This is a genomic window from Bilophila sp. T19-St14 (assembly GCF_059728385.1).
Genome location: NZ_BAAGFT010000001.1, coordinates 807,403 through 865,073, shown reverse-complemented (window position 1 = coordinate 865,073; position 57,671 = coordinate 807,403). Strand labels below are relative to the sequence as shown.

Sequence of the window (57,671 nt, the reverse complement as noted above, 5' to 3'; positions counted from 1 at the left end):
GGCTGACGATAAGCATGAGCACGTTGTTCATGGTCCCGTAGCTGATCAGGAAGGCGAGCTTGCGCTGCGGGGGCATGGATCGCGGCAAAAAGAGCCCGCCGGCCATCATGACGGCCCCAAGGAGGCAGGCGGCCCCAAGAGCTTTGACGACAAGGGAAGGGGACTGATGGAGCACGCCCGAATAGTTGCTAAAAATGGCCAGCGTGGACAGGGCGATGGTGGAGACCGACACGGGGAACTGGTGCTTGAGGATGCACTCGGTGATTCGGGGCGACTTGCGGGTCAAAAAGGCTCCGGCAAAGGGGACGATGATGGTGACGCATAAGGAAAGCGTCATGCCGGACAGGGACAAATGGGCGGGCAGGTTCATGGAGCCGAAGCCGGACAGCGCCATGAAATTGTCTGCTGCATAAAGGAGCATGGGCAACGTCAAAGGGAGCAGGAGCGAGGAGAGGAGGTTGCCCGCAAGGACGAGGGCCGTATCCGCATTGACCATGATGGAAAAAATGGGAGCAACCACACCGATGGATGCGGCGCCGACAAGGAGGGCGCCAAGTGCGAACTGCGGCATGAGCAGCTTGAAGACGGCAAAAGACAGGAGCGGCAACACGAACAGCCGGATGAGCACGAGGCCGCTTACCGTTCCGGGGATAAGTCGGGCATGGATGAAGAGGGCTTCGGTGCCGACGGAAAGGAAACCGAGGTACAGGAGGACAATCAGGCAGAGGCGGGGGAAAGGGGCGAGCGGTTCGGCCAGTCCGGGAAGGAAGCTCCCGGCGAGCATGGCGAGAAAGGAAACGACGATCATCACGAGATCGCGTGAACGCATGGAAGACTCCGGCCTTGGAAAAAGAAAAGCAGGAAGGCCGAAGGAAACCCTCCGGCCCGGTCAGTGCCGTCTCGCCGCGTATCAACGGTTCCTTTGGCAATCGGGGCAAATGCCGTAGAGGTACAGCCGATGGAATGTGGGTTTGAAGCCGTGCTTGCGGGCCAGCGCGTCTTGCAGTTCTTCTATCTGCGAGTCAACGACTTCAATGTTGTGCCCGCAGTTTTCACAAATGAGATGATCATGGTGAGCGTCGGCGGCATGCTCATAGCGGGCCAAACCATCGCCAAACCGCACCTCACGGGCCAAGCCCGCCTCGCACAAAAGTTTCATAGTCCGATAGACGGTGGCCTGGCCAAGGGAAGGATCTTCCTTGCGGACTCTGTCATAGATTTCTTCGGTCGTCAGATGCCCGCTTTCGTTAAAGAACACTTCCATGATCTGCTGACGCTGAGGCGTGTTACGCAGCCCCTTATTTTTCAAGAAGGAACGAAAGGTCTGAGCGGGGTTGCCTACAGGTCTGTCTTCATTGAACATGCGCCACCTCGGGTTGGATTGCAGGATTGGACTATAGCCTAGTTCATGCGCTATCGCAACGGGAGCCCTTTCCAGAGACGTTCACCTTTTTGATGGTTTTTTAAAAAATTCATTTTGAATTTCAGATAGTTGAAATGCAACTTTCATTGCAGCGGTGAATGTCTCCCTTTCCTCCATGTCTTTTATATCATTAGAACTGGTTTGAGAATTGAGATGAATGGCAAGGGCCCTGCGGGGAGGCCATCCTGCCCTTGCGCCGCCGAAAAGCATAGGCTACACCGAACCCCATGAAAAAGAAAAAAAGACGCCCTATACGGCTTCCCGCCCCTGAATACAGCGATAAGGTACTTGTCTCCGTGCCGCCGCAGCATGTGGGCATGTTTCGTTTCCTTCTTGAGGGATACGACAACATTGCCAGCTTTACCGTGCTCGATCGTACAGAGGCGTTGCTCAAAGTGTTCTTTTCTCCGCATCAGCATGCGGAGGCGCATACCGCGCTTGAGGGCATTGCCGAGGTGCTGCCCATAACCGTCCGCCCGTGGCCCGCTGCGGCATGTTGTGCCGATGCCTCGGAATTAAATACGGTTTAGCGGAATAAAATCAGTATTCATAGTATATTACGTTGCTTTGTTCTCTTTTTGAGAAAAAAGATGAAAAAATGTTTGACAAACGGGAGCCCGGACCCTATATTCCCTTTTGTCGCATGTCGCGGGGTGGAGCAGCACGGTAGCTCGTCGGGCTCATAACCCGAAGGTCGTAGGTTCAAATCCTGCCCCCGCAACCAAGAAAATCAGGCACTTACAGTTTTCTAACCGTAAGTGCCTTTTCATTTTTCTAACCTATTTCTAACCAGAAGGGGAAGATAAGTGCTGACGCTTGCGGTGCGTCCAATGGAAACATACCGGAGGGGTATTCCGGGCTGTGCTCTTCTCGCTGAGACAGTAACTCACTTGAGGGCGCGTCTTACCCCATTCCTAACCATTTCCTAACAATTATCTGAGTTCAACAAGAATAGAAGTGGGTTGTCCTAGCTAGAAAAAAAGAGCTAGGACAGCCCACTCTTTTATGCGAGAAGGCTACAAGTTGTTAAGGAGAGAAGTACCTGTGTTACCCAAACACGTTCTTGAACTCCTCCCTCGTGATGACCGTGTCCCAACCCCCACGCTTCTCACCTTCGTGCAGGTCTATGCCGGTATAGCAGAGACTGGCGTCTTCATACCGCTTGAACTTGTAAACGGCATCGTTCATAAGGGCATCGTTGAAAACACCAAGGGAAACGAGCAGATCAAAATCTTTTACCGCCAGCCCCGTCACACGCTGGAATAATTCAGGTTCCAGCTGGGTGATGACATCCTTCAAGCACTGCTCACGGTAATCAGTAAGATACATGAACACTGGGATACGCGTGGCGAATTTAATGAGTTTTTCTTGGATCTGCTTACGCTTACTTTTATACTCTTTCTCTTCCTGCGTCAGTTCACGCTTCTTTTCCGGCGGCAGATCCTCACCCTTTTTCTTTGTCTTTTTTACGGCCTCAGACTTCGCAATAATGGTCTTGATATCTTCGTTCAAACTGCGGAAGCCTTCAATTTTCATGAGTGCATCCATGGCCTCCTTATTTGCCATCAGGCGCGCCAACGTGTCGTTATCCACATTGACGAGCAACGCGCTTTCCCAGCGTTTGGCCAGCAGAGTAGCAGATGTACCTGCCATAGCCATATCAAGAATCTCGCGTGCGCTTATCTGCTTCATGGCCATGCCGTCATAAGCTATGACCGGCAGGAAGCTGATGAACTCACCGACCTTGCTTTCCGGGTCACGCCCCTGTACATCGAGACGGCAACTGTAATCGGCTATCTGGCGAAGGGCGCGATCAAGAGCGAAGTCGAAAACATAGCACTCTTTCTTGACGATTTCCTTCTGTCCTCCATCCGTTGATATTTCCCACGGGCTCTGCACGCGGAACGCCGCCTGAAAATAGGTCTCAGGACTGCTCAAATTTCGAAGCATGAATATACCGGTCCACGGCTTCACCGTTACGCCGGTTGTCAGCTTACCGCAGGAAAGCGTAATGGTCTTGCTGTGGAACGGATCTCCCTTCATGGAGGCCAAAACTGGCTTTAACGCTTCCGCCCCCTGACCAGCCTCAGAACCTGCACAGACGTTCACCGCGTAGTCATGGTAAAAGACATTCTGCTTACTTTTCAAAAGATTTTTCATGGCATAACAGGATGCCACATTCGGTAGAAACCACAAGGTGTGCTGAAGTACATTCAGAAGGCGTACATCTGCAAAAGGCATCACGGGTTTCGACTTTCTGAGCTTCAAATCCCCGACCAGTGTTTCCTCATAGGCTCCACGAATAAGCGACAGCCATTTCTGCACTTGATCCTTATGGACAAACTCTGCACCCGATCCAGTACCTTGTGCAGCAAAAAACTCGTTGAGATCAAACTCATTGAACTCTCCCTGCATGGCGATGCGGCGAATATTTTCGGGTAGCTGGTATGTCATCATAACCATGCCGGGCAAGGAAGCATACGGATTTTTGTCGCCCTGCCAGCTGGCTTTAGCCTTCTGTTCATCAGAATATGTCCAGTTGAATATCTGCTCTTCGATAAACTCACCGGAATTCAGCGCTCGGAACGGAGTGCCGGACAAAAAAAGATAATATTTCGTTGTAATGGGCAAATCCTGTTCGTCGCAGGCATTGCCCCGGTCGTAATGTTCCACGTCAAAGCTGTCGTAGGTGTCGTCATCCTCCTGCTCAAAAAGCTTCTTGGCGTTTTCACGCCAGGCACCGAAGTGATATTCGTCAAAGATGACCAGATCCCAGTTGGAAGTATGCACCCATTCATTGCGCGACTTGATGCCTCCAGTGGCCCGGTTGACTCCAAGAAAATCCTGAAAAGAGCCGAAGCAAACAATAGGTTGAGCTTTATCGGCTTTTTCAAAAGTAAGCTCAGTATTGCGGGCAATAAACTGCCAGCCCTCGAAGTCGAGGTGCGTAGCAAGGTCCTCCTCCCATGCACTGAGAACTGCCGGCTTGAACGTCAGCACAAGAACACGCTTCATGCCCATTTTTTTAGCAAGCTGATATGCCGCAAAGGTTTTACCGAAACGCATCTTGCAGTTCCAGAGAAATTTGGGAGTTCTCCCCTCTGCGGATACGCTTTGAAAGTAGGCGGCGGTCTTATCCACGGCGGCCTGCTGTTCTGGACGCATACCGAAATCCAGCGTTCTGCCGGTCATACTCCCCATCCGATGCCGGACAGACAGCACAGCGGATTTGATGTCTTCCACGCGACACCGAAACCACTCTCCCCCTACGCGAATAAATCCAGATTTTTCAAGGAGACGATGAACATCCTTGTCCGTAAAAGCCGAGCCATCGCTCCGCATTGCGGACTCTTTGAATTCGATGCGATAGGGCTTCAAACCTTCAGGCTGCTCGACATTGAACTGTTCCTTGATTCGTTCTTCTACAGAAGAGCGCGTGGTATATCCGACTTTGAGCAGTCCTTTGTAGGCTGGAGCAGGATTACTGTAGGCATAAATCCAAGGCGTAAGGTGAGGGCGAAGGGGAAAATATTGCGCCATGTGCTACGCCTCTAGATCCATAGGTTTGATCATGGACTCTATGAAGGCGATTTCTTCTTCATCTAAGCCGTATTTGGCGTAGAGTTCAGCATCCGTCCAAGGCTTGGAGAAGTCTTGAATAGGGACAGCTTGATAAACTTTAGCATAAGCATCCTGTGAAATTTTATTAGCTGCCACTAGGCATCTAAAAAATTTTGTTGCCATATAACTTGCTGCATTTTTCATTTCTATTTCTGATGAAAATGGACCTATCATAAGATAGGTACCACTACATATAGTACCAGGATTTCCATAAGTTATATTTCCGATAACTTTACCAGGTAATTTCCCATCTTCTGCGGTTTTTGGAGTAAAAAGTTTAAATTTTTCAATAGATTCATAATTCTTTAATATTTTACTTTTAGATATAAAATTAAATCCTTTTCTCTCAAAATAAACTACATCGGATGATGATTTTTTTTTACTATACCCACAATGATTAGTATTTAATCCATATGGACTTCTTCCAGATACAATTTTACTGAATGATTCAAATTCTTTTTTGTTATGAACTTTTCTATATATACTAATCATTTCATTGTATCTAATTATTATATCACATCCATCTTCTTTTAGTAATCTTTCACTCATTGAATGTATATAATTAGAATTATGTGTATAAAATTTACACTTACCTTCATTATCTCTATTATATAAAAAATATGATACTCCTCCTTTTATGTCAACTCCAGAGAAGCAATCTAAAGAATTTTGATAGTCGTGAATTTCTCTAATTTTATTACTATTCATCATTTTATTTCTAAATTCGTCTAGTCCCCATCCTCCAGAAAACCATCGAGAGGGTGAAATCATAACAACAAATTTAGGCATAAGTTGGATAGCTTGCTGAATAAACAAGTGATAAATCGGCTTGGCTTGAGCCCCGTTATCACTTCCAGCCGTATGTAATTGATACGGCGGATTTCCGATAATTACATCAAATTTCATCTTGAAAATCTTCTCTGGGGTATAAGTATGGATAAATTCATAGGCATGAGATTCCAATGTGCTACTACGGTCATATTCGCTTTGCGATGCTCTGCAGAATTCACAATGGCCATTCTTCCATGTGTGATGTAATGTTGGGTTCAGTCGAATAAGACCTTCTGCCGTATCAAAACGCGAAAAAGAATATTTACCGTTTGCACATTTGCTTCCGTAAAGAGATCGCCTTGAAAGAAGAGCCGTAAGATTCGTAATGGCAATGCCGTAAAGCTGCTTTTGAAAGATATGGTCGAGACGAGTCTGTAAGTCGGGAATTTCGTCCTTCAACCCTTCGATGAGGCGTTTGGCAATCTCGCGCAGGAACACGCCAGACTTACAGGCAGGGTCAAGGAATGTCGCTTTTGAGTCCTGCCACAATTCTTGCGGGAGCATATCAAGCATGGCATTGGCGACTTCTGGAGGAGTAAAGACTTCATCACTCGAAAGATTGGCCAGACAGCTTAAAACATCAGGGTTATGCTGGAGATCATGCATGGCACAGTCTCCAGTATTCGATGGGCTCGAATTCCTGAATGGGGGATGGAATCAACGTGTCGAGCTCGGCGTCGTATTCCCAGCCGGGCATAAAAAGCACATTCTGCCGCTTCTGCTTTTCCGCCTCGCCTTTCATGAGCTGATCAAGACGAAAGTCTCGGCGTTTTATCAGGTCACCGGAAATGAACGACCACTCGGAGAAAATGATGGGAGTCCCATCGGAGCGAAGCAGCGTGAGCGCATCACCGCACAGAATATTGCGCTCCAGAATGTACCGAACAGCCGCAAGCAGCTCTCCACAGACGGATACGGCAAGAGTCTTGTAGTATTCTTCATTCCAAAGATTCAGAAGCCGGATACGGCACTCTTCCGCATTGTCATTCAGTATATCTACTCCATAGAGACTGGACAGTGCCAAAACAGCGTAGCGCTCATACTCGTGCCTGCTTTTGCCGTAGCGTCTTTTTACGACTTCCAGCTTGCGTCGAAGCACTTCAGCGAGGAAGTTACCATTGCCGCAGGCGGGCTCAAGAAAACGACTGTCTATACGGGAACATTCATCAGCAACGAGATCGCACATGGCTTTGACTTCCCGTTCGGCGGTGAAGACTTCGCCATGCGCGGCCACGCGCTGTTTTGATTTAACTTGGAGAGATGTTGCCATTGCCCCACCCGTTCCCCAAAAACTGTACTTTGAGAGGACGAGGGGCGAAGGAGAATTTTATTATCCAGCGAGGTTTGACAGCGACTATTTTTTTACCTAAAGAAAGAAAAATTGATTTTCCCAAAAAGTACACCTTGTTAGACAGTATTAGCGTCATTTTCCCGAAGCCGTCCAGCTTTCCGGTAAAAGGTGCTTTGAGGCATTCGGCATCTTCTGGCCGCTTCCAGCCCTGAGATTTGGCCATTGCGCCAGAGGTCGCAATTTTCCAGAAAGTTGTCCGGCAGGGGTTTGATTTTGCGTCCAAAACGCACACCGCGCCCTTTGGCTGCAGCGATACCTTCGGCCTGCCTGCTACGGATATTCTCCCGTTCGTTCTGAGCCACAAAGGAAAGCACCTGCAAAACAAGATCGGCAATAAAGGTACCGAGCAGGTTTTTGTCGCGCCGGGTGTCAAGCAGAGGCATGTCCAGAACGAGGATATCCACGCGCTTCTCTTTGGTAATTATCCGCCACTGTTCCAGAATTTCCTCATAGTTTCTGCCCAGCCGGTCAATGCTCGTAATGCAGAGCAGATCCCCGGCTCTGAGCTTTTTGAGCATGGCCTGATACTGCGGGCGCTGAAAATCCTTGCCCGACAGTTTGTCCATGAAAATGCGGTCTGACCGGATGGCCTGCCGCTCAAGGGCGATGCGCTGACGGCTTTCGTTCTGATCCGTACTGGATACGCGAATATATCCGTAAGCTCCTGCCATAATGGTTTCTCCTCTCAATGGATTCTTGTTCACAGTTCATCATCGGGTATATCAGGAGTAATGAAGCTGGAGCGTTGTTCGCGTTTCGGAGGCGGCGGGGGTGTGTCTTGCCTCTTTGCCTTTCGTCCTTCCCGTTGCCGTCTGGCTTCGGTCAGATACTTGGTCAGGGTTTGGGGTTTCACCTCAATACCCTTTTCGTGCAAGCGCTCGACAATCTCCTGTGTGTCGAAGCCGCGCTTCTTCATTCGCTCCAGCGTCGGGGCCAGAGCGAAGACGGCTTCCTTCATGGACATGGTTCGATTCCCGTCCAGCGTGACAGAAGCGGGTTTGAGTGTCGCAAACTCCTGTCTGATTTCCTTCAGCTGCGTGACGGTGATGGTCATGAAGCTTCCTCCAGTGTTTCGCCGGGGCCATGCCCCGGATTGATGATTTGTCTTTCCGGTCGAGCGGGACGGTCGCCCACGCTTCACGCAAGTGAAGCATAGTGGGCTATATCTTCGGCCTGTGCGAAGATTTCCCCCCGACGCCTTACCTCATTCTCATGCCACGGGTGGAGTGCGCCTGCCGACGCTCCCTGTCCCGCGCTTCCTGCTCCTGCCGCTGCCGTTCCTCTTCCTGCTGACGTTGGAGCTGTTCGGCGCGCCTGCGCTCCACGAACTCGATATGCAGCGGCCGGATTTCCGGCAGAAGCAAAAACTCCCGATAGCCCGCCATGATTCTCTTCATTTTCTTCAACTGATTCTCCAGCTCCTTTTTTTCCTCATGGCTTTGTTTTCTGTGGGCCGTGTATCCCGCTTCAAGCCGCGTCAGTTTTCTGCGAAGGGTATCCACTTCCCGTTGCAGTGTTTCTTCCCGCTGCTGGACAAGGTGTTTGACGGCAAGCGCTTTTTTCAGCTCTTCAATAAGAGAAGAGGCTTTCTCAAGCACAGACGGATAATTAAAAAGAGAGGCTTTCGGCAGAGAGGAATCTTCCCGAAGAACCTTTTCCGCCTCCTCAGCCTGCCGCTCATACTCTTCAATGCTCTTTCTCAACTCTTCCTCACGCTGTTCCAATGCGTTGATAAGCTGCCGTGAATTTCGGGAAGTCTCTTCGGATTCCTGAATCAATTTTTCCAAAGCTTCCTGTTGCTGCTTGAACTCGCGGGTATCCAGATGCCTTTTCGCGGAACCGGGTGTCTGTTCCACGCCGCGTTCAATGACGAAGCCCCGGCTTTGCAGATGGGCGGGAAGCCCGGCTTGCAGTTTCCGCAGACTCTGACGGGTATAGATTTTGTTGGCGTTGAGCCTTCCGTCCGGCGTCACCGGCACATGAAGGAAGTGCATGTGCGGCGTCTTTTCATCCATGTGAACCATTGCGGAAACGACATTCTCCGCGCCCACAAATTCCGTGAGAAAGGCTTTGCTCTCCTCAAAGAAACGCCTTGTTTCCTCCGGCGTGAGAGCATCAAAAAACGCCTTGTCCGAGGTGACGATAAGCCCGCACATGCGCACGGCGTCCTTTCTCACGGCCTTGACCAGCAGGAGATCGTCAATGCGGTTCTGAATGGCCTCGGCATAGTTCGATGAGGCGACTTCGTGCAGCTCGTAGTTCGCCGCGCTCCTGTCGTAGTCAATATCGGGGTTGCTGTGGCTCTCCCGTTCCCGCCGGTTGTGACTCTGGATGCCGCGTATGGCCTCCTTCTTGAATTTGTCCATGTGGAGTACGAGGTAGGACATGGTTTTTTCCCTTTACTCATTTTCAGTGGTGACAACGGTGACAGTGGTGACAATCGAGCAATGGCAATGCTTTTCGGCTGTCACCACTCAAACATGCAATGGTGACAGTGGTGACAGGCGTAACCCCTTGCGGCTGTAGGTTTGTCACCATTGTCACCACTGTCACCGCTCAATCAGGCAAGGCAGGAGCAGTTTCTTCATCCGGGTCATCAGGCAAACAAACAATGTAGACACGCACGCGCCCTAGACCAGGAAGCCTTTCTTGATGTTTCAGTCTGTTTTTAGAAGGAGTGCGTAACCATCCAGCTTCACGCAGAACACGCACAGCTCTTGCCTCTGCGTATCCCCTGACGACTTCGGCCCGAAAACTCTCCGGAAGTATCAGATACTCGGTCGTGCCGTTGCGAGTGCGCTGAAATCCCACCCGGTTGATGCAGGTGGACATTTGCGTATCCATGTCCTGAAAGCGACTTGCGCCGTGCTGTTCGATGAACAGCCGTACCGTGGAAAGGATGGCGGCATCTTCAGAGGCTCCGGTACCTCCTCTTGCCGTGAGCCAGTCCCGGAAGCAGGTTTCGATGCAGTTCAGCACGTCCAGAGTGGCGGGAAGGATGCCCAGTCGTATGGCCAGCGTTCCGGCCATGCCGCACAGGGCAAAACGCATGGCCACACGTCGTACCTGTCCGTCAGCGCCTTCGGGAACAAGATGCCTGACGGCATCGGCCATTGCCGTGCCTATTTCCGACCGGACAGTATTCAGTGTTTCGGTCTGCGTCAGCTTTTGCAGGAAATCATGCCCCGCATGGCCGTAATGTTCGGAAGCAAGTTGTTTGATGCGATTGGCCACGGCTCCGGCATCGGGAAGACCATGCAGGCTGGTGAGCATGGACGAGTCCACAGGCAGCCCCACGAAACGCACTTCCTGCCCGCCTCTGGATTTCAGACCGTTCTCGGCCAGCTTGTCGGAAAGCCCAAGTTCGCCGCTGGAGAGAAAGAGCAGACGCCAGTTCTGGGAACGACGAACCCCGCCTTCACGATTCGAGCGGCCCTTGCCCTGTCCGTTGGCCAGCATGTAGGCGCATTCGGCAAGAACACGCCCGTTGACCTGCCCCATTTCATCCAGAATCAGCACATTGTCGTTGTGCAGGGCGGCGATGCCTTCAAGACCGTTGTCTGTAGCCCTCCAGCTTCGGACATGTTCAGGGCCGCCCCAGACGGAGGCGGCGATCTGAAGGGCCGTGGTCTTGCCGGAGGATGAGCCTCCCTCAAAACTGAAGCCGCCGCCTTCCAGACCGGCCGGGCGAAGCAAAGGCCCGGCGAAGGCCGCGCACAACGCGAAACCGAGGCGGGAGTTGCCGACGCACAATTCCGCTATCTCCCGCCAGCCTTCCATTGTTCCAGACGTACGGTACAATCCGCCATGCTGCGAGGATTGCAGCACGGTGTCTTCCTCCGTCACGCCGTAAACGGTATCGGGAAGCACGTAGACGGATTCATGCCAGCCCGTGCGCAAAACACAGCGTATCCGTCGAAGGGGCCGGACCGTGGACAGAAATACCGCCAGCTTCGACCGGGTGGACGGATTGCCGAACCAGCCGCCGGAGGCCAGTATGCTGTACCAGTCGTTTCCCTGCCGGAACAGCATTTCCACGGGCATGGCCCATGCGTGCCTGTTGCCGTCCGGGTCAATCCATTCCAGCATCAGGCCCCATTCGTTGCCATCCGCTCCCCGTGTCATGCCTTTGACCAGAAGCGGAGGACCAAGCCGGATTTCCTGACTGTCTCCGTCCGATCTGGTCTCCAGCTTGTACAGTCCGGCGCGTCCGCCTTCCTTCACCAGAAAAAAGCCTTCCGGCATGGGGCAGGCGTCATCCCGCTTTCGCGCTTCTTCCACAACGGCCCGGACGGTCTCAAGGGAACGCAGCCGGTGTAGATCGTTGAAATCCGCTGCCCTGCCTTCATGAGCCGGACAGACGGCCAGCTTGCCGCCCACGGCCTGCGCAGCTCGGGAAGCCGCTTCCTTGCCGGGATTCCCTTGTGTCTCCGTGTCGTTATCGGCACAGAGGATGATTTCACGCTTTGCATACCTCTCTCTGGCCATGACGGCCACGGCTTTCAGATTCCCGGCGTTGAAGGCCACAAGACAGGCATAACCGGTCGCCAGATGAAGACTGGTCGCCGTGGCATATCCTTCGGCAATCAAGAGGGGGCCGTCTTTCTTTCCGTCTCCGGCGGAAAGGGAAAAGAAGCCTCCCCCCGTGCGTCCTCCCCTGAGAAAGAACTTGTCCGTCCCTTCGGCAGGTTTTTCCGGCAGGATGAATTGCAGACTTTGTATTCTGCCGGACTGGTTCAGGACAGGCACAATCAGACGCCCATCTTTTGTTCGGCGCAATCCGATGGCCGGGACTCCCTTCCGTTGCAGGTAGGGATGGTCGTCCCCGGCGTTTCGGGAACAGTTCCAGATGCTCGCGGCCAGTTTGGCGGCGGCCTGCCAGCGGCGGTTCTGCTCGGTTTCCTTGTGCGCTTTGATGGCCCGAATGCGTTCACGCAGGGCATCCCGTTCGGCTGCGGTCAGTTCTTTTTCTGGCTTGTATGTCCATGTACCTTCATCGCCGGTGCGCCAGTTTTTCCACCAGATGGAGGCCGGAGTATCCAGAAACGCCTTGTACGCTCCGTCCCTGCGATGGGGCCTGTCCGCTGTGCCACAGCGGTGCAGGAGGCCGTCGGCCTGCACGGCCTCGATCTCCAGCCCCGCTGCACGCAGACACTCGCCAAAACTGTGCAGAATGTCGGCGCTCATTATCGCTTCCTCAATTGAGGGGCGGAATCTCTGGTATGGACGCAGCGTGACGCAAACCAGTCTTCAAGGTCTTCTATGTCGTACATGACACGGCTGCCGAGCTTGGCGTAGCGCGGGCCAACTTTTTTACAGCGCCAGCGGGCCAGTGTGCATGTCTTCACGCCGTACATGTCGGCAACTTCTTGCGGTGATAATTTTTTGGTCGCCATCAGCATCTCCCTGTATTCAGGCTGAAGTGTATGAATCCATCCAGAAGCATCTGGAGAGAACACACCCTATGCCCAGAGGAAAACGCTGAACAGACGGGGTGTTAGCAAAGGCGAAACAAAACCTCCCTTTCTTAGGCCTAAGAAAGGGAGGTTGATAATTTTTATGTTATTTTACTATGTTATAACGGGGACAAGTTGAGGGCTGCGAACCTGAGCAGGTCAGGTTTCTTGCCTTTCAGGGATTTTGAATAGGCGCTCCGCCGTGGTTGATATACTCTTTCGGCATTGCCTTGCGAAAAATTTCTATGTAATTGCCCGGAGCGTTTTCAACCCCCAACGTCTTGCCGATTTCCTTGTATTGGCGCATAATTTCGTGTTTGGCGAGTGGGTGGGTGAATTCTCTGGTAACCTTATTCGCTAATATGACAAGAATGTGTATATGTGCTTCCATTTGTTCGATTTCGTTTTTTAATTTGCCTTCTCGTCCCGCTGCGCTGGTATATTTCTCCGTCATTTCCTTGTATTTCTTTTTCAGCTCTTCAATCTCCCTGTTGAGTTTTGCGGCATCACAGCTTGGAGCTACACTGCTTTCGCCACACCAGCGCGTCTGATTTTCCTCCACAATTGCGGAAAGTTGTGTGGCATCGCAACAATATTCGGGCGATCCGAGAGCAAAAAACTTATTGAACCCAAAGAGCATGGGAGAAAGAAAGTTGGAAACTTCACGGCAATCCACGCCGAGTTTTCCTCCCGCCGGGATTGCTTCATGACTTTTGAACACCCGGATACGATAATGGCGAAGCGCTTCCAACTGTTCATGGTTCGTGGAAGCATGCAGCATGAGCATGGCTTCACTCAGACGGATTGCGTGATCAACGTGATGTTTGCGCCATGTTCCCACATAAAGCGCACAAAAGGCGCAGATGCTCCAAACAGCGGCCCCGCCGATCACGACGCACCAGAGCAGTATCAGCGCTACTCCTGCAAGTGAAACGCCTTGCGTAATTTTAATAACGGTAAACATGGTTGTCAGCCATGCCATGAGAAAGGCAAGGCCACAGCCCAGAACAGCAATCAGCAGAAATTTGATAATCGAACCGTTGGGAACAAACTTCATGGGAGAATCTCCCATTGTCCGCCCTTGCTGGGACCGATGCGGCGCAAGATGCCCTTTTTCTTGAGCATGGTTGTTCTGTAAAGAATCGTGCGTCGGCTCACGTTTAGAACAGTAGCGAGTTCGGTTGTGGTTATGCGCGGATTGGCGGAGATATGCTCAAGGAGCGCAAAAAGTTCTGGTGCAATTTCCGGTGCAATATCGCGCAGAGTTGCATCAGAAAGCCCTTGTTTCTGGTGCAAATTTTGTGTTTTTGATGCAAGTTCTGGTGCAAGTACCCCAGTGTTTTCCGCAGGCCGGTGGGTTCTGCGTACAATGGCCTTGAACAGCGAACTCTCCCGATCGTCTTCAAAATCAATATCCGGCCATGCCTTAAGAGCGCGCAGAATGCCGGAGCCGATGCCGTGGTAGGGCAAAAGCCCCTTGGCGGCGTAAGAAATCAGGATGGGGTTGCGGATATTGGAATTGCCGGCTTTGATATTGGCTATGGTCAGATTGTTCGGCAACGTGCCGGGGCTGATGATTTCCACGCGGTCATCAAAAATGAAAATGCGGATGGGCGCGCTGACAAGATAATCCCTGTGTACAAGGGCGTTGACCAGCAGTTCCTCAAAAACCTGTTCCGGTATTTCCGGCGTACCCGGTGAGTTGACGCCATTCTTGCCCTGTACCTTGTGCAGGTTGCGCATGACAAAAGCCAGGGCGTCCTTGAAAAGTCTGCTCAACGGACCTTCAAAATCTTCGGTGTCATCGTAGCTGTCAGCATGAACGGCAATTCCCGGAAAGCGGACGCCTTTTGCCACGAACTGCGGAAAAATCAGCTCCGGCTGTTCGGCAAAAAGCAGCACTCCGGCCAGATTGAGATTGCCATCGCCAGCGGCGAGGTTCAGATTTTGCAGCAGGCGCAGTTGTTCTGCGTGGGTATCCGGGAAGTCACTGTCATACCGCTTTTTCAAAAAATCCCGGAACAGCAGCTTGTCCAGTTTGTTAATGCCCGCCTTTGTGGGCAATTCATCGGCATGGAATTGGCTGGTATACTGAAAAAGACGGCGCAGTTCCTCTTTAGAATTGATACGTCGCTTGTCCGCCCCGGCTTTCAGCCAGATGACGCCTTTCCTGTCAAAGTAGGGCTTGTCCATTCCTGCAGGAACGGTCAGGGCGATAACCACATTTCCATTTTCGAGAAGAATGTTCTGCGTCTGCACCACAAGCGGGCTGCGGACATGCTGGCTGGCGGCGTTGCCGATCAACTGGTTCGCATCATGCAATTCTCGGGATGTTATGCCGGACAGTGTTCCATCATCCTGCACGCCGATAAAAATTACGCCGCCGTTGGCATTGGCGAAGGCGGCCATTTCCGCAGCCAGAGAATCCGCATTGTCGATTCGGGACTTGAACTGGCGTGTGCTGTCCTCGCCTGCGGCGGCCTGTTCCCTGAGCGTTTGAAGTGTGAATGCCATGCCTGCTCCTTACAATACTATCTTTTTCCTCACTATGTGTACACGATAATCGGAACAGCCGCAAAAGTTACCGTTGGCCGGAGAGGATGTCCGCCGCCGCGTTGCTGGCAGCGGCCAAGGTCTCCGGCAGGAATTGGGCATACTTCTTTTTGGTGAAATCCACATTCTTGTGTGTCAGCATTTCCGAGATCATGTCCATGCTGAATTTGCCGCTGTTGGCGAGGCTTACGGCAAAGTGATGCCGCAGCCCGTGGAAGGGCCGGAACTTGGGCGGCAGGCCCGCCGCCTTGCGGAAGCGGTCAACCGCTGTGCAGTCTTTGCGCATCTCGCCGTTTTTGCCGGGGAAAACATAGGGGCTGCCGGGAAAATGTTCGTCACGCCATGCCATTTGTTCTTGTAACAGTTCTTCCACCAGAGAACTCATACCGATGGAGAGGGTTTTTCTGCCCTTGGGATCGCGCAAACGAATGAGCTTGAGGTCAAAGGCCACGTCCTCATCTTGCAGCTTGAACATCTCCCCGCGCCGCATACCGGTAAAAAAGGCCAGCAAGAGCATATTGCCCACATCGCGGGCTGGCCATGTGCGGGCGCAATCCAGAAAGCGGCAAGTTTCTTCCGGCGTCAGATGCTCAATAACCTCATTGTCCTTGACGGGCATTTCGATTTGAAAGGCAAGATTGGGGCAGCGGTTGGTCTTGACGCCAAAATTGATGATGCGCCGCAGAAGCTCAAGAGTATTCCAGAGAGTGGCCGGTTTGCGTTCGCTCAGGGATTTGCGCAGCTCCTCCACCATCTGGGGCGTGATTTTCGAGACGCTTCGCTTGCCGAACAGCGGTTTGAGGTGTTTGAGGTAACGGTTGCGATCCGTGGTCAGCCCTTTGAGGGTCGGCCCCTTGATGTCAAAATATGCATCCGCAATTTCGGCAAAGGGCTTGTCTTTCTCCGCCTGTTCGCGGCGGAGTTCTTTGGCGGTTTTGACTTCTTCGCCATGTCTGATGGCCTTTATTCGATCAGCGCGAATTTCCGCCGCCACGTCCGGCCCGTATCCTTCGGAAATTTTGCCTACCTTTTCCCAAATGAGGCGGCGGCCGGATTTAAACGTGATGTAGAAACACAGGTCAGGCGCGCCATTATACATTTCTGACGTTTCGTATACATAAACGCCAGCCCACTTCTTGGGGTGGTATCGCCGTTTTTGGGTAGCCATGAACTGCCTTGGGTTGTGGTTCATACGCGGGAGCAGGTTTTAACCGGCAAAATTTTTCTAACCTATTTCTAACCACGCCGTCAATTTCTAACCATTCAGGTCAATGCGCGGCAAAGTCTTATTTTTTTGATAACTTATTGAAAATAAAAATAAATCAAAGTCTATCCATCTGCGTCTAACTCTTTCAAATTCTGTCAAAAAGGGCTCATAACCCGAAGGTCGTAGGTTCAAGTCCTGCCCCCGCAACCAGAAATTTAGGCCCTTATGGAATTTCCATAAGGGCTTTTTTGTATGGAGAAAACCCGCCGCTAGGCGGGGGGGGGCCTTTTTTTAGGCTGTGTTATAGAAATTGGTTGATGCTTTTTCTTTAAAGTTCCAAAGGATTAACCGATAAAATGCCTTGACCGTGGATCCCGCCAAGAGGAAAGCCGGAGAAAAAGGCTGTATTTTGACCGCACTGTGGAGATGAAACAACCACATGCTATAACAGAGCCTTTTTTATTGGCTCTATTAGGATGTGGTTGTTTTTGCCTTTGTAACACGGTGAAAATACGTCCTTTTTATCTGCTTTCGTTGGCTGAATCCATAGTTAAGGCACTTTATTGGTTATTCCTTTGGAACTTTAAAGAAAAAGCAACAGCCATTTTCTATGACACAGCCTTTTTATTTATGGCCGTGTCATAAGAAAAGATTGATGCTTTATTTTTGAAGTCCAAAGGAAAATAACCAATAGAATGCCTCAGTCATGGTTTCCGTCAGCAAAAAACTGAATAAAATCGTATAATAACTATATTAATGAGATAAAACAACCATATCCTGTGACAAGCCTTGTTCATTCATACGGGTTCGCTTTTGATGTACCGCTGAGACCGAACGGGATGAGGCGGGCAATTGGGTACGGCAGGGCTTTCGGCACGCGGCTTGAATCCTTTTGTGTGGGGATGCTGGTTGGATGCTTGGGAGCATGGCAGTATTCAGCATAGAAAATGGCCTTTGGCGTTCTATCTATACAAAAATAACGTCTAATCGGGCACAGGATGACAGGATCAATGAAACGGGCGGTTCCGTATTGGGGCCGTCCGTTTATTGATCTGTTCGCAGCTTTTCATTCCATGACTTGGACGCCCCTGTCCGGGGATAGCGTGGGGTTATAAAGTTAAAGGGAATTCCTCCGGCACTGCACGCGGACAGCTGCACAGCGCGTCGATTTTTAATGGATTGCCGCGTGATATGCCTGTTGGATATGAATTCACGCAACATCTGAAAATCATAGTTATATTTTCGTGGAAACCTTAGCGTCGGAGGAAAAGGAGGGCGTTCTTATGCCTGATGAAAAAGATATCAGCAGACGCAGGTTTTTGCAGTACACCGGCCTCGTTACAGGCGCTGCGGCGGCACTGGGGCTTTCGACCGTTTCCGTAGCGGCGGAGCAGGGCGGAAGCTCCCATTCGGGGCATGCCGCGGCTGCGTCCAATCCGCTGAACCGTGCCCGGATGTTCTTCACTAACGAGCTGGACTTTTCCACCCTGTCGGATGCCGCCGAACGGATTTTTCCCAAAGACGAGCTTGGCCCCGGGGCCAAAGAGCTGGCCGTCCCCTATTTTATCGACAACCAGCTTGCGGGCGCCTACGGCTACAACGCGAGGGAATACATCGCCGGGCCGCACTTCAAGGGGGCCCCTACCCAAGGCTATCAGACGCCGCTTGTGCGCCGTGATCTCTTCAGGCAGGGCATCTTGGCGCTGAACAACGCCGCACGGGAGCGCTTCAAAAAGGATTTCCCCCAATTGAGCGGGGCGGAGCAGGATCAGATCCTTACGGACTGCGAGGCGGGGAAGCTTCCCACACAGGGGTTCACCTCCGACTACTTCTTCTCCCTATTGAAAGGCGCCGTCCTAGCGGGTGCGTATGCCGACCCGCTGTACAACGGCAACAACAATATGGATGGCTGGCGCATGAAGGAGTACCCAGGGGCTCAGATGGCCTATACGTACCTTATGACCAGCGAAACCTTTGAGAAGGTGCCCCCCGTGTCCCTGTCCAGCATGGAGTGATTAAGGAGAACGACATGGCCAAAGAATTGAAAAAGGTGGATGTGGTTGCTGTGGGAGTGGGCTTCGCTGGGGGCATCGCCCTTGCCGAGTGCGCCAAAGCCGGGCTTTCCGTTGTGGGGCTTGAGCGCGGCGACCGCAGGGGCGTGGAGGACTTTCAGGATATCCACGATGAATGGCGCTATGCCGTCAACTACGGGCTCATGCAGGATCTGTCCAAAGAGACGATTACGTTCCGCAATACGGAAGAAATGCGGGCCTTGCCCATGCGCAGGCTCGGTTCTTTCCTACTCGGCGACGGCCTTGGCGGTGCGGGCGTGCACTGGAACGGCATGAATTTCCGTTTTTCGCCCTACGACTTCCAGATAAAGACCATGACGGATGAGCGGTACGGCAAAAACAAGCTGGGCAAGGAGTATATCCTGCAAAATTACCCCCTCACCTACGACGAGATGGAGCCGTACTACACGGCGTTCGAGATGGCTCTCGGCGTTGCCGGAGAGCCGGGGTATTTCGGCGGCAGGCGCTCCAAGCCGTATGCCATGCCCCCTCTGGTGAAAACGCCCGTTTTGTCCAAGTTCGAGGCTGCGGCGAAGCAGGTGGGCTGCCATCCGTATATGATTCCGGCCGCCATCGCTTCCGAACCTTATACCACGCCGGACGGCATCACGCACAACCCGTGCATGTACTGCGGGTTCTGCGAGCGCTTCGGCTGCGAGTATGACGCCAAGGCGGAACCCAACAATACGTTCATCCCCGTGGCCGAAAAAACGGGCAACTGCGAAATCCGCTGCAATGCCAATGTGGTGGAAATTTTGAAGAAGGGAAACAAGGTCACCGGCGTCCGCTATATCGACACGCTGACGCTGGAGGAGTTCATCCAGCCCGCCGACGTGGTGGTGCTGTCAAGCTTTGTGATGAACAACGCCAAACTGCTTATGGTTTCCAAGATCGGCAAGCAGTACGATCCGAAAACGGGTCAGGGCACGTTGGGCAGGGGCTATTGCTATCAGATTACGCCCGGCGCGACGCTCTTTTTTGAAGAACCCATGAACCTCTTCGCCGGGGCTGGCGCGCTCGGCATATGCTATGACGACTTCAACGCCGACAACTTCGATCACTCCGATCTCAAGTTCATCCACGGCGGCGTCATTTCGCTGACGCAGACCGGCAAACGCCCTATTGAGAGCAACGCTGCCCTTCCGGGCACGCGCACATGGGGTTCCGAGTTCAAAAAGTCCGCCGCGTACAACTTCAACCGTTCCCTGGGCATCGGGGCACAGGGCGCGTCCATCGCCTGCAAGGGCAACTATCTTTCTCTGGATAAGACCTACAAGGATGCCTACGGGCTGCCCCTTTTGCGGATGACCTACAATTTCACCGATCAGGATCGCGCCCTTTTCGATTTCATCTCTAAGAAAATCGAAGAGGTGGCCAGAGCGATGAACCCGAAGGCGGTCGTGTCCAAACCAACCCCCAAGGATTACAATATCGTACCGTACCAGACCACACACAACACGGGCGGAACCGTCATGGGCAAGAGCCCGGAAGACAGCGTGGTGAACGCCTACCTGCAGCACTGGGACGCCGAGAACCTGTTTGTGGTGGGTGCGGGCAATTTCCCGCATAACGGCGGCTGTAATCCCACAGGCACGGTGGGCGCCCTGGGATACCGCTGCGCCGAGGGCATCCTGAAGTATTCCAAGAAGGGCGGAAGCCTCGTCTAGCGGGAAAGGGAGCCCTTTAAAAAGAAGGCCCTGTCATAGTATGTGGCTGTTTCATCTCCACAGCACGGTGAACATGCGGCCTTTTTCTCCAGTTCTCCCCTTGGCGGGCTTCGTGACTGAGGCATTTTGTCGGCTATTCCCTTGGAACTTCAAGGAAAAAGGCATCAAGCATTTTCTATGGCACAGCCAAAAAGAAGGGGGCCTTTCGGCATAGGAAAAGGGCGGAACAGGTTCCGCCCTTCCTGCTACTGTAACGGTTCGCCCTCGTCGCGGGTGAACATGCGCCACATGACGCCCGTATCGGTACGTTCGGGGACGACGCGGAGGATCGGGATGTCCTTCCAGACGTACACCATGGAGTCGTCGGGGTAGACCTCGCATTGCATGTTTTGCATGATGAGGTGAGGGGCGAGGGTTGCCGGGTCTTCCCCAAGCTCAAGAAGCTGTTCGCGGAGAAGCTCTTCCACGCGGGCGGCGACGCCCTTGTCGGTAGGGTAATGGGCTGACATTATAGGTATTCCTGTTGGGGATGGATGATCCCCGCATGTGCTGGGGGCGGAGATCCGAAATTTTTCTGATGCCAAATATAAAAGGATTGAATGGGTTAGGCAAGTGCGGGCTCTGGAAAAAAAGATTTTTGAAAGAAAGCCAAAAAAACGCTTGACGGAAAGGGGGAACATGCGTAGAAGCAGTTCTCGCATCACGTTGAAGGCGCGTAGCTCAGGTGGCAGAGCACTTCCTTGACACGGAAGGGGTCAGCAGTTCAAGTCTGCTCGTGCCTACCATAAGACTCCGAACAGGGAGGGAGGTTCACCTCCTTCCCTGTTTTTTTCTCGTTGTTATTGTTTTCGGATGAGCTCCGAAGCCAACAAAAAGGTGCTGTCATGCAAGTCTCGGTAGAAGGAAAAATGGTTGAGGTCTCCGACGGGGCGTCCTGTGCGGATGCTCTGAAAGAGGGGTTGAGCGGAAAACGCTTCAAGGCCGCGATTGCCTGCAAGGCCGGCGATACGCTTCTGGATCTGACTGCGCCTGTCCCCACTGCTGCTGAGACTCTCACCCTGACTCCCGTTACCGCCGATACCCCGGAAGGCTTGAGCCTCATCCGCCATTCCGCCGCGCACGTCATGGCTGCGGCCGTCAAAAAGTTGTTCCCCGCCGCCAAGGTGACCATCGGGCCCTCCATCGAAAACGGCTTTTACTACGATTTCGATGTGGAGACCCCGTTTTCACCCGATCAGTTTGAAGCCATCGAAGCGGAAATGCAGCGCATCATTGATGCCGCGGTTCCGTTCGAGCGCATGGATATTTCCAAGGCCGACGCCGTCAAGCTGTTCAGCGATATGGGCGAGCCCTACAAAGTTGAGCTGATCGAGGGCCTTGAGGACGGAAGCATTACCCTCTACAGGAACGGCGATTTCGTTGACCTGTGCCGTGGGCCGCACATCCCGAATGCCGGGTTCGTGAAGGCGTTCAAGCTGTTGTCCGTTGCCGGGGCGTACTGGCGCGGCGACGAAAAGAACCGTATGCTTTCCCGCATCTACGCAACGGCCTTTGCCGACGCCAAGGATCTCAAGGAATACCTGAACCGCATCGAGGAAGCCAAGCGCCGCGACCACCGCAAGCTCGGCAAGGAGCTCGATCTGTTCGCGTTCCATGAGGATGTGGCCGCCGGTATGGTCTTCTGGCTGCCCAAGGGGATGCTGCTCCGCACGATTCTTGAAGATTTCCTGCGCCGCGAACATATCAAGCGCGGCTATCAGCTTGTGCAGGGCCCGCAGATTCTGCGCCGTGAGCTGTGGGAACAGTCCGGCCATTACGCCAACTACCGTGAAAATATGTATTTCACGGAGATTGAAGGCGATATGTACGGCATCAAGCCCATGAACTGCGTTTCGCACATGCTCATTTACAATGCGCATCTGCGCAGTTATCGTGAACTGCCGCAAAGGTATTTCGAGCTCGGCGTCGTGCACCGCCATGAAAAGTCCGGCGTGCTGCACGGCCTGCTGCGCGTGCGCCAGTTCACGCAGGACGACGCGCATATCATCTGCACGCCTGAGCAGTTGGAAGATGAAATCATCGGCGTCATCGCGCTGGTTCGCGACCTGATGGCGTTGTTCGGCTTCCAGTACCGCGTGGTCATTTCCACTAAGCCCGCGAAGGCCATCGGTTCCGACGAGGCTTGGGAACTTGCCACCAACGCCTTGATCAAGGCTGTGGAACGTGCGAACCTGTCCTACACCATCAACGCCGGGGACGGTGCCTTCTACGGCCCGAAGATCGACGTGAAGGTGACGGACGCCATCGGCCGCGAATGGCAGCTCTCCACCATCCAGTGCGACTTTACGTTGCCGGAACGCTTCGAGCTGGAATATGTGGGGCAGGATGGCGAGCGGCATCGCCCGGTCATGGTGCATCGCGCCATTCTGGGGTCGCTGGAACGTTTTATCGGGGTGCTTACCGAGCATTACGCCGGGGCATTCCCCACTTGGCTCGCTCCCGTGCAGGCCAAGATATTGACAGTTACCGACGCACAGAACGCCTTTGCGGAAGAAGCCTGTGAGGCTTTGATGAAGCAGGGCATCCGTGCGGAAGTTGATACGCGCAACGAAAAACTGGGCTTCAAAGTTCGTGAGGCCCAGCTTGCCAAGGTCCCGTATATCCTCGTCGTCGGCGACAAGGAAGTGGAAGCCAGCAGCGTCAACGTCCGTCTGCGCACCGGAGAAAATCTGGGCGTGAAGTCGTTGGACGAAGTGGCGGCCTTGGTGCAGGAAGACTGCGCGGAACCGTTCAAACGTGGAGGGATGAGCTATCGCTTCTCTTAATGCAAAGCCTCGTCGGGATGTACCCCAAGACGGCGTGCGCCGGAACGAACAGATTCGTGCCCGTGAACTGCGGGTAATCGGCCCCGAAGGGGAACAGCTTGGTATTCTGGGCCGTAATGAAGCCATTGCCATGGCCAAGGAACACGGTCTTGATCTGGTGGAAGTCGCCGCTACGGCCGACCCGCCGGTCTGTCGTGTGATGGACTACGGCAAGTTCAAGTACGAGACGCAGAAAAAGAAGCAAGAGGCCAAGAAACGCCAGACCGTGGTGCAGATCAAGGAAATCAAGGTTCGTCCCAAGACCGACGACCACGATTTCGATACCAAGGTTCGGCATATCAAGCGATTCCTCGAGGATGGAGACCGCGTTAAAGTGACGGTTTTCTTCCGCGGGCGTGAAATCGTCCATAAGGATCGCGGGCTGAGCATCCTCGAACGTGTTATTGCCGACACCAAGGACGTGGGCAAGGTCGAGCAGGAACCGAGAGCGGAAGGCCGTACCCTTCAGATGCTGCTGACGCCAGTGGCCAAGAAGGGCGGCGCCCAGGAAGCTCCGGCTCAGGAAGATTAGCGGATTTTTTCGCGGTCACGCCCCTGCGAGCACTTGCCAACGGCGTCCAAATAGGACATCATGCGCCTTCACGTCTTCGGACGTGGAGGCGTGGGGTGCCGTGCCCCATAGGATTCCCCGTGAGATTGATCCTCAAATCAGGAGTTGACCATGCCTAAGATGAAGACCAGACGTTGTGCCGCCAAGCGGTTTTCCACCACTGGCACCGGCAAGTTCAAACGTCGCAGACAGAACCTGCGTCACATCCTCACCAAGAAGGATGCCAAGCGCAAGATGCGTTTGGGGCAGGGCGCTTTGGTGGATGCCACCAACGTGAAAGCTGTCCGTCGGATGATGCCCTACGCCTAAGCGTAGCGGATTGTACCCTTTTTTCTGTGCTCGGCTGGCATGATCTCCGCCTCGCCGGGTTCCCAATAAGCATCGGAGGATAATTCCATGCGCGTGAAGAGAGGTCTTGCTGCCCACCGTAGGCACAAGAAATATTTGGATATGGCTAAAGGCTTCCGCGGAGGCCGCAGCCGTTTGTACCGTACTGCCCGTGAAGCTGTCGAACGTTCGCTTGCGTACGCCTTTGTGGGCCGCAAGCAGCGCAAGCGCGAATTCCGCAAGCTGTGGATCCTGCGCATCAACGCCGGCGCCCGTGAAAACGGCCTGTCCTACTCCAAGCTGATGTTCGGCTTGGCTCAGGCTGGCGTGGCTCTGAACCGCAAGGTTCTGGCCGATCTCGCCGTGCGCCAGAAGGAAGATTTCGCCAAGTTGGTCGAACTGGCCAAGACGAAGCTCGCCTAAGGCGGCGTTTCAGGCGAACCAAGCAAGGAAGCAAAGCAGAGGATTCGTCCTTTGCTCTACAGTATAAAGCTCGATGTGATGGATCTTTCACGGGAACCATCTTGATTGACACGGCAAGGGCCGGACTCGTTATGGGTTCGGCCCTTTTTTGTTTCCTTGGAAAACGCTTATGGAAAATCGGGAAACACTCCGTCCGTTCGATGTGCTGGATTGCATAAGGGGCTGGCAGAAAGGTGGGAGCAAGCGCAGGGTGGAGGTGGGGATAAAAGTATTTTTATCGTATCATGCTGAAAAAGATATTTTTTTAGGCTATGCTCTAGAAATGGCTGAAAAATTTTTGAAAGCTCCAAAAGGATAATCAATAAGCTGTCTCAGCCATGAAGCCCGCCAATGGAGAACTGGGGAAAAAATTTGTATTTTCATCATGTGTAGAGGTAAAACAGCCACATGCCATGACAGGGTCAAAGGAAATTAAAAAATATTTTTACTTTTTTGGCAAAAGAAATTTTGGAAAAAAGGCGTGAACATTTATATGTTCGTGCCTTTTTATTTTATAAAAATGGAATCGTTTTATTAAGTATAGCATAATGGGATTCATAAGCTGATCTTGTTTATATAGCGTATTTTCGTTTCAATGAACTTTTCATACCTATTCACTTTTATTGTGCTGAATATTGTAAAGAAAAATATGTAGGCATATGATGCATTCAAAACTTTCGGCAAAATAAGGGGAGGCACAAATGAGGACAAACCGAAACCGTTGTTGCCTTCTCTCTCTCTCTCTCTCTCTCTCTCTCTCTCTCTCTTAGCTATGTGTCCGATTCTATTTGGTGAAAAGCCCGTGCCTCTTGGCGTGGGCTCTTTTCATTGAGGAACAAGCAATCACCTCTAACGCGGTAAAGAGTAAATCCATCCTGAGGAGGATGTAATCATGACCTTATCAAGAGGAGCCATCGGGAACCTAGCCAGCAGGTACCGTGCCGTCCTGCGGAAGTGTCGCGTGATGAACGTATTCGGGTCATTAGCGGTGGCCGGCATGCTTGTCGCGGGAAACGCGGGGGGTGCCGGCGCGGAGGACGTATCTGGCGACATTTCCCCGATAGCCCTATCGGGGGATGCCCGGCATATTGTTGGCGGTGGGGATATACGCCTCCGGTCGGCCGATCCTGCACTGCGGCATCTCATCAATGTGTCGGGGCAAGGGCAGCTTGACGTTTCCATCCCCGACGGCAGTTCGATGGCTGTTGGAAATGCTGGCGGGATCTATCTAAGGGATTATTCTGACTATGATCAATACGCATCGGCTTTCCATGCGGCAGGTTCGGGAAGTTCCGGTTCTTTTGCGGGGACGGGAGCCTTCTCGATGGTGGGCGGCGGAAAGCTGTTGGGCGTATGTGCTTTTTTGAGTGAAGGCAAAGGGACGTTGGCTCTTTCAGGGGATATTGCGGGTGAAGCCGAAGCCGTAATGAATGGCTCCAATGGGTATGCTTCCTTTGCTGCTGCGGCGTCAGGGGGAAATCTGTTTTTTGGAGGGGACAGGACGATATTGCGGGCGAAAGCGTCTACGGGGAACAACGCGAATGGGGCCTTCGTCAAGTATGGGGGGATGATTGGTTTTTCCAGTAAGTCTGTATTGATTGAGTCAAGGAATACGGATTCCAACAGCGTGGGCATCAACTGTGCTGATGGCACGGTCAAAACAAGTGCCGATACGGATCTGGATATTGTAGTGGAGGGAAACAAGGCTATAACGGGTATCCAGCTTACGGCGAGCTCCTCCGATGTGCAGCTTGCCGGAAATCTTAATCTGACGGCAACGCAGACAGGGCAGGATTCTTTCGCCTCCGTACTTGGCATCTCAAATGACTCAGGCAAAATGACCGTTTCTGGCCCTGCCTCGTTGCGCTTGGCTGCCAATGCCCCCTTTGAGGCAAAGGGGATCGCCGCTTCCGGCAAAGCTGAGATGAGCTTTCTTGGGGATGTCGAGGTTGTGGTTGCGGGGAGCGCATCCGGCAGCGCCCTTTATACGACATACCGTTATGATTATCCGACCCAAGCCGGTATCTGTCCGGTTCTTTCCCTCGGCGCCGAGGGAAAGACTGTAACGCTGGATTCTTCGGGCTATGGCATCAATAATCAGGGGGGAACCGTTTCCCTCACGGGACGGCGGATCAATATAACGGGAGGCACGGGCGTCTTTGCTGAGGGGGGAGGCAATGAGGATGTTTTTGCAGACGTCCGCTTTGATGGGCCTGTTGCCATAAATGCAGATAGGGCGATCGTCATGGGGATCGGGGCTGGGGAGAAGGTCGGTGCTTCCGTGACCTTTGCCTATAACCCTACGCCGATCAATGTCCCCGCCACGAAGGAAAACGCGGATTCGCAGGTGAGGGGGAGCGTTGCCGGGGCCTCCGGCACGATCAATAAGGAGAATGCAGGCTCCCTCGCATTCTATGGCGATATTTCCAATTTTAGAGGAATGTTCAATCAAAAGGGCGGAACGACGTTCTTGAGCGAAGGGATGGCCGGGTATTTTGGCGGGGCGCAGGTAGCCGTGACGGGTGGCGTACTTGCCGCTCCTGCCTTGTCCTTCCTGAAGATGGGGAAGCTTACCCTTGCGGGCGGTACGCTGAAAACGGGAACGGGACAGGTCTTCACAAACGCCCTGAATGCGGACGGGGGGATGAAGGAACCCGGCGCGGTGAAGCTGAGTGACCGCAATTGGGAATTCGATTCAGGAGTGATCGCGTTTGATGACGCCAAGTACAACATGGCGTACGCTCAGGCGGCAGCCGACCTGTTGGGGGCCGGCAATGCCGCGGCGGACAAAGTATTCGATTCGGGTTCCTCCAGAGAGATCACATTCACTGGAACGCTTGTCGAATGGCCCCTTGGGGCTCCTGACAGCTTTGAAACGCTGCAAAAGGCCGTTCTGGATACCGGCATCGACAGCATCAAGCTGGGAAGCGACATCGTTTTATCCAAGCGCTTACAGGGAACCACACCTGTCGGGCGCTCGCTGCTCATCGACGGCAGCGGGCATACGGTAAGCGGAGCCTATCCCGGCCTGTGGTTCAAGGGGATGGATTCCGGGACTGTTTCCATCAGGAATATTGCCTTTGACGGCTTGAGGACGTCTTCGGGCGACAGATACGAAGGCCCCGTTTCCTTTGGCCCGGCTATTTTCTTCGATATGGGGTATTTTGCCGATAATTGGAAGAGTTCCGCAAAGTTGAGCATCGGTGACGGCGTACGGTTCAGGAATACGGAAAGTGCAGGCGACGGTGCCGGCGGTGCCGTCAGAACCGCGCACGGCATTGTGGAAATAGGAAACAACGTCAGCTTCATCAACTGTACGGGAGGCTCCGGCGGCGGCCTTTACAGCGAGTCGTTTACCACGATCGGTGACAATGTTGTCTTTGAGGGCAACAAGGGGCGCAGAGGCGGCGCGCTGAATGTGGTTGACGATTATGGCGGGTACCTCACGGATCCCGACTATGCGTCCGGCGCACGCCGCGTGAAGTATGTGCACATCGGGAAGAACGCCCTTTTCAAGGGCAACAGCGTTGAACTGCTGGGTTCCGGTGGGAACGGCGGGGCCATCGAAGTGCAGTCGGGGGAGCTGAGTATTGATGACGGTGCCGCGTTTACGGGAAATGCCTCCAAGTCCACGGGCGGCGCCATAGCTGTATGCGACTGGAGCCCTCAGTTGCCTGCCAAGGCGGCATTGGGAGCGGCGACGTTCACTCAAAACAGCGCGGGAAGCCACGGTGGGGCGCTCATCAACGAAGGCGACGTGTCCTTCAGCGGGCCGGTCATTTTTGCCGAAAACACGGCCGGCAAGTTCGGGGGTGCCGTTTGCAACCTGAATACGTTGAATATGGCGGCGAAATCCACGTTTTCCAAAAATACGGCTGGAGTTGGCGGAGGGCTTTATAATGAAGGGACAGCTTCTTTGGGCAAGGCTTCCTTTATTGAAAACGCCGCCGACAGCGGCGGGGCCGTATTCAACGTGCATCACCTGACGTTTGCCGACGGAGTCGTTTTTTCCGGGAACAGGGCGGAGGACGGCGGCGCTGTTTATAACGGTTTTTCCGTGGATAAGGACGGCAACGCCGCGAGTGCGGGGGCCCTTGTCTTCAACGGAGGGGCTCGTTTCACCGGAAATACGGCCAGCGGGCTTGGCGGGGCCATTTACAACACCTGTGCCGTCACCCTCAACCCCGGTGCGGGGCAGGAGATCCTGTTCAGCGGGAATACGGATTCCACGGGCTCAAGCGCGATCTTCATGGGTGACGGTTCCAGCCTGGACATCACAGGAGAGGGCCGGGCCGTCTTTGATGACGCGCTGTTATCCCAAACGGCCACGCCATCTCTGAAGAAGGCGGGCGGCGGTACATTGCTGTTCAGGGCCTCGATGGATGGTTTTCTGGGAACGGCTGTTTTTGAGGGCGGGTGCACGGAAGTTGCCCAGAGATGGCTTATCAAGAATACGATGACTGTTACGGGGGGCAGATTGAAAATGCCGGAGTTTTCCTTTGCCGCCCAAGGCGAAGGGGGCAGCGCCGCTGGCGGTAGGCTGATCCTTGCGGGCGGCATCTTGGAAACCGGAACGGGACAGATCTTCACAAACGGATTGAATGCGGAAGGCGATAACAGGGATCCCGGATCCGTGAAGCTGAGCGACGGCAACTGGAGTTTTGAATCCGGGTTGATAGCGTTCAATGACGCTTTGTACAACCTGACGTACGCTCAGGCGGCTGCTGACTCGCTGGGTGCCAATACCGTGGACGCGGGTGAGGGGGCCGGTTCCGCCTTTGCGAAGGAGATCACATTTATCGGGGCAGGGTATGTGGAGCCTGACCCGGAGCCGGTTCCCCCTGTGGAGCCCGATCCGGTTCCCCCCGCCCCTGAACCGAAGCCAGATGAAGAGCATACGGGAAGGGTTTCCGTTGACGAATTGAACAAAAATCACGCCAACAACATTGTTCTTGGCAATGTGACCATCGTTACCGGCACAGGTTCGGGCAAGGATTTTATTGTCGGCGCGGGTGCGGAGGACGGCAAGGCGGATTCGCTAATCGGCAGCATTGGCGGGAAGAATATAGATCTTGGTTCCTCCGGCCGGAATATTTCCGTGGTGGGCGGCCGCTATCTGACGCTGGTCGGGGGGGCCTCCGACACGCCCTTGGTCACGGCGGGGGGAAATCCCGTCAATATCCGTGTGGGAGGTACGGGCGAAGGGGCATCCGGTGTGCTGAACCTCGGCACGCCGGTCATGGATTCCGGCGGCACGCTGTCGGGAAACATACAAATAGCCGCGGCGGGCACCGTCAATGTCCGTGCGGGAACGCACGTCATCACGGGTGAGGCCAATGAAGCCACCGGCACATGGGATGTCGCCGGGGTGAACAACAACGGCGGCACGATCAACATTGCCGAGGGGGCGCATCTCCAATCGACGGTACGTCAGGCCGATGGGCGGACGAATGTTTCCGGCAGGCTGACTTCCTCTTCCGTCGAGCTTTTCGGAGGCGCCCTGAACGTCTCCGGCACGGTGGATTCTTCGTCCGTCACGGCCTCCAAGGGAGATATTAACATTGTGGGAACGCTGGCGGCGGACGTTTTGACCACATCCTCCGATGTGCAGATCAATATCGGCAATCAAGAGAATGCCGGTAGAGTGGCCGCACGTCAGGTTCAGTTGCGGGGAGGCAGGGTATTTCTCGATCCCGCGTGGAAGGGCAACGATACGTTGGCCGATGCGTCGTACGGCGTCTTCACCTTTGTAAACAATGAGATAGACGGCTTGCTCACGGCGGGGCAGAATTCCCTGCTCGTGCTGGGCGATACGGATAACGGTTGGACGCAGGACGCTTTCGACAGATCCGGCCTCAAGTGGGGGCAGGGCGGCATAACCGCTGCGTTGGCCATTCGGAAGCCGCAGGCGTTGAACGGCGCATTGGGTGCGGTGATGGTGGACGGAACCAAGACCAGCGCTCCGGTATTGACTCCGAATACGGCGACGTTCGCGGACGGCTCCTTGCTGTTCGTTGACGGAAGGGGGCTCAATGGCGCTGCGGCGTTGACCGCTCAAGGCGGGACGCTGAACGTGGATGCGGGCACCAAGCTGCTCATGGAGCATATTACGCAGGGCGAATATACAATCACATCCGGCTTCTCGGTCAATAATGTGCAGGGGTGGAGCGGGGACAACCTGTACACGCCGGACAATCTCCTTGGGCTCGTGCTGGGCAAGGCGGACGACGGTTCGATGAAGGTACGGGCCACAGCCCGGCGCTCGTCCGATGTTTTCCGGGGGCTTTCCCTCGTCAATACGATGGATGCCATCTGGGGCAAGGGCCTGAACGACGCCGAAAGCGGCAATATGGGCATCCGGTTCCTCTCGCGGGCGGTCAACGAAAACGCTCTGTCCAAGGCGGACACGGTACGTACCGTTGACGGTGCGGCGCAGATCGCCGTGGCCGGAGGCGTGCGGGGGATGGCTCTCGCGGCGGCGGATGCTCCCATCCGGGCGGTTCAGGATCACGCGTCGCTCTCGCATATGACCGCCACGCGTGAAGGGGCCATCCGTAAGGACGGGCTGAACCTCTGGATCAATGCCCTGTATGGGGCGGAACACGCGCGCAATTTGGGCGCAGGAGCTCTTGATGGCGGCTACAATGCCGACTTCGGCGGCATCGTCTTCGGCGGCGACTGCTCTTTGGGCGATTTCCGGGTCGGCTTGGCCCTGAACGCCGGAAGCGGCACGGCCCGTTCCCGTGGGGACTTCAACGCGACCAAGAATGATTTTGATTTCTGGGGCATGAACCTGTACGGAAGCTGGTCGCGGGAGCGGTTCAATATTGTTGGCGATCTCGGTTATTCCGCCAACAGGAACGAGGTGAAGCAGGAGCTGCCCACAACCATGCGGCTCGGCCAGCTCAGGGCCGATGTGGGTACGGGCGTGCTGACGGCGGGCCTGCGCGGCGAATGCCGGTTTGAAACGGATTGGGCCGACGTGACGCCGCATGTCGGGGTACGCTACTACAACCTGCGTACGGACGGATTTACGTCTCGGATCGACGATCATGACGTGTTCCGTGTGGGACGCGATACGCAGGAGTTCTGGGCATTCCCGATCGGCGTGAGCTTCGGCCGCGGCTTTGAAACATCATTCGGCTGGACGGTGAAGCCGAGGGCCGACCTTTCCGCAGTGCCCGCTGTGGGCGGGCTCAAGGCGAAGACCAAGGCCCGCGTGCCGGGCGTTGCGGCTTCCGATGCGATCAAGTCCCGGATGGTGGACAGCGTCGCCTTTGATGGTACGTTCGGGCTCGAAATGCAAAAGGATGACGTATCGTTGGGCCTTGATTACGGCCTCCGCGCTTCGGAGCATAAGACGGGGCATGGCGTGAATGTGAGCTTCACCTGCAAGTTCTAGGTCGTGTCGTCATTTTTTTCATGTCATTATTTGAATTATTGAAAATAATCTTTTTGTGACGTGAAAAATAGTTAAAAATTTGGCTGTGTCATAGAAAACGATTGATGCTTTATTTCCTTGAAATTCCAAAGAAATAACCAATACCCCCCCAATCACAGAGCCCGCCAGCGGAATGATTGGAGAAAAAGCATATATTTTCAGTATATTGCTGAAACAAAATAACCATGTACTCTGACAGAGCCAATAATTTTAATTAGATAGCCGCACTCCTTTATAGGGAAGCGAGAAAGCTGCCCGGAAGGGTGAATACTGAGAAGGCGTCCCGCTGTGTCCCTTACGGGAAACGTCAGGGACGCCTTCTGGCGGAACGCTTCTCAGAAGATCTGGGGAGGACGTTCAGCTACAGCGTGGAACCATAGTCGGCGAGGCTTTTCAGTTGTTCGCTCGAAAGTTGCTTGACGACGTTTTCCATAACGAGCTTGCGTTGGGCGCCAAAGGAGCCGTCCTTGTATCCTTCAAGTTTCTTGAGCAGATCGGCGGCGCTCTGGCCCTTGATGGGGGGGATGCCCTTGGCGGGGACGCGGCTGCCGTCAGCACCGTGGCACCCTTGACAGTAGGTTTTGAAGAGGTTGGCCGCATCGCCGTCGGCAAACGCGACGCTGAAGGAAGCGAGAAGCATCACGGCTGAAAAGACAATCAATACCTTTTTCATTGTATTCCTCCTGCCTTTTTACTGTTGAACCGTACGGCCCCTTGCGGGGGCGTGGCTCAAGAAACGTGTTTGGGGGTATTCATGGCTGTGTTAAAGAAAATGGTTGATGCTTTATTCCTTGAAACTCCAAAGGGATAACCGGCAAAATGCCTTAGCCGTGGATCCCGCCAAGGGGAAAAACTAGAAAAAAGGCTGTATTTTCACCATCCTGTGGAGATAAAACAACCACATACTATAACAGAGCCATATTCATCATATTCCTATCCTGTTGAGTAGCCGCATAGGAATGAAAGCACCATGATAACATGGGGCATCCCCGTGTGAGCTGCGTTTTTGCCTCTTAGGGGGAGGAGGTTCGCCCGCGTCTGCCTGCGGGGTATGAGTCTCACGGCATTTCTTCATCTATAATGGAAAAGGAGGCGAGGGGCGGGTAGCGTCAACCGTATAGGTCTGAAGTCGGTTTTCCTCTGGACTTGGGATACGAAAGGAACGACGCATGAGCAAAAAACGGATAGGTATTGTCGGCATGGCCCTTGTCACGCTTTTGGGGGCTGGGGCCGCTCACGCTTCCCCTGGGGCATCGCGCCTGCTTTCTCCCCCGATGGCGCTGCCGGTACCGTCCGGATTTTTGAGCATACTTTTACTGTTGACTTTTTTTGTGCATTTGGTGTTGGTCAACGTGCTTCTGGGTTCGGTAATCCTGTCGGCCGTCGATCGGCTGGCTTCGGCTTCGGACAGCAAGGGCGGGATGGCCTTCATGCCCAAGGTGCTGGCGCTTGCCGTGAACTTCGGCGTTGCGCCTTTTCTCTTTTTGCAGGTGCTCTACGGGCATTTCCTGTATCCCGGCATTCTACTCATGGCCGTGTGGTGGATGTTTGTCGTCGTATTCGCCATGATGGCATATTACGGGCTTTACGTGAGCGGTGAAGCGGTCGGGCCGATGCGGAGGAAGCTGCCCTTGATCCTGTCGGCCCTGCTGCTTTTGCTGACGGCCTTTTTGTTGAGCAACGCCAGTACCCTGATGCTGCGCCCGGATTTCTGGTTCCGGTGGTTTTCCGAGCCGCACGGCCGCCTCTTGAATACGGGCGATCCCACTTTGTTCCCGCGCTATCTGCATATCCTGCTGGCTTCTTTGGCTGTAGGCGGCCTGACGATGGCCTGGCGCGCCCAGTGGGGCAAGCGCGCTCCGGAGTCCGGCAGGGAAGAGGCCGAGCGCCGTTTCCGTCGGGGGCTGGATTGGTTTTTCTACGCTTCCTTGGCGCAGGTTCCGGTGGGGCTGCTGTTCCTGTCCGCATTGCCCCCGGATGTGCGCGGTCTTTTTCTGGGTGGGGATGCCCTGTCCACGGCGGCCCTGATGCTGGCCGTGTCCGGGCTGTGCATCGCCCTCGTCCTTGCCCGGCAGGGCAGGCTCAAGCTTGCCGGCGCCGCTGCCCTTGGCGTCATTCTGGTCATGGTCTGCGTGCGCGGCATGGTGCGCGACGCCATGCTTCAGCCCTACGGCGGCGCGGCGTCCCCGGCCCCCACCGCTTTGGCGATGCCGCACGGGCAGACCGCCGCCCTGTGCCTCTTTCTGGCAGTTACGGCTTTGGTCATCGCCGTCCTTGTCTGGCTGGGCCGTGTGCTTTTTCAGGCCTTGAACCGCAGTGAAAGCTCGGAAATCCGGGAGGGATGACATGGAATTCCCCGTCTGGCATTTCGTCGGCATTGGTTCAGGGCTGATTATCGGCATCGTTTCCGTGCTGCACGTTTTCGTGGCCCAGTTCGCCGTGGGCGGAGGGATCTATCTGGTGTGGATGGAGCGGAAGGCCCACCGGGACGGGGCCCCGGAGATTTTGCAATGGCTGGAGCGCCATACGCATTTCTTTTTGCTCCTGACCATGGTTTTCGGCGGGCTCAGCGGCGTGGGCATCTGGTTTACCATGAGCGTGGTGAACCCTGGGGCCACGTCCATGCTGATCCATAATTTCGTCTTTTTTTGGGCCGCGGAGTGGGGGCTTTTCCTGCTCGAAGTGGTTTCCCTGCTGGCCTATTACTCTACCTATGCTTGGAGCCGTAGCGGGCGGATGAGCCCGGAGGCCCATATGCGCATAGGCATCGTCTATGCCTGCGCGGGCTTCCTCTCGCTCGTGCTGATCAACGGCATCATCACGTTCATGCTGACTCCCGGACAGGGGCTGTCCACCGGAAACGTATGGCTCGGCTTCTTCAATCCCACCTATTGGCCGAGTGTGGTTGTCCGTCTGGGCATCTGCCTGATTCTGGCGGGCATGTTCGCCCTGTTCACCGCCCCTCGCATCGCTTCGGCCGAAGCCCGGCGTATCGCGGTGAGGGTGAGCGGCCTGTGGATCATCCTTCCCTTCTTTCTGCTGCTGGGCGGTTCCGTGTGGTATTTCATGGCGCTGCCGCCGGATCGGCAGGAAGCCATTCTGAACCGGGCTTCCGATATCCATCCTTTCCTCATCACATACGGCTGGATGCTGCCCGCGGTCTTCCTGGCCGGGGTGGTGGCCTTTGTGCGGGCCGAGCGCCTCCGCAAGCCTCTGGGTATCGTCATCCTGTGTTCGGGGCTGCTTTTGGTGGGCAGTTTTGAATGGGTACGCGAAACGGCACGCCGCCCTTGGGTGGCCGAAAGTTATATGTATTCCAATGGGATGAGCGTTGTGCAAGATGCGCGGGCCAAGGCGGGGGGCATAGCCTCGGTGTCCGGCTGGGTGCGGACGCTTGATGCCGTCGAAAGCGGCTCCCTGAAGCTCGAAGCGCCTCTTGCCGACGGGCTGGGCAAAGGCTCCATGCTGTTTGCCCTGCAATGCAATGTCTGCCACGGCTTGGGTGGGCCGCGCATCGACATCATCCCACGGGTGCGGCGTCTGACCCGGTATGGCCTTGAGGCGCAGCTTCAGGGGCAGGGGACGCGGCTCGGCTACATGCCGCCCTTTGCCGGCAGCCTTGAAGATCGCCGGGCCTTGGCGGATTATCTTCAGCGTATGGGCACCCCGCACCAGACCTTTCCTTCCCCGGAGGAACAATGAACAAGCACGCGTCATCCTCGTCAACGTCTTATGGAGCGTGGGCCTTGGCAGCTTGGCTGGCTGCACTGGCTTTATTTCTGATCTGGCTGGGTTGGGTTCTTTTTTCCGTGTCCCCAATCGAGAAAAAGGCCGAAACCTTACCCGTATCCGTTCCGGCCGTCGCGCAACGTGATCCCGGCACGGTACTGGACAACCTCCCCGCCAAGGGTTCGTTGGCTGCCCCCGATATGCCCTTCACGGCTTCTCAGGAGTACGTGTTGACGGGGGCCGGGCTACAAGGTTTTTATCAGACGTCCGCGCCGAACGATGTCTGGACTCTTTCCTATTCGGAGCCGCAGCTCAATGCCCAGCTTATCAAACGTGGGCCGCCCATTCCCGAAGTCGTGACTCAGGGCGTTGACGTAACATGGGAGCTGAGCCCGAAAGCGGGGCTGGCGAAAGATGCCGCAGCGCGTCAGGGGCGGATGGCTGTTGCGGAGGATTCTTTTTTCGCGGCGTCGATTCCCGTGAGCGCCGTCAATGCCGACGGTGTGCTTGACCCCTATCCGGTGATCACGCTGCGCGCCAAAGACGAAAAGACCGGGAAACTCCTGGCTGAAAGCGCCGCCGTGCTGGCTGTTTCTCCCGGCTTCGGCTGTGCCCGGTGCCACGCGAACGCCGGGACAGCCATTTTGGAAGTGCATGATCGGCATCAGTCCACCCGCTTTATGGAACAGCACGCGAAAGGTGAGGTCATTGCCTGCCGTTCCTGTCATGTCGGCCTGAAGGACGGGAAGGCGGGTGAAGGGAAGAGTGGGCCGGAACTCAGCGTTTCCGCCGCCATCCACGGCTGGCACGCCACCTACCTGGCCGACAGGGGCGCTGACGCCTGCAAGACCTGTCATGTGGATCTGGGCCGCACGGGGGATGATCCGAAAAACGCCCCGCGCCGTCTGTTCGCCCGCGACTTCCATGTGGATCGCGGGCTTTCCTGCGTGCGCTGTCATGGGTTCATGGAAGATCATACGCTGGCCTTGCTCAAGGCCGAACAGGAGGCCGGGTTGCCGCAGGCCGCCAAGCTCATGTCCGGCATCACGCCGCGCGAGGTTCCTTTGGGCAAGATCAAGGGGCGGCTGCCTTGGGTGCAGGAACCGGACTGTACCGGTTGCCACAATTTTTCGGAAAAGCCCAACCTGCTCACCGCGTCGGCCTTCAACAAATGGACGCCCAGAGACGAGGGGGCGTCCGGCCTTTTCAGCAGACGCCGCGGCGATATGCTTATGGTGCGCTGCATCGTCTGCCACGGCGCGCCGCATGCCGTATATCCGTCGGCCAACCCGCTTGCCGAAAACCTCGACAACCTCCCGCCCCTCCAATACCAGCAGCAGGCGGCCACGCTTGGGAGCTACGGCAACTGCGCGTTGTGCCACGGTCAGCCTATGGGCTTTTCGGCACACCATCCTTTGGTGCGGTGGAGCGAGAGGGAAATCCATGCGCCTTTTGGAGCACGGCAGACCATGCCCGCGGTGCGGTTCTCCCATCAGGCGCACACGCCGCTGATCAACTGCACGACCTGCCACCACACGGGGTATGAGGACGGCAAGCCCCTGCTGTGCACACGTTCCGGCTGCCATGACGGCCTGACCGCCACGTTGCGCCCCGGCAAGGACGCCAAGCCTGCCTTGAACCCTTTTTATTTCTATAACGCGTTTCATGGCCCGTATCCGAGCTGTATCGCCTGCCATACCGAATCGCTTGCGGCGGGCAAACCGGCGGGGCCTACGGACTGCAAGGCCTGCCATCAGGCGCCTTCGCCTTTATGGGCGCATGAGGCGGAAGCGGGGAGTTCCGGCGCAGCGGCGCAATAGCATTCCCGTGCGGATGGTGATGGTGATTTCGTATAGGCGCTTCATTTGGGAACTACATCCATGCCGGAGCGTGCCCTTGGCTGCAAGGGGGAGGCTGAGGGGCAGCCCCAGCACGGGCGCACATGCGCGGTTCGCTCGGATTGTGGCTAGCAAGCTGTTCGGCAACCCTGAGCGCGGGGGAGGCCCCTTACAGATATTGTGGGCATCGTGCGGCTGATTCCAGTACGGCGCACGCACGGGGCAATTTGATGTCGGACTCCTTCAACCTTTGCCTCGAAAGCGCGGGGACACGCGGGGCAACTCCGTGGAGGCATATGAAATGGCATTTTCGGCAGAATGGGCTTCAAGGCTGTGTCATAGGAAATGATTGGTGCTTTCCTGAAGTTCCAGAGGGATAATCAGCAATATGCCTCAGTCATGGAGTCCACCAACGGAAAAGTTGGAGAAAAGGCCGTATTTTCACCATATGGAGGAGATGAAGCGGACACATCGCTATGGCAGAGCCATCTATTTTCAATGGTTCTGTCATGGCATGTGGTTGTTTCATCGCCATAGTGCAGTGAAAATACATTCTTTTTCTCCAGCTTTCCCATTGGCGGGCTCTATGGCTAAGGCATTTGGCTGGTTATTCTTTTGAAATTTTAAGGAAAAAAGCATCAACCATTTTCTAGGACACAGCCTTTTCAATAAAATATATTAGGTCGTGTCATCAATTAGATATAATATGTTGAAACTATTTAACAATTTTCCAAGCTATAAAATAATTATTTTAAATAATTTCAAATGATTACATATAAAATGACGATACGGCCTAGCACTGGGTACAAAAAACGGCATGTCGGACGGACATGCCGTTTCGCATAACGTGGGAAGAACCGTTTCAGCTTCGATCCGCCGTCAGCAGGAATACCGCCGAAATGACCAGCGCGCTGCCCGCCCAGCCGTAGGCGGAGAAGTTTTCATTCCAGAACAGCCAGACCCAGAATGTCGCCAGTACGGGTTCGATGTTCCCGATGATGGCGGCCTTGACTTGGTTGATGATCTGGAGGCTCCGCCCGTAGGCGAGGTAGGCCCCGTAGTTCGTGACCACGCCGAGGGCCAGCAGGTTGGCCCATGCCGTCCACGAACGGGTGGGGGCGAAATCCACGAAGGGGAAGAGGGCCAGCGCGCCGCCGAGCAGCATGTAGGCGTACAGGGTCGCGGTGGAGTAACGGGGCTGCCACCAGACATAGAATGGGAAATGCGAGGCGTAGCAGAGGCCGGATATCAGCCCGCAGACGATGCCGAGCACGGACGGTTCGGCGTTCAGGCTCCCGCCGGAGAAGCATACCAGCGCCGTTCCGAAGAGGGCCAGCGCCAGCGCGATCCCCTTGCGGGAGGAGAAGCTTTCGTGGAACAGGATGCGGGAGAACACCGCCACCCATGCGGGGGCCGTGTACAACAGCACCATCGCCGTGGCCGCCCCGCTCAGCTGGATGGAGATTTGCAGCGAACTGAAAAACACGCTGATGCTCAACACCCCGAAGGCGCAGAAGAACAGCGCGTGCTTCAAGGGGATGCGCGCCCCGCCGCAGATGCCCGTTTGGGCGAAAAAGCAGACGCCGCCGAGCAGGGCGCGCCAGAAAGCCACCTCCAGCGGCGCAAGGCCTTCCTCCATGCAGATTTTGGAAAAAGGGCCGATGAGCGACCACAGGACGGCGGCGGCGAGCACATACAGATAGCCCGTCATCTGCTTTGAATCCTTTGCCATAAACGGTTTCCTCCAGAGGGCCGGCGGTGCCGCGCGGCGTTTGGCCGCGTCCTGCCCCGAACCTGATGCTATTCTATGATGAAGGATTCCGCGTCCGAGGGGTGCGCATACTGGCCGAAACGCCTGATGGCCAGGGCCAGGGCGTCTTCAAGCCGGGCTCTGGCGGAGAAGGAGAACACGACCGTCAGGCAGGAGCGGGTTTCCGGTGTGATCATGGCGCGGGTGGAGTCGCTGGTGGGGCTTCCGAAAGCGCCTTGCCCGTCCGCGAGCAGGGGCATGTTTTCAAGGGCGATGTCGTCCTTGCCGATGCCCGGATACGCTTCCCCGGCTTTGCCCAGACGGAAAACGATGTCCGCACCGATACGGGCCGTGTCGTAAGAGCCGAGGGAGAAGCCGGTTTCGAGCGAGACAAGGTTGTTGGCGTCCACGACGCTGTTGATCTGGTAGAGGGCCTTTCCCTGACGCACCCGGCGGTACAGCGATTCGGACGAGACGCGGAACCGTCCGGGGTCTTTGCCGAACGCCTTGTACGCCTTTCGGGATTCGTCGAGGTTGGGGATCTGGGCCAGCGGCGTGGTTTCCAGCATGGTTTTGAGGTAAGGGGCAACCTCGTTTTCGAGGCACGTCCAGAGCGCGTCCTCGCGGGCGAGCACGTCCGCCGTGTAGGTGAGGCAGCCCAGCCGCGCTTCGGGCCACGCGTTTTTGATGGATGGATCGATGGTGATGTTGAGGGCCGACATATCCGCTCCTTGTGCAATGGTGATTGCCGAGGGCGAAACGGCCGCCTCGCCCTCATGCCGGAACGGACAATATCATGGGTGGGGCCGGGAGTCTTGTTCCGGGCTCCTGTTTTTTTGTCCCAATCGCGTTTGCCTCCGATAGGCGGCGGGCGTCAGGCCGGTCAGGCGCTGCATGGCGCGGGTGAGCGCGCTTTGATCGCCATACCCGGCCCGCAGCGCCAGATCCGCAATCGGCAGATCCGATTCCGCCAGCCATTTCCGCACATGGCTGATGCGGCGTTCCGCCAGCCATGCCTGCGGGCTGAGGCCCCATTCGGAGCGGGACAGCGCGTGCAGCCTGCTTGGGCTGATGCCGATGCGCCGGGCCATTTCGCCCACAGTCCACGGCGCGCCGGGGTGGGCATCGATCAGCCTTTCCAGTGCGGCGAGCCGGGAAGGGCGGCATAGCGGGCGTTCAAGGAAGGAATTGAGGAGCAGGGGCATCCAGCATTGCGTGGTGCCCGGCTGTGAAAAGCGGTCTCTGGACAGCTCCGCGAACCCGATCAGGTGGCGGGTGGCTTCGGAAACGGGAAGAAAGATTTGTTCCGCCAGTCGTTCCGCCGCAGGGACGCCGCATTCGGCAAGATCGCAGTTGACGATAAGGAAGGCATTCGAGACGGTCGCCAACTGCGAATGCGGGACGCCGGGCGCGACGAACGCCGCGCAGGAGGGGGAAAGCCTGCCTTCCGCGCCGCCGATGGAGATTTCCAGTTCACCGGCGATGGGCAGGACGAACTGCGCGTGGGGATGCCGCTCGTTGCTGCGTTCCCCCTCATAGCTCAAAAAATCGATCCGGATGGACATGGCCCGCCTCATACTGAATGCCAAAAAAGGAGATATTCGCTTTTACAATGAAAATCCACATTCTAATTATATGAAATTCAAAGTGAATTTTTTAAATCATCAAAAAGGCGAATGTCTCCGAAAGGCTCTGTCATAGGTCGTGTCGTTAATGAGGTATAACCTATTGAAATTATTTAACTATTTTTCAAATCATAAAAATATTATTTCCAATAATTTTAAATAGTTACATATAAAATGACACACGACCTCGTATATGGTTGTTTCATTGCCACAGCGCGGTGAATATAGCCTTTTTCTCCTGCTTTCCCATTGGCGGAACCCATAGCCAAGGCATTTGGTTGTTATTTCTTTGGAATTTTAAGGAAAAAAGCATCGGCCATTTTTATGGCACAGCCCTCCGAAAAAGATGCGCCGTTTTCCGCAGCGGTTGTCCGTGCGGCGCATATGGTATCTTATAAGCCCAAAGCCTCTGGGCTTACAAGGCCGGGCCCCATCCGGGACATTTATTCATCCAATGGAAATGAAGCCGTAACAAGTTTAAATAAAAGATGATCTCTTTTAATCATATCAAAAAGGCAAATGTTTCCCCATCCGGGAGGCGGCACCCGGATGTATGCAGGGGCCTGAATGAGGCCGGGAGGGGGAGCAGCGGATATGCCGTTTTCGGACGTCCTCCCCTTTCCGATATTCGGAAACATGGCTGAAATCCCGCGGGTGGTGGCAGTCCAGATACGGACATCCGGGCGACTTTGAGGACATATGGGTAGAGGCCGGGAGCAAGCATGGTGATGCCGTTTTCAGAGGACAGCCAGAGCTGTTTGAACAAGGTCAGGCCCCGGACGATCACAAGATCGGGCTTCAGGACGTCGAGCATGGCAAGGAACGCCCCGCGTCCGAGCGAGATTTCTTCCGGCGTGGCGTGGGGGAGCGGTTGCGGTACGTTTCCGTTTGCATGTGTTGGACAAACACGCCGTAAGCCACGGTATCCCATACCGCGTTGGGCCCGCCGTAGGCGTTCCCGGTGAGCATGGCGGAAACATGGCTGAAATCCCGCGACGGGGGGACAGTACCAGATGTGGACATCCGGGCGACTTCTGAGGACGTATGTGCAGAGGCCGGGATCAAGCATGGTGATGCCGTTTTCAGAGGACAGCCAGAGTTGTTTGAACAAGGTCAGGCCCCGGACGATCACGAAATCGGGTTTTCAGGACGTCGAGCATGGCAAGGAACGTCTCGCGTCCGAACGTGGTTTCTTCCGACGTGGCGGGAGCGGCTGCGGTGCGCTTCCATTTGCATGTGTTGGACGGACACGCCGTAAGCCACGGTATCCCATACCGCGTTGGGCCCGCCATAGGTGTTCCCGGTGAGCATGACGGAGATGTTGCGGACAGTGCGGATCCAGTGGTTGCCGTTGCCTCTGGCGGCGTCCCGGAACGCCCGGCGCACGACCCCGTCAGTGTATGTCCTGTCGGCTCCGTCCGAAGTCGTGCCGTGGTTGGTTTTACCGAGCATGAGGATGCGCGGGTCGGCGTCGGCGTAGCCGTCCCCCACGTAGGGGAGGAAATGGATGGCCTAGTTTTGTTGCAGATGGATGCTGCCTGAACGTGTCCATAGCTATGTCATAGAGTTCCTCCGGCGGTTTGCGCTGTCTTGGAAGCGGAGGCTTTTGGCTGTGCCATAGAAAATGGTTGATGCTTCTTTCCTCGAAGTTTCAGAGGAATAACCAGCAAAATGCCTTGGCTGTGGATCCCGCCAAGGGGAAAACTGGATAAAAAGTCTGTATTCTCACAATGTTGCGGAGATGAAACAACCACATGCTATGGCAGGGCCTTTCCTGTCCGTACATGCCGGAGTTCGGGGAAGACAGTAATGAAATCATATTGTTCCGCACTAAAACCGGAAAAGCCCGCTTGCCGCCCCAGATGCCGCCTTGAATCTGCACGGTCGCATAGAGATATTCGTTTTTGTAATGGAAGCTGCATTTCAACTATATGAAATTCAAAATGAATTTTTTAGAAAATCATCGAAAAGGCGAATATCTCCGGATATCATGCGTTGACTTTCACGGGAGAGTTGTTTAGGGATCGCACCGGAAGCTGCGAAAGCGGCACTTCCACATCTCGCCAAGGAGGAAAAGCATGTCGCCCGACAGTAGTCACAGTCGCCCTTCAACTGATAGTGCCACAGCAACCGCTGCCGGCGTGCTTCTCCTGACCTTCTGACGAGTCCGGGGCGCACCCCGGCGGCTCAGGAGGTTTCCATGTCCTTCTTCTCGTCTTTGCATACGGGCGGCGTCTCGCGTGCCCTTGTCCGTTTTTTCCGGGAATTCCAGCTCCCGGCGTCTTTACTTGCGCCTTTCGGCTGTCTCCGTATGGCCGGGGCTTTCTCCCTTCGCCCGTCCTTCTCGCGGCGCACCCTCTTCGGATTGCGCCTTTCTCCTCACGAACGCGGCCGTTAACCGCCGTTCGTCTCTTGCCGTGCCCTTTTCAGGGCTTCTCACTCAGCGTTGCATGAGGCTGCGCTCCGTCGCCGCTTCATTTTATCAATGACAACATCGGAGGTGTGTTGTGGACATTGCCTGTTGCCGCAGGTTGTTCGCCGGGAACCCCGCCGCTCGTGCGGCGTCCGCTCCCAGCATGTGGAAAGGCTGCCTTGCAGCCGCGATTCTGAGCCATCGCCGGATCGGTTCCCGCCTGATCCGCAAAGCATTCATGAGGTTGAAGCTATGATCAAAAAGCAGCACGAAACGGAAAAGGATCTGAACGTCACGCAGGGAGTCCGCGAACTGGCCGCCCGCCCCGCGTCCGCCCGTCTTCTTGAGGCGGCCCGCCAGACGCCGCAAGAGGTCTTTGCAGCCTATGAAACGACGCCCCAAGGACAGCCCCGGCCCGACATCATGCGGGCGCTTTTCGGACGGAACGAGCTTGCCCGCAAAAAGGCGGACTCCATCCTGAAGCGTCTGTTCAAGGCATTCATCAACCCGTTTACCATCGTTCTCATCGTTTTGGCGGCCATTTCCTTCGTCACCGACTACGTCATCGCCGAGCCGGAGGAGCGCGACCTCACCGCCGTTCTCATCGTCGGCATCATGGTTTTCATCAGCGGCGCCCTGCGGTTTGTGCAGGAAGTGCGCTCGGGCAATGCGGCGGAACGCCTGCAGGCGATGGTCAAAACCACCATTGCGGTCATGCGTGACGGCGAGAGCCGGGAACGCCCGATTTCGGAGCTTGTTGTGGGCGACGTGATCCGGCTCGCCGCGGGCGACATGATCCCCGCCGATGTGCGCATCGTCGAAACCAAAGATCTTTTCGTCAGCCAGTCGTCTCTGACCGGCGAGAGCGAACCGATGGAAAAGTGGGCCGCCGCGCAGCCGCAGACGGGCGGCAATCCGCTGGAATGCAACAATCTCGCGTTTATGGGCAGCACGGTGGTCAGCGGTTCGGCTCTGGCCCTCGTCATCGCCGTGGGTAAGGATACGCTGTTCGGGGCTTTGGCCCGGCGCGTCGCGGAAACGCGCGTCCGCACGAATTTCGAGAAGGGCGTGAACGCCGTATCGTGGGTGCTCATCCGGTTCATGGTGGGCATGGTTCCGGTGGTGCTCTTCCTCAACGGCTTTACGAAAGGCGACTGGGTGCAGGCCGCGTTGTTCGCGCTGTCCGTGGCTGTGGGCCTGACCCCGGAAATGCTGCCCATGATCGTGTCCGCCAACCTCGCCAAGGGTGCGGTCGCCATGTCCCGGAAAAAGGTCATCGTCAAACATCTCAATGCGATCCAGAATCTTGGGGCCATGAACATCCTGTGCACGGACAAGACCGGGACACTGACGCAGGATCGCATCGTGCTGGAATATCCGCTCGACGTGCACGGCAATGTGGATGAGCGCGTCCTGCGCCACGCCTTCCTGAACAGCTATCACCAGACCGGCCTCCGCAACCTGATGGACGAGGCCATCGTGGATCACGCCTACGAGACGAACATGCTCCCGCTGTGGCAGGATTACCGGAAGGTGGACGAAATCCCGTTTGATTTTACCCGGCGGCGCATGAGCGTGGTTGTGGCGGATAAGGCAGGCAAGACGCAGATCATCACCAAGGGCGCGGTGGAGGAAATGCTCTCCATTTGCAGCTACGCGGAATACAAGGGGAATGTGGAGCCGCTCACCAGCGCGTTGAGCGAGGAGATCCTCGCCACGGTGCGGCGGTACAACGAGGCCGGGCTGCGCGTCATCGCCGTGGCCCACAAGACGAATCCGATGGTCGCCGGGGCGTTTTCCGTGGCGGACGAGTCGGACATGGTGCTCATCGGGTATCTTGCCTTCCTCGATCCCCCGAAGGATTCCGCGGCGGCTGCCGTAGCCGCGCTGAAGGAATACGGGGTCGCGGTCAAGGTGCTGACCGGGGACAACGACGCGGTGACGCGCAGCGTGTGCGGGCAGGTGGGGTTGCGGTCCCATTCCCTGCTGCTCGGTTCGGATGTGGAGGCGATGGATGACGCGGCGTTGCGCGCGGCGGCGGAGCGTACGGACATTTTCGCCAAGCTGACCCCGCAGCAGAAGGCGCGCATTGTGACGTGCCTGCGCGAGAACGGGCATACCGTGGGCTTCATGGGCGACGGCATCAATGACGCGGCGGCGATGAAGGCTTCGGACGTGGGGATTTCGGTGGACTCCGCCGTGGACATCGCCCGCGAATCCGCCGACATCATCCTGCTGGAAAAGGATCTGATGGTGCTGGAGCAGGGCGCGATCGAGGGCCGCAGAATCTACGCCAACATCATCAAGTACATCAAGATGACGGCAAGTTCCAATTTCGGCAATATGTTCTCGGTATTGGCGGCGAGCGCGTTTCTGCCGTTCCTGCCGCTGGCCCCGTTGCAGATCCTCGTGCTGAACCTCATCTACGACATTTCGTGCACGGCCATGCCGTGGGACAACGTCGATGCGGATTTCCTGAAGCAGCCGAAAACATGGGACGCCTCATCGATCAGCCGGTTTATGATCTGGTTCGGGCCCGCCAGTTCGGTATTCGACATCACGACGTTCGTTCTGCTGTATACCTACATCTGCCCGCTGGTGTTCGGGGGGACGTATGAGACGCTGGACGCGGGCACACAACTCCTGTTCGTGAGCCTCTTTCAGGCGGGGTGGTTCGTGGAATCGCTGTGGACGCAGACGCTGGTGCTCCATATGCTGCGTACGCCCAAGGTTCCGTTCCTGCGCAGCCGGGCCTCGTGGCAGGTGACGGGGCTGACTTCGCTCGGCATTTTGGCGGGAACGTGCATCCCGTTTACGCCCGTCGGTGAGGCCCTCGACATGATGCCGCTTCCGGGCGCGTTCTTCCCGTGGCTGTTCGCTACGCTTGCGGCCTACATGCTGCTGACGACGATCCTTAAGGGCATATTCATCAAAAAGTACGGAGAATTGTTGTAAGAAAAGGCTGTGCCGCAGGAAACGGTTGGTGCTTTCTTTCTTGAAATTCTAAAGGAATAACCAATAAAATGTCCCAATCATGGAGCCATCAGCGGGAAAAACAGAGAAAAAGTCTATACATTGTGAAAATAAAAGGCTGTGCTATAAAAATGGTTGATGCTTTTTTCCTTGAAGCTCCAAAGGGATAACCGGAAAAATGCCTTATCCGTGGCTCCCGCCAAGGGAAAACCGGAGAAAAAGGCTGTATTTTCACCGCACTGTGGAGATGAAACAACCACAAATATAACAGGGCCAAATAAAAAGACCATAGACTAGGCCGTGTCGTCGTTTATATGTAACCAATTGAAGTTATTAAATAACTTTGTAGCATTAATAATTATTTAATTATTTCAATATATTATATATAATTGACGACATGGCCTAGACAGAGCCCAAGAAAAAACGGCTGGCGGTACGGAGGAATCCCTCCCAGCCTTAGCCGGGACGAACTCCCGCCGCGCCGCCTCCCCACTCGTCAAAAGTCTTGGGAAGGAGAGAGGAGGGGGCGCGGGGGAGGGGAGAGGAAAGCCCTTCTCCAGAAGGGTTTCCTCTCCCCTCCCCCGGTATATTCATTCCCCCGGCTTTTTAAACAATAGGCGTCCCGTTTTCGAGACAGGGGCAAAGCGTAAAATGCGTGTGGAAGGCCTTCTTGATCAGCTTTTGGCTGCGCCCGATCTCTTCGATTTCGATGGGGCAGGCCTCGGAAGCGTGGAGGCACAGCTCCAGTTCCCCGTCCGGCGTGCGCCCGAAACGGGCCGAACGGATGATCTGGCGGTGGCTTTTGTCCATGCGCTCCGCAAGGGTCAGGAACAGGGACAGCAGGCGCACCTCTTCCCGGATGCCTTCATCAAGCTGGAGGAACAGCGGTATTTTCTTGGAGGGCCGCTTGCGGTGGAAGAACGCCAGCGCCGCTATGAGCTCGATTTCGCGTTCCGTGAAGCCGAGCAGCTCCGTGTTGCGGATCAGGTAGTGGCTGTGCGCGTTGTGGTTCGCAAAGGAAATGAAGATCCCGATGTCGTGCAGCAGGGCGGCATAGTACAGCAGCTCGCGCGATACGGGCGGGGCGTCGTGCAGCCCGATGGCCCGCGCGCTGTCGAACAGCTCAAGGGCCAGCTTCGCGATGTGCCGGGAATGTTTCTCCTCGAAGCGGCAGAAGCGTGCAAGCTGGAGGACGCTTTCCTCGCGGGTGGAGAGGCGGGCGCCTGCCTTCTGGGGATGCGTCCGCATGAGGTAGTCGACGAGGATGCCGTTTTGCAGGTTGCGGTTGCTGATGGTCACGCTCTCGAATCCCTGTTCCTCCATGATGGTCTGGAGGATGGCCGCGCCCGCAATGATCACGTCGGCCCGGTTGGGATTGATGCCCGGCATGGATTTGCGTTCCTCAAGAGTGCGGGAACACAGTTCCTTGACGGCGCGGCGCAGGCCGTCGTAGCTGAGGACATGCTTGGAAGCCGTGGAAGCCCTGCCCGTGCGCGCGGCGTCCTGCTGCTCCAGCGCGGCGGCGATTTCCGCGAGGTTCTGGGCCGTGCCCGAACTGGCGACGGCTTCGGGGATCTCGAACCCCGCGATGCGCTGGAAGGAGTGCAGGGCCTCGTTGCGGACGTAGCGTTGCAGCGCCGCGTAGGTATAGGCGGAAACCGGCCCTTTGTTGTCCTCAAAAAACAGGTTGGTCAGGCGCACGCAGCCGAGCTTGAGCGAATCGAGGTTCGCATAGGACTGCGAGTCGCCCACGATGAGCTCGGTGCTGCCGCCGCCGATGTCGATGAACAGCCGGAGGCTTTTGCTCTGCTCCAGCCCGCTGGAAACGCCGAGGTAGATGAGGCGCGCCTCTTCGCGGCCCGATACGGCCGTGAAGTCTATCCCGGTCTTTTCCTGCACGCGGCGGATAAATTCGGGGCCGTTGACGGCGTCGCGCACGGCAGCCGTGGCGATGGCGATGATTTCCGTCGTCCCATAGACCGCGCACATTTCCGCCAGCCCGCGCAGCACAGCAATGGTGCGGGCCATCGTTTCCTCCTGAAGGCGGCTGTGGGTGAACCCGCCTTCGCCGAGGCGAACCATGTGCTTGACTTGGTTCAGGATCGTCGTGGAACCGTCCGCATGGACGCGGACGAGCAGCAGACGCACCGAGTTGCTGCCGAGATCGATGATGCCGATGACTTTTTCCGTCCGGCCTAGTTCTCCTGGCATACGCATTCCAGCTCCCGCCCAAAGACGTGCATAAACAGATCGCCCTTTTTGATGACGCGCTCCATTTCCGCGGAACAGTCTCCTGAGCACTGGACGGCGATGATGACCTTGTGCTTTTTGACGGCGACGGCAAGGTTCCCGACGACGCCCGTGTGGGTGTAGTCGAGCGCATCCGCAATGCGGAGCAGGGACGCCGCCTTGCGCAGCGCCTTCCGGTCGCTTTTTTTCAGGGCGTCGAAACGGGCGTGCCGACGCGAGGGCCATGCCTTGCGGTGGTAGCGGGCGAGCAGGGCGACCCACGGGCGGTCGTCCTCGTGGATGTTCAGGCTGAGATCTTCCTCAATGAGGCGCATACTGATTTTATGGTGCCCCTTGCGGCCTTCGGCGAACCCGATGTCGTGCAGCTGCGCCGCGAGGTGGAGCCTGTGCCCCCAGACGTCGTCGAGCCCGTGGAGCTCGGCGAGATCCTGAAACAGGGTCGCGGCGATGGCGGCTACACGCTGCCCATGCGTCAGCGAATCGGCCATGACCGGCGATTCGGGCATGACCGCCGTGGTGAGGGGCGTTTCCCCGCCGCGTTCCACAGCTTTGGCGGCAGGGGCGGAACAGGCTTCCGGGCACGGTTCGGAGCAGGGGGCGGACAGGGCCGGGGCGGAGGCATAGGCTTTGGGGGCGGCCACGGCTTCCGCTGCGGCTGCGGGTTCCGGGGCGGATTTCTGTTTTGCGGGCTCAGGCTGAACGGGTTTCGGCTTCCTGCCGGCCCTAGGGGCCGGTTTGGGCTGCGGCTTTCCGGCGGGAACGGTTTTCGCCGTCCTTGCGGGCCGCTTCTCCGGGGCCGCCTGAGGCTCCTGCAACTGGTCTTTCGTATGTATGGTCATGATTTTTTCCTTTGGCTGTGTTTAATTTTACGGTTGATGATTTTTTCAATGAAAATCAATAGATAAAAGCTCGTTCCACGTCTGGTGATGTGGGGCTCTCTCATTAAACTTAAACACAGCCTTTCCTTTTGGGCGTTTGAGGATCAGGCACACTCCCGGCTGCGGCGCATCATGGTTTCCTGTGCGTTGACGGGCTGTTCTTCCTTGCCGGGCTTGATGCGGCAATAGGTGCCGTCTTCCTGAAGCCGCCATGTCTGCTGGTTGTCGCGGAGGTGTGTTTCCAAAATATCGTTGCGCAGGCACGCCCGCAATCCGGGATCGAGGATGGGGACAAGCACTTCAATGCGCCGGTCAAGGTTACGGGGCATGATGTCGGCGCTGCCGATATAGAGGCGGCCTTCCCCATTGGCGTTGAACCAGTAGACGCGCGCGTGTTCCAGAAAACGCCCGACGATGGAGGTCACCTCGATGTTGTCGCTGATGCCCTTCACGCCGGGGCGCAGGCAGCAGATGCCGCGCACCTGAAGCCGGACGCGCACGCCCTCCATAGAAGCCCTGTACAGGGCCCGGATAACGTGCTTATCCACCAACTGGTTGCATTTGAAAATGATTTCGCCGTTTCCGTACTGCTGGTGCAGGGCCGTCTCGCACTGGATCATCTCCAGCAGGGAGCGGCGCATGGACAGCGGGGAGACGAGCAGTTCCCTGTATTGCTCGCGGTGGGCGTATCCGGTCATGACGTTGAAGAGATCGGTCACGTCCGCGCAGATGTCCGGGTTGGCGGTGATCAGCCCCATGTCGGTGTACATTTTGGCGGTGGAGGGGTTGTAGTTGCCGGTGCCGATATGCACGTAGCGGGAAACCCCATCCGGTTCGCGCCGAACCACAAGGCAGAGCTTGGCGTGTATCTTCATGCCGACGAGCCCGTAGACCACGTTGACGCCCGCCTTTTCCATTTCCTCGGCCCACGTGATGTTGCGCTCCTCGTCAAAGCGGGCTTTCAGCTCGACCACGGCGGTGACCTGCTTGCCGGATCGCCGGGCTTCGATAAGGGCCTTCACGATGGGCGAAGCGTTGCCCACACGGTAGAGCGTCTGTTTGATGGCGATGACGCCGGGGTCCTCGCTGGAGCGGCGGATGAAATCCAAAACCGGGGTGAAGCTGTCGTAGGGATGGAAGAGGAAAATATCCCGGCTCTGGATGTGCGCATAGATGTCGCCTTCCTGAAATACGCTCGGCGTGTGTCCGTAAAAGGGGGATTCCTTCAAGCCCGGCCTGTCCACGCCGTAAAGGGCCATGAGTTCGGAAAAGGCCAGCGGCCCCTTGACCCGGTAAATCTGGAACGGCTGCATCCCCAACCGTTCGGTCAGGAACGCGCTGAGCTCCTTGGCCGTGCCGTGGGCTATCTCAAGGCGCACCACGTCGCCGAAGCGCCGCTGTTCCACCAGATCCTTGACGGCCTCCAGCAGATCGTCGGCTTCGTCCTCCTCAATTTCCACGTCGGTATTGCGCGTGATGCGGAACAGCCCGGCGTTGATGACAGTGTTGCCGGGGAACAGGGAACCGAGGTATTCGGCAATCAGATCCTCCAGCAGGATGATGTCGCTTTCACGGACGTTGGCGTTGAAGCCGAGCGAGGCGTAGGTTTTGGCCTCCTTGTTCCGGGGGATGAAGACGAAGCGGGAGATGTTGTTGGGGCACTTCAGGCGCGCGAACCGGGTCACGCCGTCACGGCTGCGCAGTTGGATGATGAAGTTGAGGCTGGTATTGGAGATCATTGGAAAGGGGTGGCCCGGATCGATGGCCTGAGGGGTCAGGATAGGGTAGATTTCGTTCCTGAAATAGCCGTCGAGGAATTTGCGCTGCTTTTCCGAGAGGTCCGCATAGCGCATCAGGCGTACGCCCTTGTCGTGCAGCTGCGGGGCCAGCCGCTTGCGCCAATGCTCCTGGGCGCGGGAAACCAGAATAAGAACCTTGCGCCGGATTTCGGCGAGCTGTTTGGCCGGCGTCATGCGATCCGGCGACGAGGATATGGCCCCGCTGCGGTACTGGCGATGGATGTTCGCCACCCGGACCATAAAGAATTCATCAAGGTTGTTGTAAAAGATGGAAAGGAATTTAAGCTGCTCAAGGAGCGGGAGGCCGGTATCCGTGGCTTCGTCGAGCACCTTTGCGTCAAAGTCCAGCCAATTGATTTCCCGGTTCAGGTACAGGTTGGGACAGGCCAGTTCACTGATTTCTTCCGTAGCGCACAGTTGTTCCGGGTATCCTTCGGAATCTTTGGAAACCACGATCGCTCCTCCTTCGCATGGCGGCATGGATGCAGGTCTTGTAGCAGGCGGGCCTTGGAAGTATGTTACAACAATATGACGATTGTGTGAAAAAAGTCCAGAGTATAAGAAGGTTGAAAATATGGGCCGATTCCGGCGCGGCTGATGGATGTTTTCCCCTCTTCGGCAAGAAATTGCCGGGGAAGGGCGCCAAACGGCTGCGGGCCCTCTTTCGGCAATTCGGAAATCCTTGCCGAAAGAAGTGATTTGTGGGAGTTAAAGAATAAGCTGCGCCATAGAGGATGGTTGATGCTTTTTTCCTTGCAGTTCCAAAGGAATAACCGGCAAAATGCCTTGGCCATGGATTCCGCCAAGGGGAAAACTGGAGAAAAAAGGCCGTATTTCCACAGCGTTGTGGAGATGAAACAGCCATATGCCATGACAGAGCCAAAGAATATGTTTGTCTGCCTGAAGAATTTTTCCCCGCATGAGCGTGGTTGAGGAATGACGATGCAGCGACTGATACGGCACGGAGAACGAAGGGCGTTCGATACCGGCGTATTGCGGGAAGGCGGGAACTGCCGGAGCGTCTTGTATGCCCTCGGCGTCTTGTTGGCCTGCCTGCTGGTGAGTTATCTTTTCCTCTTCCGTCTGGAGCATGTCCGTGTGCTTCAGGAACGGGAAAAAGCCCGGTACGTCGTCGACAGCTACGCCACGAAAATCCAATATGTCGTCGCCAACGCCTTTTCGAGCGCCTATCTGGTGGAAGCCCTGCTGCGGCAGGGGGAGGGCCGGATCTCGGATTTTTATTCCTACGCCGAAGAGCTGGTGAAGATGCACCCGAGCACCATCAACATCAATCTGGCCCCCGGCGGCGTCGTTGCCAAAGTGTATCCGTTTGAGCGCAACAAGAAGGCCATCGGGCACGATTTGTTCGCCAATGCCGAGCGTTCCCGCGAGGCGCTGCTGGCGCGGGATTCGGGCAGGGCCACCACCATTGCCGGCCCGTTCGAGCTGATCCAGGGCGGCTACGCGATGGCGGTCAGGCTTCCCGTGTTCATGGATGAGCCGGAAGGGGACATTCCGGCGCAGGAGACGTTCTGGGGGCTCATCTGCGTGACCTTCGCCTTTCCTGACGTGCTCGATCCGGTGAAACTCGAATACCTCGACAAACAGAACTATGTGTATCAGCTTTCCCGCATCCACCCCGATACGGGGGATCGGGTTGTGCTGCTGCGTTCCGCCGAAACGCTGATCGAGCCCGTGGAAAGGAAGGTGCACCTGCCCAATGCGGACTGGATCCTGAGCGTGACGCCCAAGGGCGGGTGGAACTGGAGCATCCGGTACGCTTCTTTCGGCATCGCCACCTTCATCAGCATCCTGTTCTCATGCGTGGTGGGTTTGGCCGTGGATCTTGCCCATCAAAAGAAGCGGCTGGAATTGATGTCGGAGCACGATCCCCTGACGGGGCTTCCCAACCGCCGCGTCTTGTTCCGTGAGCTGGAGAAGGCGATGGAGGCGAAGCGGCCCTTTGCGCTCTGTTACATGGATCTGGACGACTTCAAGCAGGTCAACGACACGTACGGCCATGATTGCGGCGACCAGTTGCTGAACGGGTTCGCGGAACGGCTCCAGAGCGCCCTGTCGACGGCGGGCACGCTGATCCGGCTGGGCGGCGACGAGTTCATCGCTATCCTGTACGGCGTCAGCGATCGGCGCATTGCCGTAGAGCGGTTCCGCCGGATGCTGGAAGCCATCGGAAGCGAACCCTACCATTTTGAAGGCATAGACCTGAACCCCACGGTGAGCATGGGGCTGGCGCTGTACCCTTCCGAGGCCCATTCCTTGGAAACGCTGATGCGGCTGGCCGATGCCGATATGTACGGACACAAGAAGCGCCGCCGTTGCCGGAGCGGGGCAGGAATGTCCCCGTCGGCTGATGGGGCGTCATGTTGTACGGGCGTGTAAGTCCACCGTATTGCATCTGGGAAGGATAATAAGATTGGCTCTGTTATCGTTTGTGGTCGTTTCATCTCCATAGTGCGGTGAAAATACGGGCTTTTTCTCCTATTTTCCCCTTGGTGGGATCCACGGCTAAGGCATTTTTCCGGTTATCCCTTTGGAGTTTCAAGGGAAAAAGCATCAACCGTTTTCTATGACACAGCCACAAGATTTGGCCTTGCCATACATATGGCTGTTTCATCTCCGCAGTATGGTGAAAATACGGGCTTTTTATCGGGTTTTCCCTTGGCGGGCTTCATGGCTGGGCATTTTATTTGGTTATTCCTTTGGAACTTCAAGAAAGGCATCAGCCGTTTCCTCTTAAGTGCAGACTGTTATGGGTGTCCTCTGTATGGAAAGACGCGAGGGGAGGGGCGTAACCTTCTGCCGTTTTGATGTTTTTTTGGGGGCGTTAAAGGGCGCAGGGGATACGGTTTTCCTCCCGGCGTTTGTTCGGAATCTTGCCTGCCGTGGGCAGCCTTGCAATGGGAGCCTGCTCAGGGAACGGTTCAGAGATGCCATTGGGCCTGACAGGGGAAGCGCCGGGAAACTGTTTATTATAGTTATAAAATACGGTATATTGTGTTTTGTAAGGGGGGCGTCTTCGGACGGCCTCCTTTTTGTTTTGCCGAAAAGGAAAGGGTGGAGCAGAGAAAAAATGTACTATTGATCTTGACTTTCATTTTCATATACGGCAGATCTGTTTCCAACAGAACGGAATGGAGGAACGCTATGAGTTGGTTATCTCAGACAGCGGACGCGGAACCCGCGTTGGATGTTGCGTCGCCTGTTTCACGGGCTGTTCATGGCATATGGGAAGCGGACGAGCTGTTTAAATGCCCGCTTGTCGGTATGGGGATCACGCTTGCCGAACAGAAGCATCTCTTGAAGAAAATGTCGCTTCCGGCGATCGAACTCACGCCGTTTGAGATGCATGAGCTGTTCGTCAACGCCGCCGCCACGGAAAACCCTCTGTCCCGGAAGATGAGCCAGCTGCTCCGCCGGAAGTACGAACGCGAGGCCGTCCCGCTGCGGCTTTTGAGTGAAGAGGACTTCCTCGCGCAGTGGAAGAAGGCATTCTCCATTGGTTCGTATGTGGGGTTTTTGTGGGCGGCGGCCACGCGCGAGCTTTCGGATGAAGCCCGCCGCACGGTCTATGGCGCGGTTCATATGGCCATGCACAGCGTCGCGGAGGAACAGACGCGCACCCGGCGTTTTATCGCCGAACTGGAACGCAAGAACGAGCAGCAGGCCAACCGCATCCGGCTGTTGAAGGAACGCGAAGCGGTTTCGCGCAGCGGCATGGAACAGGCGGAAGAAGGCAGGCGTGCGCTTGCGCAGGAAAATGCCGCGCTCCGGGATGAACGCAACCGCCTGAAAGCCGAACTGGACGCCATGTATGAGGCGTCCACGGCGTTGTGGGAAATCAGGGGGCCGGAACTTGAAGCGGAAAACGAGAACCTCCGGGAGGCGCTCGCATCGCTGACGCAGCGTTTCGAGAGCCAGCGCGAACTGGTCAATTCGTTGCTCAAGCAGGGAAGGGCCCGTTTCGAGCAGGGGACCGGCGCGGCCGCTGATTCCTGTGGAACCTGTTGCGGCAGGGACTGCGATGAGAGCTGTCCTTCTTTCGATCTGTGCAGCAAGCGGGTGCTCATCGTTGGCGGCGTCGAGCGTATGGAGTCGCTGTACCGCGAGTTCATCGAAGGGGGCGGCGGCGTCCTCGATTATCACAACGGTTCCTTGCAGGGCGGCACGCGCCAGCTTGAGCGGAGCCTCAGGCGTGCGGACATCATCCTCTGCCCTGTGAACTGCAACAGCCACGGCGCCTGCATCAAAGTGAAGAATCTGGCGAAGAAGCACAACAAGACGTTTTATATGTTGCCGAACGGGAGCCTGAGCACCATTTCCCGCCTTTTGGGGAACGAGGCCGCCCGGCAGGAAGGAGAACGTGCATGAGCACCGATTTTCAGATGAACTACCATCACAACAAGGACAACCTGCATGTGAAAGTGCAGGGCATTTTTGACGGCAACTCCGCCCATGAACTGCTGAACCTCTTTTTGAGGGAATACAGGTGCGGCGGCAGAGTGTTCGTCGATACGGCGGGGGTAAGCGAAGTGTTGCCGTTCGGCAGCAAGGTGTTGCAGGCGCGTTTGTGCCAGACGCCTGTTCCGGCGTCGCAGTTGTTCTTTAAGGGCGAAAACGGGTTCAGCATGGCGCCCTCCGGGAGCCGTGTGCTTATCGTGCCGCCCCGCAAGAAAAAAAGCGGATGCTGTGGGAAGTGTGCGCACTGCACATGCCACGGCGAACACGGGCACGGGCATGAACATGGGCACGGGCACGGAGGGTGCGGGTGTCGCGGCGAACACAATCACGAACATTAACTTTTTTCCAAGTGGAGCTTTTTCATGAGCAATGTACTTATCGTTTACGGGTCCACCACCGGCAACACGGCGGATATTGCCGAATACCTCGGCGGGCGCCTTCGGGCTGCGGGGCATGTCGTCGATGTCCGGGATGCCGCCGACGTTTCCCCGGACGGCCTGTGTGAAGGCCGGGATGTCGCGCTGTTCGGGTGCTCCGCGTGGGGGACTGATGAAGTCGAACTTCAGACGGATTTCGAGCCGCTGTTTGAAGCCTTTGATCGTATCGGCGTCAAGGGCGTCAAGACCGCGTGCTTTGCGAGCGGGGACAGCTCGTTCGAGCATTTTTGCGGGGCGGTGGACGTCATCGAGGCGCGTTTGAGCGAACTCGGCGGCATCCAGATTCAGGAAGGCCTGAAGCTCGACGGCAATCTCTCGTCGAACGAAAGTGATGTGGAAGATTGGGCCAACCGGCTGTTGGCGGCCCTGTAACCGCATTTTTTTATACAAATATATTGAAAATGAAATTCAATTATAATAGACTGTGGGCGAGTTAGGCACTCCGCAGCCGTTAAGCCTGAAGCGCGGGCCGGAGTGCAGGGCCCGCGCTTTAATCTTTTTTGAACCGTTATGTAAGGGTGGGGTATGTCAGGCGGACAAGTCCATGTTGATCCTGAGACGATGTTTACGCGCTTCCTGCGCGGAAAAGGTTGTCACAACACGCAGCAGCGGCGGGCCATCGTTTCCGTGTTTTTTCAGGAGGAGGGGCATCTGACCATTGACGATCTGTACGGCCGGGTTCAGCGGCATGATCCGACGGTGGGGCAGTCCACGGTGTACCGCACGATGAAGCTGTTGTGTGAGGCCGGGCTTGCCAAGGAAGTCTCTTTCGGCGGGGGCGTCGTCCGGTATGAGCAGGCCAGCGACTGGCACCATGATCACCTCATCTGCGAGCGTTGCGGCAAGAGCATCGAGGTTGTCGATCCCAAGATCGAAGCCTTGCAGGAGCGCCTTGTCCGCCAGTACGGATTTACGCCCACGCAGCACAGGCTGTACCTGTACGGCATCTGCCCGGAATGCCTCGCCGGGCAATCTTCTTCAAAATAGGTTGTAATAAAAAGCATTCCATTTTTCGGTAAAAACGGTTGACAGGCCGGGGGTGGAGTGTGTACATCTGCGGCCGGAAAGTTCGACTAGTAAAACTTAATATTGTTCAATGTACTTTTGATGAGAACCCGGAGGGGTCATGACTGAAATCCGATTGGAAAAAAGCCTTCCGTCCGAGCAGGAGCGGGTAGGGCAGCCGGGCGTTCCGGTTGAAGGGATCGAGCGCTACTTCGCCAAGGAAGGGGTTGATCCGCTGCCGTATGCGTTTGAAGGCAAGATCGCCGTCCATCCCGGCCTCGGCGGTGCGCGCGTGGAGAAGCAGGACTTTGAGGCGACGCTGGAACCTCTGCTGGCGCAACCGAGGAAGGGAAAGACCGTAGCCTACATCCATGTGCCGTTTTGCGAGACGCACTGCCTGTACTGCGGCTTCTACAACAAGGCGTACCGCAAAGACGAAAGCCGCATCTACGCCGACGCGCTCATTCAGGAGCTGCGCCTGTGGCGGGGGCGCCCCGGACAGGATGCCGGGCCGGTACACGCCGTCTATATGGGCGGGGGCACGCCCACGGCACTTCAGGCGGACGATCTCCGGCGCATTTTGAAGGAAGTCCGCGCCGTGCTGCCGCTCGCCAACGACTGCGAGATCACGGTGGAAGGGCGGCTGTCG

Annotated in this window: 46 protein-coding genes and 2 tRNA genes (2 of these 48 only partly in view); 23 read left to right on the top strand and 25 right to left on the bottom strand. The window is 56.0% G+C overall.

Annotated elements, in window-relative coordinates:
• From AC6I1V_RS03790 to AC6I1V_RS03780, 3 genes are all read right to left on the bottom strand, one after another.
• On the bottom strand, positions 1–829 hold the 5' portion of the coding sequence (locus AC6I1V_RS03790) for a symporter (protein WP_482334377.1). The gene continues 122 nt to the left of window position 1, outside the view; the window shows 829 of its 951 coding nt (coding positions 1–829); it begins with the start codon at positions 827–829; its stop codon lies off the left edge, out of view.
• Between the two features lie 81 nt (positions 830–910).
• Entirely contained in the window at positions 911–1,363 is a 453-nt protein-coding gene (locus tag AC6I1V_RS03785) for a Fur family transcriptional regulator (RefSeq protein ID WP_302551636.1), read from the bottom strand.
• A gap of 81 nt (positions 1,364–1,444) precedes the next feature.
• Positions 1,445–1,633 carry a hypothetical protein gene (locus tag AC6I1V_RS03780; protein WP_486854153.1) on the bottom strand — a complete coding sequence of 63 codons (189 nt, stop codon included), beginning with the start codon at positions 1,631–1,633 and terminating at the stop codon, positions 1,445–1,447.
• Between the two features lie 17 nt (positions 1,634–1,650).
• Between AC6I1V_RS03780 and AC6I1V_RS03775 the strand changes: the two genes are divergently transcribed.
• Both AC6I1V_RS03775 and AC6I1V_RS03770 read left to right on the top strand, forming a co-directional pair.
• Positions 1,651–1,953 carry a DUF4911 domain-containing protein gene (locus AC6I1V_RS03775; protein WP_302551634.1) on the top strand — a complete coding sequence of 101 codons (303 nt, stop codon included), beginning with the start codon at positions 1,651–1,653 and terminating at the stop codon, positions 1,951–1,953.
• Between the two features lie 117 nt (positions 1,954–2,070).
• Positions 2,071–2,147: transfer RNA gene (locus AC6I1V_RS03770), tRNA-Met, on the top strand.
• Positions 2,148–2,470: 323 nt separating this feature from the next.
• Here AC6I1V_RS03770 and AC6I1V_RS03765 read toward each other — a convergent pair.
• The 11 genes from AC6I1V_RS03765 to AC6I1V_RS03715 form a co-directional block, all read right to left on the bottom strand.
• A complete protein-coding gene (locus AC6I1V_RS03765) occupies positions 2,471–4,963 on the bottom strand; it encodes a GIY-YIG nuclease family protein (protein ID WP_462513793.1) in 2,493 nt (830 codons plus the stop codon).
• 3 nt (positions 4,964–4,966) lie between these two features.
• A complete protein-coding gene (locus AC6I1V_RS03760; protein ID WP_462513794.1) occupies positions 4,967–6,481 on the bottom strand; it encodes an Eco57I restriction-modification methylase domain-containing protein in 1,515 nt (504 codons plus the stop codon).
• Positions 6,474–7,145: a hypothetical protein gene (locus AC6I1V_RS03755; RefSeq protein ID WP_486854938.1), complete on the bottom strand. Its 672-nt coding sequence runs from the start codon at positions 7,143–7,145 to the stop codon at positions 6,474–6,476. Before AC6I1V_RS03755 ends, AC6I1V_RS03760 begins: the two co-directional genes overlap by 8 nt.
• A 137-nt stretch (positions 7,146–7,282) precedes the next feature.
• Positions 7,283–7,897 carry a recombinase family protein gene (locus AC6I1V_RS03750; RefSeq protein ID WP_486854937.1) on the bottom strand — a complete coding sequence of 205 codons (615 nt, stop codon included), beginning with the start codon at positions 7,895–7,897 and terminating at the stop codon, positions 7,283–7,285.
• A 29-nt stretch (positions 7,898–7,926) separates the two neighbouring features.
• A complete protein-coding gene (locus AC6I1V_RS03745) occupies positions 7,927–8,280 on the bottom strand; it encodes a protein MobC (protein ID WP_072335606.1) in 354 nt (117 codons plus the stop codon).
• A 145-nt stretch (positions 8,281–8,425) separates the two neighbouring features.
• Positions 8,426–9,613 carry a MobV family relaxase gene (mobV, locus tag AC6I1V_RS03740; protein ID WP_462513797.1) on the bottom strand — a complete coding sequence of 396 codons (1,188 nt, stop codon included), beginning with the start codon at positions 9,611–9,613 and terminating at the stop codon, positions 8,426–8,428.
• A 169-nt stretch (positions 9,614–9,782) separates the two neighbouring features.
• Positions 9,783–12,413 (bottom strand): DUF927 domain-containing protein, encoded by a 2,631-nt coding sequence (locus AC6I1V_RS03735; protein ID WP_462513798.1) that lies wholly within the window; start codon positions 12,411–12,413, stop codon positions 9,783–9,785.
• Positions 12,413–12,622, bottom strand: coding sequence for a helix-turn-helix transcriptional regulator (locus AC6I1V_RS03730; protein ID WP_072335615.1), 210 nt, complete (start codon positions 12,620–12,622; stop codon positions 12,413–12,415). The genes AC6I1V_RS03735 and AC6I1V_RS03730 overlap by 1 nt, the downstream gene beginning before the upstream one ends.
• Before the next feature lie 235 nt (positions 12,623–12,857).
• Positions 12,858–13,739 (bottom strand): hypothetical protein, encoded by an 882-nt coding sequence (locus tag AC6I1V_RS03725; protein ID WP_279076167.1) that lies wholly within the window; start codon positions 13,737–13,739, stop codon positions 12,858–12,860.
• Positions 13,736–15,196: an RNA-binding domain-containing protein gene (locus AC6I1V_RS03720; RefSeq protein WP_072335620.1), complete on the bottom strand. Its 1,461-nt coding sequence runs from the start codon at positions 15,194–15,196 to the stop codon at positions 13,736–13,738. Before AC6I1V_RS03720 ends, AC6I1V_RS03725 begins: the two co-directional genes overlap by 4 nt.
• A gap of 67 nt (positions 15,197–15,263) precedes the next feature.
• Positions 15,264–16,403, bottom strand: coding sequence for a tyrosine-type recombinase/integrase (locus AC6I1V_RS03715; RefSeq protein WP_462513799.1), 1,140 nt, complete (start codon positions 16,401–16,403; stop codon positions 15,264–15,266).
• Between the two features lie 1,322 nt (positions 16,404–17,725).
• Between AC6I1V_RS03715 and AC6I1V_RS03710 the strand changes: the two genes are divergently transcribed.
• On the top strand, positions 17,726–18,457 hold the full coding sequence (locus tag AC6I1V_RS03710) for a gluconate 2-dehydrogenase subunit 3 family protein (protein ID WP_302554164.1): 732 nt from the start codon (positions 17,726–17,728) through the stop codon (positions 18,455–18,457).
• 14 nt (positions 18,458–18,471) lie between these two features.
• Positions 18,472–20,181: a GMC family oxidoreductase gene (locus tag AC6I1V_RS03705; protein WP_486854440.1), complete on the top strand. Its 1,710-nt coding sequence runs from the start codon at positions 18,472–18,474 to the stop codon at positions 20,179–20,181.
• Between the two features lie 245 nt (positions 20,182–20,426).
• Here AC6I1V_RS03705 and AC6I1V_RS03700 read toward each other — a convergent pair whose 3' ends face one another.
• Positions 20,427–20,690 (bottom strand): hypothetical protein, encoded by a 264-nt coding sequence (locus tag AC6I1V_RS03700; RefSeq protein WP_302554166.1) that lies wholly within the window; start codon positions 20,688–20,690, stop codon positions 20,427–20,429.
• Between the two features lie 200 nt (positions 20,691–20,890).
• Between AC6I1V_RS03700 and AC6I1V_RS03695 the strand changes: the two genes are divergently transcribed.
• From AC6I1V_RS03695 to AC6I1V_RS03665, 7 genes are all read left to right on the top strand, one after another.
• Positions 20,891–20,966: transfer RNA gene (locus tag AC6I1V_RS03695), tRNA-Val, on the top strand.
• Positions 20,967–21,065: 99 nt separating this feature from the next.
• On the top strand, positions 21,066–23,006 hold the full coding sequence (thrS, locus tag AC6I1V_RS03690; RefSeq protein ID WP_486854439.1) for a threonine--tRNA ligase: 1,941 nt from the start codon (positions 21,066–21,068) through the stop codon (positions 23,004–23,006).
• Positions 22,993–23,577, top strand: a complete 585-nt coding sequence (gene infC / locus AC6I1V_RS03685; protein WP_337430933.1) for a translation initiation factor IF-3 — start codon at positions 22,993–22,995, stop codon at positions 23,575–23,577. Before thrS ends, infC begins: the two co-directional genes overlap by 14 nt.
• A 150-nt stretch (positions 23,578–23,727) precedes the next feature.
• A complete protein-coding gene (gene rpmI / locus AC6I1V_RS03680) occupies positions 23,728–23,925 on the top strand; it encodes a 50S ribosomal protein L35 (RefSeq protein ID WP_005030647.1) in 198 nt (65 codons plus the stop codon).
• Between the two features lie 87 nt (positions 23,926–24,012).
• The gene (gene rplT, locus AC6I1V_RS03675) at positions 24,013–24,366 is read left to right on the top strand and encodes a 50S ribosomal protein L20 (protein ID WP_005030649.1); all 354 of its coding nucleotides are present in this window, start codon (positions 24,013–24,015) and stop codon (positions 24,364–24,366) included.
• Positions 24,367–24,535: 169 nt separating this feature from the next.
• On the top strand, positions 24,536–24,724 hold the full coding sequence (locus AC6I1V_RS03670; protein ID WP_479858575.1) for a hypothetical protein: 189 nt from the start codon (positions 24,536–24,538) through the stop codon (positions 24,722–24,724).
• A gap of 573 nt (positions 24,725–25,297) precedes the next feature.
• A complete protein-coding gene (locus AC6I1V_RS03665; RefSeq protein ID WP_497736857.1) occupies positions 25,298–31,807 on the top strand; it encodes a hypothetical protein in 6,510 nt (2,169 codons plus the stop codon).
• A gap of 400 nt (positions 31,808–32,207) precedes the next feature.
• On the opposite strand, the gene AC6I1V_RS03660 is transcribed toward AC6I1V_RS03665, so the two are convergent.
• Positions 32,208–32,519 carry a c-type cytochrome gene (locus AC6I1V_RS03660; protein WP_486854437.1) on the bottom strand — a complete coding sequence of 104 codons (312 nt, stop codon included), beginning with the start codon at positions 32,517–32,519 and terminating at the stop codon, positions 32,208–32,210.
• 496 nt (positions 32,520–33,015) lie between these two features.
• Between AC6I1V_RS03660 and AC6I1V_RS03655 the strand changes: the two genes are divergently transcribed.
• From AC6I1V_RS03655 to AC6I1V_RS03645, 3 genes are read left to right on the top strand one after another with little or no spacing between them, the layout of a single operon-like run.
• A complete protein-coding gene (locus AC6I1V_RS03655; RefSeq protein WP_486853993.1) occupies positions 33,016–34,191 on the top strand; it encodes a hypothetical protein in 1,176 nt (391 codons plus the stop codon).
• A 1-nt stretch (position 34,192) separates the two neighbouring features.
• Positions 34,193–35,548, top strand: coding sequence for a c-type cytochrome (locus AC6I1V_RS03650; protein ID WP_486853992.1), 1,356 nt, complete (start codon positions 34,193–34,195; stop codon positions 35,546–35,548).
• Complete coding sequence (locus tag AC6I1V_RS03645) at positions 35,545–37,395, top strand: cytochrome c3 family protein (RefSeq protein ID WP_486853991.1); 1,851 nt, start codon at positions 35,545–35,547, stop codon at positions 37,393–37,395. The genes AC6I1V_RS03650 and AC6I1V_RS03645 overlap by 4 nt, the downstream gene beginning before the upstream one ends.
• Before the next feature lie 880 nt (positions 37,396–38,275).
• On the opposite strand, the gene AC6I1V_RS03640 is transcribed toward AC6I1V_RS03645, so the two are convergent.
• The 5 genes from AC6I1V_RS03640 to AC6I1V_RS03620 form a co-directional block, all read right to left on the bottom strand.
• Entirely contained in the window at positions 38,276–39,145 is an 870-nt protein-coding gene (locus AC6I1V_RS03640) for a DMT family transporter (protein ID WP_302553655.1), read from the bottom strand.
• A 68-nt stretch (positions 39,146–39,213) separates the two neighbouring features.
• The gene (locus tag AC6I1V_RS03635; RefSeq protein WP_302553656.1) at positions 39,214–39,885 is read right to left on the bottom strand and encodes a B3/B4 domain-containing protein; all 672 of its coding nucleotides are present in this window, start codon (positions 39,883–39,885) and stop codon (positions 39,214–39,216) included.
• Between the two features lie 72 nt (positions 39,886–39,957).
• Positions 39,958–40,728 carry a helix-turn-helix transcriptional regulator gene (locus AC6I1V_RS03630; RefSeq protein ID WP_486853990.1) on the bottom strand — a complete coding sequence of 257 codons (771 nt, stop codon included), beginning with the start codon at positions 40,726–40,728 and terminating at the stop codon, positions 39,958–39,960.
• An 858-nt stretch (positions 40,729–41,586) separates the two neighbouring features.
• Complete coding sequence (locus AC6I1V_RS03625) at positions 41,587–41,811, bottom strand: hypothetical protein (protein ID WP_486853989.1); 225 nt, start codon at positions 41,809–41,811, stop codon at positions 41,587–41,589.
• A gap of 105 nt (positions 41,812–41,916) precedes the next feature.
• Positions 41,917–42,279, bottom strand: a complete 363-nt coding sequence (locus AC6I1V_RS03620; protein ID WP_486853988.1) for a hypothetical protein — start codon at positions 42,277–42,279, stop codon at positions 41,917–41,919.
• 709 nt (positions 42,280–42,988) lie between these two features.
• On the opposite strand from AC6I1V_RS03620, the gene AC6I1V_RS03615 reads away from it, so the two are divergent.
• From AC6I1V_RS03615 to mgtA, 3 genes are all read left to right on the top strand, one after another.
• On the top strand, positions 42,989–43,186 hold the full coding sequence (locus AC6I1V_RS03615; protein WP_486853987.1) for a hypothetical protein: 198 nt from the start codon (positions 42,989–42,991) through the stop codon (positions 43,184–43,186).
• A 109-nt stretch (positions 43,187–43,295) separates the two neighbouring features.
• Positions 43,296–43,457, top strand: coding sequence for a hypothetical protein (locus AC6I1V_RS03610; protein WP_497736856.1), 162 nt, complete (start codon positions 43,296–43,298; stop codon positions 43,455–43,457).
• Positions 43,454–46,156, top strand: a complete 2,703-nt coding sequence (mgtA, locus tag AC6I1V_RS03605; protein ID WP_486853986.1) for a magnesium-translocating P-type ATPase — start codon at positions 43,454–43,456, stop codon at positions 46,154–46,156. The genes AC6I1V_RS03610 and mgtA overlap by 4 nt, the downstream gene beginning before the upstream one ends.
• A 624-nt stretch (positions 46,157–46,780) precedes the next feature.
• Here mgtA and AC6I1V_RS03600 read toward each other — a convergent pair.
• From AC6I1V_RS03600 to AC6I1V_RS03585, 4 genes are all read right to left on the bottom strand, one after another.
• Positions 46,781–48,391, bottom strand: coding sequence for a Ppx/GppA phosphatase family protein (locus AC6I1V_RS03600; protein WP_486853985.1), 1,611 nt, complete (start codon positions 48,389–48,391; stop codon positions 46,781–46,783).
• Positions 48,370–49,263 carry an HD domain-containing protein gene (locus AC6I1V_RS03595; RefSeq protein ID WP_486853984.1) on the bottom strand — a complete coding sequence of 298 codons (894 nt, stop codon included), beginning with the start codon at positions 49,261–49,263 and terminating at the stop codon, positions 48,370–48,372. Before AC6I1V_RS03595 ends, AC6I1V_RS03600 begins: the two co-directional genes overlap by 22 nt.
• Positions 49,264–49,406: 143 nt before the next feature.
• Positions 49,407–51,554: a polyphosphate kinase 1 gene (gene ppk1, locus AC6I1V_RS03590; RefSeq protein WP_308771229.1), complete on the bottom strand. Its 2,148-nt coding sequence runs from the start codon at positions 51,552–51,554 to the stop codon at positions 49,407–49,409.
• 65 nt (positions 51,555–51,619) lie between these two features.
• Positions 51,620–51,895 carry a hypothetical protein gene (locus tag AC6I1V_RS03585; protein WP_486853983.1) on the bottom strand — a complete coding sequence of 92 codons (276 nt, stop codon included), beginning with the start codon at positions 51,893–51,895 and terminating at the stop codon, positions 51,620–51,622.
• A gap of 148 nt (positions 51,896–52,043) precedes the next feature.
• Between AC6I1V_RS03585 and AC6I1V_RS03580 the strand changes: the two genes are divergently transcribed.
• From AC6I1V_RS03580 to hutW, 6 genes are all read left to right on the top strand, one after another.
• Positions 52,044–53,501 carry a diguanylate cyclase domain-containing protein gene (locus tag AC6I1V_RS03580; protein ID WP_486853982.1) on the top strand — a complete coding sequence of 486 codons (1,458 nt, stop codon included), beginning with the start codon at positions 52,044–52,046 and terminating at the stop codon, positions 53,499–53,501.
• 765 nt (positions 53,502–54,266) lie between these two features.
• On the top strand, positions 54,267–55,490 hold the full coding sequence (locus AC6I1V_RS03575; RefSeq protein WP_308771232.1) for a DUF2325 domain-containing protein: 1,224 nt from the start codon (positions 54,267–54,269) through the stop codon (positions 55,488–55,490).
• Positions 55,487–55,918 carry a peptidylprolyl isomerase gene (locus tag AC6I1V_RS03570; RefSeq protein WP_302553896.1) on the top strand — a complete coding sequence of 144 codons (432 nt, stop codon included), beginning with the start codon at positions 55,487–55,489 and terminating at the stop codon, positions 55,916–55,918. The genes AC6I1V_RS03575 and AC6I1V_RS03570 overlap by 4 nt, the downstream gene beginning before the upstream one ends.
• Positions 55,919–55,942: 24 nt before the next feature.
• A complete protein-coding gene (locus tag AC6I1V_RS03565) occupies positions 55,943–56,389 on the top strand; it encodes a flavodoxin (protein WP_302553895.1) in 447 nt (148 codons plus the stop codon).
• 153 nt (positions 56,390–56,542) lie between these two features.
• Entirely contained in the window at positions 56,543–57,004 is a 462-nt protein-coding gene (locus AC6I1V_RS03560; RefSeq protein ID WP_302553894.1) for a Fur family transcriptional regulator, read from the top strand.
• A gap of 139 nt (positions 57,005–57,143) precedes the next feature.
• A protein-coding gene (gene hutW, locus AC6I1V_RS03555) for a heme anaerobic degradation radical SAM methyltransferase ChuW/HutW (protein WP_486853981.1) crosses the window boundary here: on the top strand, positions 57,144–57,671 show its 5' portion. It continues 867 nt past the right edge of the window; only the first 528 of its 1,395 coding nucleotides appear in the window; the start codon lies at positions 57,144–57,146; its stop codon lies beyond the right edge, outside the window.

Coding starts and splice junctions, on each gene's coding strand:
- AC6I1V_RS03785 (WP_302551636.1), bottom strand. CDS start 1,363: ATGTTCAATGAAGACAGACCTGTAGGCAACCCCGCTCAGACCTTTCGT.
- AC6I1V_RS03780 (WP_486854153.1), bottom strand. CDS start 1,633: ATGCTTTTCGGCGGCGCAAGGGCAGGATGGCCTCCCCGCAGGGCCCTT.
- AC6I1V_RS03775 (WP_302551634.1), top strand. CDS start 1,651: ATGAAAAAGAAAAAAAGACGCCCTATACGGCTTCCCGCCCCTGAATAC.
- AC6I1V_RS03765 (WP_462513793.1), bottom strand. CDS start 4,963: ATGGCGCAATATTTTCCCCTTCGCCCTCACCTTACGCCTTGGATTTAT.
- AC6I1V_RS03760 (WP_462513794.1), bottom strand. CDS start 6,481: ATGCATGATCTCCAGCATAACCCTGATGTTTTAAGCTGTCTGGCCAAT.
- AC6I1V_RS03755 (WP_486854938.1), bottom strand. CDS start 7,145: ATGGCAACATCTCTCCAAGTTAAATCAAAACAGCGCGTGGCCGCGCAT.
- AC6I1V_RS03750 (WP_486854937.1), bottom strand. CDS start 7,897: ATGGCAGGAGCTTACGGATATATTCGCGTATCCAGTACGGATCAGAAC.
- AC6I1V_RS03745 (WP_072335606.1), bottom strand. CDS start 8,280: ATGACCATCACCGTCACGCAGCTGAAGGAAATCAGACAGGAGTTTGCG.
- mobV (WP_462513797.1), bottom strand. CDS start 9,613: ATGTCCTACCTCGTACTCCACATGGACAAATTCAAGAAGGAGGCCATA.
- AC6I1V_RS03735 (WP_462513798.1), bottom strand. CDS start 12,413: ATGAGCGCCGACATTCTGCACAGTTTTGGCGAGTGTCTGCGTGCAGCG.
- AC6I1V_RS03730 (WP_072335615.1), bottom strand. CDS start 12,622: ATGGCGACCAAAAAATTATCACCGCAAGAAGTTGCCGACATGTACGGC.
- AC6I1V_RS03725 (WP_279076167.1), bottom strand. CDS start 13,739: ATGAAGTTTGTTCCCAACGGTTCGATTATCAAATTTCTGCTGATTGCT.
- AC6I1V_RS03720 (WP_072335620.1), bottom strand. CDS start 15,196: ATGGCATTCACACTTCAAACGCTCAGGGAACAGGCCGCCGCAGGCGAG.
- AC6I1V_RS03715 (WP_462513799.1), bottom strand. CDS start 16,403: ATGGCTACCCAAAAACGGCGATACCACCCCAAGAAGTGGGCTGGCGTT.
- AC6I1V_RS03710 (WP_302554164.1), top strand. CDS start 17,726: ATGCCTGATGAAAAAGATATCAGCAGACGCAGGTTTTTGCAGTACACC.
- AC6I1V_RS03705 (WP_486854440.1), top strand. CDS start 18,472: ATGGCCAAAGAATTGAAAAAGGTGGATGTGGTTGCTGTGGGAGTGGGC.
- AC6I1V_RS03700 (WP_302554166.1), bottom strand. CDS start 20,690: ATGTCAGCCCATTACCCTACCGACAAGGGCGTCGCCGCCCGCGTGGAA.
- thrS (WP_486854439.1), top strand. CDS start 21,066: ATGCAAGTCTCGGTAGAAGGAAAAATGGTTGAGGTCTCCGACGGGGCG.
- rpmI (WP_005030647.1), top strand. CDS start 23,728: ATGCCTAAGATGAAGACCAGACGTTGTGCCGCCAAGCGGTTTTCCACC.
- rplT (WP_005030649.1), top strand. CDS start 24,013: ATGCGCGTGAAGAGAGGTCTTGCTGCCCACCGTAGGCACAAGAAATAT.
- AC6I1V_RS03670 (WP_479858575.1), top strand. CDS start 24,536: ATGGAAAATCGGGAAACACTCCGTCCGTTCGATGTGCTGGATTGCATA.
- AC6I1V_RS03665 (WP_497736857.1), top strand. CDS start 25,298: ATGACCTTATCAAGAGGAGCCATCGGGAACCTAGCCAGCAGGTACCGT.
- AC6I1V_RS03660 (WP_486854437.1), bottom strand. CDS start 32,519: ATGAAAAAGGTATTGATTGTCTTTTCAGCCGTGATGCTTCTCGCTTCC.
- AC6I1V_RS03655 (WP_486853993.1), top strand. CDS start 33,016: ATGAGCAAAAAACGGATAGGTATTGTCGGCATGGCCCTTGTCACGCTT.
- AC6I1V_RS03650 (WP_486853992.1), top strand. CDS start 34,193: ATGGAATTCCCCGTCTGGCATTTCGTCGGCATTGGTTCAGGGCTGATT.
- AC6I1V_RS03645 (WP_486853991.1), top strand. CDS start 35,545: ATGAACAAGCACGCGTCATCCTCGTCAACGTCTTATGGAGCGTGGGCC.
- AC6I1V_RS03640 (WP_302553655.1), bottom strand. CDS start 39,145: ATGGCAAAGGATTCAAAGCAGATGACGGGCTATCTGTATGTGCTCGCC.
- AC6I1V_RS03635 (WP_302553656.1), bottom strand. CDS start 39,885: ATGTCGGCCCTCAACATCACCATCGATCCATCCATCAAAAACGCGTGG.
- AC6I1V_RS03630 (WP_486853990.1), bottom strand. CDS start 40,728: ATGTCCATCCGGATCGATTTTTTGAGCTATGAGGGGGAACGCAGCAAC.
- AC6I1V_RS03625 (WP_486853989.1), bottom strand. CDS start 41,811: ATGTCCACATCTGGTACTGTCCCCCCGTCGCGGGATTTCAGCCATGTT.
- AC6I1V_RS03615 (WP_486853987.1), top strand. CDS start 42,989: ATGTCCTTCTTCTCGTCTTTGCATACGGGCGGCGTCTCGCGTGCCCTT.
- mgtA (WP_486853986.1), top strand. CDS start 43,454: ATGATCAAAAAGCAGCACGAAACGGAAAAGGATCTGAACGTCACGCAG.
- AC6I1V_RS03600 (WP_486853985.1), bottom strand. CDS start 48,391: ATGCGTATGCCAGGAGAACTAGGCCGGACGGAAAAAGTCATCGGCATC.
- AC6I1V_RS03595 (WP_486853984.1), bottom strand. CDS start 49,263: ATGACCATACATACGAAAGACCAGTTGCAGGAGCCTCAGGCGGCCCCG.
- AC6I1V_RS03585 (WP_486853983.1), bottom strand. CDS start 51,895: ATGGCCAAGGCATTTTGCCGGTTATTCCTTTGGAACTGCAAGGAAAAA.
- AC6I1V_RS03580 (WP_486853982.1), top strand. CDS start 52,044: ATGCAGCGACTGATACGGCACGGAGAACGAAGGGCGTTCGATACCGGC.
- AC6I1V_RS03575 (WP_308771232.1), top strand. CDS start 54,267: ATGAGTTGGTTATCTCAGACAGCGGACGCGGAACCCGCGTTGGATGTT.
- AC6I1V_RS03570 (WP_302553896.1), top strand. CDS start 55,487: ATGAGCACCGATTTTCAGATGAACTACCATCACAACAAGGACAACCTG.
- AC6I1V_RS03565 (WP_302553895.1), top strand. CDS start 55,943: ATGAGCAATGTACTTATCGTTTACGGGTCCACCACCGGCAACACGGCG.
- AC6I1V_RS03560 (WP_302553894.1), top strand. CDS start 56,543: ATGTCAGGCGGACAAGTCCATGTTGATCCTGAGACGATGTTTACGCGC.